We start from the raw sequence: 57,225 nt of genomic DNA, 5'->3' as shown, positions 1-57,225 counted from the left end.
CTGACCATTTAATTGAATACTCACAGGAATTGAGTCACTTCCCAGCCCAACTGGGCTCGAAATACTACCAGTCGTAACAGGTAAGTGAACGGTTCCAATTCCCTGGCCTCGCCAGAACATTGCTGTCTCTCGAGTAAGTATGTCTTGCAAATCTACCAGCAAGTTAAACCAAGAATTATTTGCTAGTTTCAAGTATCTGCTGGGATCTTCAAGAATCGGTGGTTGCCAGCCATTTGTATGCTCATTCGTAGTCAATTTCCCAACCCCAATCAAAGAGATATCCCCATAAGAGTATATCCATCTACTTTTTACTGCTGGACGATACAAATTTTTGGTGCGCGTTTTGTTTCCCTAATTAATAAATCAATAACGCAAATTCAGTAACTGCAATAACCGAGTTAGGAAATAATGAAAAATTAGAGAAAATCACGCCAGCTTTATCCGAATAACTACATAGACTATAAATTAAACATTGTCATGAATATTCTTACAAAAAACTTCTCAATTAACGATGAAAAATCAAACCTGTATCCTTTTGGTTGATCTCGAATGTACTTGTGATAAAGAGCCGCCCCTCCCTCCAGAAGAAGCCGAAATCATAGAGTTGGGTGCGATATTGGGAAGTTTGACACAAAAAGCTTTTGTTCAATTAGATGAAAGGCAGCTTTACGTAAAACCCTTTCTTCACAGGAAATTGACACTATTTTGTACCGAATTAACGGGTATTACTCAGGAGCAGGTTGATAAGGCCTCGTTGTTACCCGGGGTACTGGATAAATTCAAAGATTGGCTTTCCGACTATGAATTAGCCGCATGGGGCAGCTGGGGAAATTTTGATGCATGGCAATTGCACATGGAAACAGGCAGAAAGGAAATAGCAAACCCCTTACAGTACCTGCCTCACATTAATGTGAAGCAAATATTCGCTGACAATAAAGGACACCGCGTCAACCTAGCCAAGGCTATTAAACTATCGGGGCTTAAATTTAAAGGGCGACTGCATTCCGGTATCGATGACACACGAAATATCGCCCAACTTCTGGAAAATGATATCGCCCTACGAACTAGCTTTTTAAATCAGATATAATCAGGCCTAGTAATATCACCTTCTAAGGACAGCATTTTGCGCCTTCTCCTTACCCTACCGCCCCATCAGTGATCGGCTTGGGCAATTAACCTATCGATATCCAGGTACTGGGCAGCATTGCGATAGTTCGCGGCGCTATCGAATGGAAGAGAGCCTAGAAGAGGAGCCGGCAGTAGAGCCTTAAGGGTATGCAGATTCTCCTCTGCGCGAGCCATACCCTCACCACGTACAAAGTTGGCTACCCAACCCACTAACGGAAGCCCATCACAGCGGATTGCCTCTACTGTGAGTAATGCATGGTTGATACAGCCAAGTTGCATGCCCACCACGAGTATGACCGGTAGGTTTAGTTCCCGGGGCAACTGGGACAGAAAACTCCTAGGGCCCAGAGGTGTGCGCCAGCCACCAGCACCTTCGATCAAAACCAGGTCGGCCCCTGCAGACATCACTCCCCGGCAGACGCCAGCCATCCGCGCAACATTTAACTGCTTACCCACCTCTGCGGCCGCTATATGCGGAGCAATAGCGGGCTCCAGGGCAAAAGGGTTTACTTGCTGGTAGGGCAGCTTCAGAGTCATCGCTTCCTGGAGCAAAAGGGCATCTTCATTGCGCAGGCCATCATCCGTGTGCTCACATCCAGACGCCACAGGCTTCACTGCCGCCGTTTGCAAGCCTGCCTCCGCCGCTGCCGATAACAGTGCGGCGCTCACATATGTCTTGCCGACCTCGGTGTCAGTACCGGCGATAAAATAGGTTTTTGCCAAGGCCTAACCCCCTCCTCCAATAAAAGTTAACTTTTTTCATGACGTGACTTTTCACGCCACTTAGATGGTGATAAATTAACCGGGTAGCGCAAATTTTGAACAAGTCAAGCCGTACATCGATAAGAAGGCACGGGGTTGCGCTCACACAATAACCCCCTTTTAAAGGGGACAGACAGCAGGGATGCGGTGTCATTGCGAAATAACCGACAACTACCCGAACTGCTTAAAGACCATGCGATACTTGACCTTTGCCCTGCTCCTACTGGTGCCAATCTTTGCTTCAGCGAAAGTTGATCCCGTTGACCACGTCGTAGTTTATAAGTCCAAGAAACTCATGCAGCTGATACGGGACGGCCGTGTCGTGAAAAGCTATACCGTGTCTTTTGGCGATAACCCCAGGGGACACAAGGTTCGCCAGGGGGACGAACGCACCCCTGAAGGCCGCTACACACTGGACTGGAAGAATCCCAACAGCCGCTTTTACCGTTCAATCCACGTGTCCTATCCCAACAAGCAGGACCGTGCACGGGCAGCCAAAATGGGGGTCAGTCCCGGCGGTGACATTATGATCCACGGTATCAAGCCCCAGTGGTCCTACATGGAAAGACATCTGCGTCGCACCAACTGGACTGATGGTTGTATCGCCGTGGCCTCCAATCGCGAAATGGACGAAATCTGGGCTCTGGTGAAGACGCCAATCCCTATCGACATCTACCCCTGATCTCTTCAATCTTGCACCCGGCTCCCTGCGTTGCGATAGGCGCAGGTCAGCCGGATTTTTTTGCCCTGCAAGCGGTGAGATTCATATAGATCACCTCGTAAGTTACCGGCAATCCACGCTCTTCCCGCTTATTTTCATAGGCCACGGACAAGCGCTGCAGTTTGCGGCGACCGGTCATACCTTTATCCGCCGCCCGGTTAATATTGTGTGCACCCACTCCCTTAAGCTCCCGCATCAACCGTCGCAGGCTATCAAAGTGCAGTAGGCGCAATTCATCCGTAACCAATCCGCTGAGACCACTGTGCAGTGCCGCTTCACGCCATTGCTCGGCGGGCAGGAACTGATTGACATGTACACCCCCATCCACTTGGGCCCAACTCTGTTTCAATTCCACCAGGGTTTTAGGGCCAAGGGTGGCAACCAGGCACCGCCCTTCAGGGGTCAGTATTCGCTGCAACTCAGCAAACAATTGCGGCAGACGGTAGCACCATTGCAGCGCCATACTTGAAAACACCAAATCAATACTACCCGCCGCCAGGGGTAACTGTTCGGCATCGGCCGCAATGTAACCATCAGCTTCGGGTCTTTGCGTCCGGGCAAATTTCAGCATCCCCTCCGCCAGATCCAGGGCAATAATTTGCGCCTTAGGAAAATGCCGCCGTAACAGTTCAGTACCGAATCCGGTGCCACTGCCCAAATCGAGGATCGTACGGGGTGCCCAGCTGTCATCGGCTTGGGCCAACAGTTGCCGGCAGACTGCCCGCTGCAGATGGGCGCAATCATCATAGCCCTGTGCTGCCCGGGTAAAAGAGCGAGCTACCGCAGCCTTATCAAACGGCTCAGCCGGGGGATTCCCAATAGACTCGAGAAGCTCGAATAGATATTCAGCGACGATGTCAGCCTTGGTGCAATGGGGTAAATGGCCCGTCTCGGGTATGACTTTGACGGTGCCCCCACACGCCTCAATGGACCGAGCAGCTTCAATGGGAACCAGGGCATCCCTGTCACCAAACAGGTGCCGTGCCGGCACGGACAGACGTTCCAGGTATTGGCGGTTATCCAACTCTGCCAGACAGCACAATGCTCCCCGCCAGGCATCACTATTTATTTGAGGTTTTTGTGCCTTAAGGTCTTTAAGCAAAGACCGCATGGCGCTATCCCCCCTTGCCTGTAGTGAGCAAAATCGCTCCCAGGTACTCTCCGGAGATGATGTAAAAGCATCGAAAAATGCCTTGAAAGTGCTCTCGGCCATGCCCAGCCAGCCATCTCGCTCCACAAAGCAGGCATTGGTAGCTATGGTCACTAACCCCAGAACTTTGTCCTGCTTCGCTATAGAAGCCAGGCGAACGGCCAGCATACCGCCGAGGGAGTGGCCAACCAGGATACAGCGAGAGGGAAGTTGCTGGTAAAGCTTCTGCAGCAAAGCTTCTAGTGGGGGCCAGTCTTCAGCACCCTGTGTAGCAAATCCAGGTAACTCAATACAGTGGAGTTGCACTTCTGTACGACGCGCCAGGGATTCTACAAGCGGCTGCCAAAGGTCTGCACTCCCGCCCCACCCATGCAGGAAAACCAAGTGTTCAACCCGTGTCACTTATCCAGTACCCCTGCGTCCTGCAAAATCTGCTGCAGCGCGCCTAGTAGCTCATCAATATCCTCGGCCCGGTGAGCCGCGCTCAGGGTAATGCGCAAGCGTGCAGTGCCCGGCGGCACTGTAGGCGGGCGAATGGCACCCACCAGGAACCCGCGCTCCTGCAATTCTCTGGCAACCGCCATCACAGTGTTTTCACAGCCCAACACCAGCGGCTGTATCGCACTGGCTGACGCCTGAAGAGGTAGACCGAGCTGTAGTGCCCCCCGGCGGAAATAAGCGATATTTACCCGCAAGCGCCCTTGTAACTGAGGCTCATCGCGAATCAATTCGATAGCAGCCAGGGCGCCGGCAGCCACTGCTGGCGTCATTCCGGTGGTATAGATATAGGGCCGCGCAAACTGGGTGAGGAAATCTATCAGTGACCGGGAGCCCGCAATAAAGGCACCGGCATTGCCAACCGCTTTACCCAGGGTACCCATCACAACCGGGGCTTGTTCCTGGGACAGCCCCGCCAGGGCACAGCTGCCCGCCAGTGGGTATGCTTCGCTACCCATTACGCCAAAGCCGTGGGCCTCATCAACCATTAACCAGGCGCTGTTTTGCTTACACAGAGTGGCAATCTCAGCCAGAGGGGCCAAATCACCATCCATGCTGTAAACGCCATCCACCGCTACTAAAGTAGCGCCACCCCGGCTAGTAGCGCGCTGCAATTGGCGTTCAAGGCCAGCGAGATCGTTATGGGCAAAGCGCAGACTGTTGGCGCCACTCAAGCGGGCACCGTCAATCAGTGAGGCGTGATTAAGCCTGTCCGAAACAATATTGTCGGCTCGCCCCAACAGGGCACAAATAGTGCCGATATTCGCCATGTAGCCACTCGAGAATATCAGCGCCGCTTCTCGCCCGGTTACCTCGGCGATGCACTGCTGCAAGCGGTGATGAATATCCAGGTGACCATTAACCAGGTGAGAGGCTGTGGCGCCTGCACCACACTCCGCTCCCGCCTTCTGTGCTGCGATGACTTCCTCGCGGCTGGCAAGCCCCAAGTAGTCGTTACTGCTAAATACCAGTAGCTCCCGCCCATCGACCCGGGCTCGCGGCCCGGGTGCACGATCGAGGGTTTTTAGCTCCCGGTACAGATTCTGCTGGCGGCGCTCGGCGAGGCGCCGTTGCAGGACTTCATTCAGGGTCATTTGGCCGCGTCGTAGAAGAAGGCATCATTTTGCTGTTCGGTGATCTGCGCGTTCAATTTTGCTTCCACCTTAGCCTCATCGGCGTACTGCTGATACTCTTCTGGCTTAATACCCAGGCGACTGAACAACTGCATATCTTCGTTAGCTTCCGGATTCGCGGTCGTCAGCAGTTTTTCACCGTAGAAAATAGAGTTGGCGCCGGCGAGGAAGGCCATTGCCTGCATCTCATCGCTCATCTGCTCGCGACCGGCGGATAGGCGCACATGGGATTTCGGCATCATGATACGAGCCACAGCAATGCAGCGAATAAACTCGAAGGGATCCAGGTCCTTTTGTTCTTCCAGTGGGGTACCTGCGACTTTTACCAGCATATTGATGGGCACTGATTCGGGGTGCTCCGGCAGGTTCGCCAATTGCATCAATAATCCGGCGCGATCTTTGTCGCCTTCACCCATTCCCACAATGCCACCAGCACAGACCTTCATTCCCGCCGAGCGCACACGCCCCAAGGTTTCCAGGCGATCCTGGTAGGTGCGAGTGGTAATAATTTCACCGTAATATTCCGGCGAAGTATCCAAATTGTGGTTGTAGTAATCGAGGCCTGCATCCGCCAACTCCTGGGCCTGATCATCATTTAGCATGCCCAGGGTCATACAGGTTTCCATACCCAACGCCTTTACTTCTCGTACCATCTGGGTCACGTAAGGCATATCTTTTTTCTTGGGAGAGCGCCAGGCGGCCCCCATGCAGAAGCGGGTAGCACCACCGGCCTTAGCCGCCCTTGCCTCCTGCAACACCTTTTCAACCTTCATCAGTTTTTCCCGCTCCAGCCCGGTGTCATAGCGGGCGCTTTGGGGACAGTAGGCACAGTCTTCAGGGCAAGCACCGGTCTTGATAGAGCAAAGGGTACTGACCTGTACCCGATTGGCATCAAAATAAGCTCTGTGCACTTGCTGCGCGGTAAACATCAAGTCGCTAAACGGCATGGCGAAGAGGTCCAGTACCTGCTGGCGGGTCCAGTCGTGGCGGATCTCTGCGGCGGGCATTTGCTGGGCGGCAGTCACAGGGCGTACTCTCTCTGTTGCTTATTAAAATCGGATACTCACAGCCTGTTAACAGGCTCTAGCGGCATCGATCAGCGAGCCCTAATTCAGCGTCTGCCGTTCAATCCACCAGACTGGCCAGTTTAGCCACGGCCAAACCGCTGTCAACTCGGAAGAGACAATATGGTTTACAAGCTTTTCAGTAGAAAACTTGCCCAAAGTCTGGCCCGCTGCCTGCTGTGCGGCGGAGCATCGGGAGAGGTTGGAATCTGTTCTGCCTGCACTCAGGAACTACCGGCGCTAGGCCGTGGTTGCCGCTACTGCGCCCTACCCTTGGCGGCGGCAAAAGATAATATTTGCGCGGCCTGTTTACAGAGGCCACCCGCCTTAAAGAAGATCAGCGCTGCCTGGCAATACGCTTACCCAATCAACCACTTAATCCAACATTTCAAATACCACCGGGACCTGGCCGCCGGACACAGCCTTATACAGCTAGCTGCCCGCCAATTGGGGCTTCCAGAGGATATGCCTGACATACTTACCCCGGTTCCTCTGCACTGGCGTCGCTATTGGCAACGCGGTTACAACCAGGCTCAACTTATTGCCAGTGGTCTGGGGCAAAACTGGTGCCTGCCAGTAGATCTGCAACTACTGCGCAAAACAACTTCCACCAAAACCCAGTCTCAACTCAGCCGCAACCAACGGCTGAAAAACCTGTCTGACAGCTTTGCCGTGCGCGGAGAAATATCGGGTGCCCATATCGGCCTGGTAGACGATGTTGTAACCACGGGAGCGACCCTTGAAATCATCACTCGCCAGCTACTCACAGCCGGGGCAAAACAGGTCAGCGCCTTCGTTTTGGCCAGAACGCCATGACTGTTCGGCGCGACTACAAATAGACCCATAGTCACCCCAACGTCACAATAGCTTACCTTGCCGTTCTGGCGCCTCAGTCCCTCTTCTGCCAGCACTGCTAAGGTTCTAACAGCGACTAAATTGCCCGCATTTCTGTTGTCGCGGGCCAGGAATTCAGCGATGAGTGAATACAAGTTGCCACGGGGCATTGTCATAAGCGGCACAGGCCTGTGGACCCCACCGGAATCTATTAGCAATGAAGAGTTAGTAGATGCCTATAACACCCATGCCGAGCAGTACAATCTTGAGCATGCTCAAGAGATCGAGGCCGGTGAGCGCGCAGCAAAACCTTTCTCTTCTGCAGAATTTATCGAGAAGGCCTCGGGCATTAAGAGCCGCTATGTGGTGACCCGCGATGGCATCCTTGATCCGAAGCGCATGCGCCCCCTTATTCCCGAGCGCGCAGATGACGAGCTAAGTGTACAAGCCGAAATGGGTTTAAAGGCCGCCAGACTAGCCCTGGAGAAAGCCGGTAAGCAGGCGTCTGACATTGATTTGGTCATTGTCGGAGCCTCCTATATGCAACGCGCCTACCCCGCTATTGCTATTGAAATCCAAGGTGCACTGGATATCGATGGTTTTGCCTTTGATATGGAAGTGGCCTGCTCCTCAGCCACCTTCTCACTTCAGCGTGCGGTGGATGCGATCTGCTCAGGCTCAGCCAAAACTGTACTGGTCATCAATGCCGAGCTGGCCTCACCACAAGTGGATTACACCGACCGAGACAGCCACTTTATCTTTGGCGATGTAGCCGTAGCCAGCATTATCGAGCGCAGAGAAACCTGTACTGTCGAAAGCGCCTGGGAAATTCTCGGCACCAAAGCGAAAACCGTTTTCTCCAACAATATCCGTTCGAACTTTGGCTACACCGCTCGCGCCGCCGATGTGGACCCATTTGGTCCCGGTAAGTTGTTCCGCCAGAATGGCCGAAAGGTATTTAAAGAAGTTTGCCCCATGGCGGCCTCTCATATTGAAGCCCACCTGCAAGAGACGGACACTGATCCTCACAGCGTGCGCCGCTACTGGCTCCATCAGGCCAATATCAATATGAACAACCTGATCGCCAAGAAGCTAATGGGTGACAATGCAAGCGTTGAACGCGCGCCCATCGTTCTGGACCGCTACGCCAACACGGCAAGTGCCGGCTCAGTTATCGCGTTTAATTTGTACAGCGATGACTTGCAGGTCGGAGATCGGGGAATTATCTGCTCCTTTGGCGCGGGCTATTCAATTGGCAGCTTGGTATTGGAAAAAATCTCCATTTAATTTTGAAATATTTTCGGAGTTCGGGAATAAATACTGAACTCCGAAACAGCCACTTAAGAAAGACCGGTGGTTTTCACTACCACTGACATCAGGATTTTATTAACCGGCGACCTGGCCTTCACAAATATCTATTAAAACTATGCGCGATCCAGCCGCAGCGCATAGCAACCATAAGCAGCGAAGCGCAGCAGAGCGAAATCAATCTCATCCTGCATAAAATATTCACTCACTTCTGTTTTTATTTGTTCAGGTCCCACTAATTTCGCAGACACGATGTGCTCTTCAGCGCTATAGGCGCGAAGCACTAGTGGCACACCACTCTTGAAATAATCTTCCGCATTATTATTTAGCGGGGGGAAGCTATTCTGTGCTCTGAAGTCTTGTTCCGGCTGCGGCTGCGCCAGTACAAATACAGGCCCGTATTCCCGGTAAGGACCGGCAAAAGAGAAAGGGCAGTAGCTCGCCAAGAGGATTTTCTCCCCCGGCCGTGCGCGCCGTCGCACATCACGACATGGCTCACCGCCCTGGGCGCTCAGCTGACGTACCGGCTGCCCTAGATCATCTAGACCTGCTTGACGAACTTTTTCTAAAAAATCTTCGCGGATAGGTGTTACGGTAAAAGTCATGGCTAAGGTCACCCCACTTGCTAAAATAGCGAGGTTACTGAACACCAAACAGCATCGCTGGCCAGATTCGGGCGCGTCATTCCAAGCGAGTAGCGGTTATTTTTTTACGGACTCTTCAAGCTCACTCAGCAGACCTTCCGCCCAACTGATCCAGGTCTTTTCCGCCTCAATACCCAAAAGCAGAGTTTGATGTGCCAACCAGTAGCGCTCCTGGAGCGCTGTATCACTCTTTAATACCCGCTCATTTTGCTCCTGGTAACTTTCCAGAGAGCTGCGATGTTGGCGCAGTTGGGCCTCCAGAGCATCTCGCATTTCATCCTTGCTCAGGTTGTGACCGGCGAACATACGCACCAGGAAAGGCTCGCGAATCTTCTGCGGCGCACTGGGCTGAGTGACCCAGTCACGCAGCTCGGCGCGGCCTAGATCCGTGAGGCTATAGACCTTCTTGTCCGGCTTGCCTTCTTGGGCCTGCTCCTCACAGTCCAGCAGGCCCTCCTCATGTAACTTGTGCAGCTCGCGATACATTTGTTGATGGCTGGCACTCCAGAAGTGGGAGACGCTGCGTTCAAAGCGCCGCTTAAGGTCATAACCACTGCCGGGCTCAATATCCAGCAAGGTGAGAACGGCAAAGCGCAAGGACATGAAAACTCCAACTCATCTTATGCAAAGAGTTGCATATTAACCGGTGCCAGCTATTCGTGACCAGCAGTCAGATTTCCATAACAAGATAATTAGATTAAAAAAACATTAAAAAATAGGACAAATATATCGAGAGAAACTGGCAGTCGAGATGTAAGGCTAGCTTTTATGCAAATTGGAGATATAATCGCCGGCCTGTCGCCAAAGTCGTTTAGGCGGCCACTGTCTACGAGGTTGTTTGCCCAATGTCCGCGCCCGCACTATCCCCATCCAGTCCAGATGCCCCAGATGAAAAGGCTTCTGGTGCGCGCCGCTGGGACTTTATGCTGGACATCTTCGCCATGAATAGCTTCTCTTGGGCTGTAGCGATCCCCATCGAGCTGGTTCTGGCTGGTATGAGTTGGAACGAACACCTGAAAGTTCGCCTGATGGCCCTGGTATTCAATACCCTTATCGCCCGTCCATTCAGTATGTATCGCAACTGGATTGTGAACCGTTTTGGGGGTGGCGGCTTTATCAATGCCTATCTGGTAGACACCTTTGTATTCCTCAGCTTCCAGTTCCCGCTATATATGGCCAATATGCGCCTCGGTGGGGCCAGCTGGGACGAAATTGCCACCGCCAGTATTACTTTTATGCTCATCGCGGGAGCTCTTGGCCGCCCCTACGGAATTTATCTCGACTGGGTGCGCCGAGTGTGGATTAATACGCTTGTCCCCCTGTGGAGCAAACGCGCTGCCTGAGGGGCCACCGATACTCGATTAGGCATTACGAGAGAGGAACATGACTGTGTTGACCGATAACGCCATTGAAAACAGTTCCATGACCGTTGGCGTGGTCGCCGGCACCCCCACAGATACCCGCTTCGGATTGGACTTCCTCGCCGCGCGCCAACTTAGTGGCGTAGGCCTATCCCTATCTTCCTCTCCCCAGGCCCAGACTCAATTACAGGCGCTGGAGCGCGACGCCCTTACCCAACAATTGATCGAAGCCATTGAGCAGCTGTACCAGGCCGGTGCAGAAGCGGCCATGATCTATTGCAACTCACTTTCCGGTGCTGTGGATATGACGGCGGTAAAAGCTGCCTCCCCCATTGAGGTGGTATCCCCTCTCGAGGTCTACGCTGAGCTTACCCAGCGCTATCGCAACTTTGGACTGCTGGCCGCCAACTGCCAGAGCTGCGCCAATATCGAGCGGGAAATACTCGAGCGCAATACAACCGCCAAAGTCATCGGTATTGGCAACTTGCAAATTGTGGAAGATATCGAGGACGGCCTCGCCGCAGAAATGATTGTTCGCCAACATGCCCTTGATGACTTGGTCGCGGCATTGGTGAAAAGCGGCGTACAGATCCTGATTTTGGGGTGCACCCATTTCGATTATTTTTATCGGGAACTGCTCGCACACTGCGATGGCATTCGCCTTTTCCTTCCCTCAGAGCGCATGTTGCAATTGCTGCAAGAGCGCATCCCCCAAGCCGCCTGAATACTATTTCCTCACGATAGCTCCGGCGTAATTTGTTCTGGAGCTGTCGCTAAACTACCCATTCAACCTAGTAAATTGCTGCTAGATCCTTCTATGTAATCAGATGCAATCTGTGGATTAACTCCCTGCCAAAAAGCCGGCTACCCGATCCAAGGGCAGGACAGACGGGGCTGGCAGGCTACTTCTCTCTTGGTTCGTTCACTGAAGCGCCTCTGCTCCCCCCACAGCAGAAGGAAAATTTTTCTTGTACCAAAAGCGGGCTTATTGCAGTATCAAAAATCTCCGATGTGCCTGGGTATCCATTACAACAAGTCGTATTAAAACCTTTTTGGACTGCAGGATTTAGTCCAATTTAAATAACGTTGGTTACAAGGATGATAGAAACCACTTTGTCTGGGGGAATTCCCTCTCGTCACGTATTCTTGCGTGCCATATGCCTCGGCCTATTGGTCTCGGGTTCGGTATTTTTATCGAGTACTGCACAGGCCGATGTTATTACCACACTAAAAAGTCAGGTCCCGCTCTTTTGGATGGGAATACCTGCTGTGCTTCTACTGCTAATTTGTGCGTTTGCAATAAATAGGCAAGTTAAATTACGCCAATTAACTCTCGATACCAATGCTCGGCTTAAAAATTTGAGCAAAGAAAATAGCAATCTTTTCCAACAGGTACACAGTCGTAACAGCGAATTTATCGCACTGGAAAAACAACTTGCCGACGCTCTCAGTGAGCTGGAACAATTGCGCCAGGAGAAATCTGATCTCCTCACCATAACCCGGCACCACTTACAGCATCCCCTGGATACACTTCTCGGCACTTTGAATTTATTGGCTCGCAGCGAAGACAACAATACGCGCGCCCTGGTAGAAATCGGGAAAAGACAATTAAACAGCGCCCTTAAATCCCTGGAGAACTTACATCAGTGCGGTAATGTTGAAACAGTAGAATTAAAACTCCCCACTGAAAGCCATCGTGCACCCGGCAAACAGCTCTCTGTATTACTCGTTGAAAACAGTAAGCATGACTCCCTTCAGCCCACCCTTGAGACCATGGGCCATAACGTGCAACGGGAGTGCAATGGGATCGATGGGAGCAGCGCGGCACTGCAAAAAAATTTCGATCTTATTTTGGCAGATACCCATCTTCCGTTGATGGATGGTGTTGAAGCAGTGCGGGAAATCCGCAGGGAGAGAGGTGCAGAACTACCTATTTTTGCCCTTTTACAAAATGCCAGCTCTGGCGATAAGGAGCGCTACCAGGCCAGAGGCTTTACCGGGGTATTGACCCACCCGATCGGCGACCGACAGCTGATGCAATTATTGAGTTGGGCTGTTCGCCGAAGCCAGGGCATTGCAGGCCCCCAGGGAGCAAAGCCCACTCGACTCCTTAATACCAATACCCTATTTCGCCTGCGGGATACATTGGACCACCATACGTTTGCCGAATTACTCAGCGAGCGCACCGCCACCCTGCCAAAACAAATAACGTCATTAACCAGCGCTATTACTGGACGCCACTGGCTTGATGCAGAACAGCAGGCACAAAGACTGGCTCGCTCAGCTATTGAGGTCGGCCTCGAAACAATAGCTTCTCGCTTGCGCACCCTGGCCGCAAACCTCTCTATCGATAGTGAAAGAGAACATTGTCGCCAACAGCGCACAGAGCTGTTACAGCTTATGCGCGAATCTGTGCGCCAGCTAAAGGCCTGGCGCGAGCGCAATGTTCACACTGAGTGGGCATTAAAATAGACTACCCTACTGTGCTCCGATTTCGAGCCACAGTACTCTTACTGGGAAATAATGGGGCGGAAAAGGCGTCTGCAATCCACCGCGCAAATAACACATCCCAGCGCAGCTAAGTTGAAATGCACTATTTGCACCACACTATATTGGAGTGAATAGTAGAGAGAACAAGTTATGTCAGAGCAGTATCCCGAACGCAGTCAGGAAGCCCGAGAACAAAGCGGGCGCGACCTGGCCATCATGGTTTACCTGATCCAGGCGATCAGCTTATTTACCGCAGTACCATTTTTTATCGGGGTATTAATCAACTACTTTAAGCGCAGCGATGTTCGCGGCACCCTGGCCGAGTCCCATTTCCGCTGGCAGATTCGCACCTTCTGGTTTTGGCTGCTGTGGACCATTGTTGGCTCCCTAACCATTTGGGTACTGGGGCTGGGCTACCTGATTCTGGCAATTAACTGGGTATGGGTAATCTATCGGGTTATTCGCGGCTGGCTGACACTTGTTGACCGGCGCCCAGCTTATTAATGGCAAATATTCTATTAGATGGGCCCAGTATCTTGGACCCATCTACTTCTCAGTAAGAAATGAACCCAAGGTTTCCTTACTGAAATTAGCGACTTTCACACCTCGTAAAAGACAAAAGCAGATTGACAAGCCATAAGGCTGTATCGACTTTTCCTCATTTACTTTCTCAAGCCCTTATTCGCCAAAAGTTGCAGCTGCAACATTGCATGCTTCAGCGCAAAGTGTGCGAATATGCCTATCCGATTGACTTTCACCGCGTTGTTAACAGGGAGAAATAGATTCGTGAACCAGGACCAGAATGCCCCCTTGCGGGAAGATGTACGCCTGCTGGGTGAAGAGCTCGGCGCAGTATTGCGAAACCAAGTTGGCGAGCCACTATTTGATACCGTTGAGAATATTCGTCAGGCGGCCGTTGAAAGCCGCAGCAAAGGGGCTATGCAGGCCGATCACTTGCGAGAGCTACTCGACCCCCTGGATGATGCGACCCTATTGGAAGTTGCCCGGGCATTCAGCCAGTTTCTAAACCTGGCCAATATTGCCGAACAGCGCCATCGCGAGAGACTGCACCGCCAGCACCAGCGCTTTCCCGGAGATCCCGATACAGACCGCGGCCTGCGACAGGTACTGGCAGAGTTAAGCAAAGCGGGGAAGTCTCCCGAGGAAATCCACGGGACACTAAAAGAGTTATCCGTAGAACTGGTCCTAACCGCTCATCCCACCGAAGTGACACGCCGTACCCTAATTCGCAAATACGATCGAGTTGCAGACCTGCTCAACACACTGGACAGACCCGACCTGACCCCAGAAGAATCCCAGGATTTACGTCGGCACCTACAAGAGCAGATCCTTTCCGCCTGGAGCACCGACGAGATCCGCCGCTCCAGGCCCACCCCAGTTGATGAAGCCAGGTGGGGCTTTGCCACCATCGAACAATCCCTGTGGCAGGCAGTTCCGAGGAGTATGCGGGAAATAGACAGTGAATTGGCCCTGGCCAAGCTGCCCCCATTACCGGTGGATTGGGTTCCCATCCACTTTGCCTCTTGGATGGGGGGAGATCGGGACGGCAACCCCAATGTCACCGCCAGCGTCACCCGGGAAGTCCTGCACCTAGCCCGCTGGATGGCCGCCGACCTCTATCTGCGCGATGTGGAAAACCTGCTCGCAGATTTGTCCATGCATCGCGCCAGCGAAGAACTTTTACAGCGCACTGGCCCCAGCCATGAACCCTATCGCCTGGTGCTGCGCCAGGTTCGCGACCGTCTCAAAATAACCCGGGAAAAAATGGAGGCCCGCATTGGTCGACGCGCAGAGCCTTCCGGCCTCGCGTTTACCAGCAGCGAGCAGCTGGCCGACGAGCTGCACCTGATCGACCGCTCCCTGCGCGATGTGGGCCTCTCAGCCATCGCCGATGGCCAACTTAAAGATACCCTGAGGCGACTCAACTGCTTCGGCATCACTTTGTTGCGTTTGGATATACGACAGGAATCCACCCGCCACGCTGACACCCTGGATGCCATTACCCGCTATCTGGGTATGGGCAATTACAGCAGTTGGAGTGAAGAGGAGAAACAGGAGTTCCTGATGTCCGAGCTGGACAGCCGCCGCCCACTGGTGGATGAAAGCTTTTACCGCAGTGACTTTTGTAACGAAGAGGTAAGCGAGGTCTTACAGACCTGCAAGGTCATTGCCGAACAGGGTCCCGAGGGATTAGGTGCCTACGTTATCTCAATGGCAACCACACCTTCCGATGTTCTCGCTGTAATGCTGCTGCAAAAAATTGCCGGGGTGCAGGTACCAATGCGAGTGGTTCCCCTGTTTGAAACCCTCGACGATCTAGACGGTGCAGCTACCACTATGAGTACCCTGCTGAATATCCCCCTTTACAAGCAGCGTGTGCTCGATGGCCAGGAAGTGATGATCGGCTACTCGGACTCAGCCAAGGACGCCGGCTTCCTGGGCGCCGCCTGGGCCCAGTACCGCACACAGGAAGCTCTCACCGGAATATTCCGCAACCACGGTATCCCCCTAACTCTGTTTCACGGCCGTGGCGGCTCCATATCCCGGGGCGGCTCTCCTACTCGTATGGCCCTGCTGTCGCAACCACCGGGATCAATAGCCGGACGTATTCGCGTTACCGAACAGGGAGAAATGATTCGCTTCAAATACGGCCGTCCCTCTGTAGCCGCCTACAACCTGGAGCAGTATGTCGCCGCAACTCTGGAGGCGACACTGATGCCCCCGGCAGAGCCGCGTTCGGAGTGGCGCGCGGAGATGGACCGGCTCACGGAAGTCTCCGTCGGCAACTATCGGGAAGTCGTGCAGGATGACCCAGCCCTGGTGGCTTACTTGCGCACTGTCACCCCGGAAACCGAGCTGAGCCGCCTGGCCCTGGGCAGTCGCCCGGCAAGGCGTAAACCCGGTGGCGGTGTCGAATCACTGCGGGCGATTCCGTGGGTGTTTGCCTGGACCCAGATACGACTGATGTTACCGGCCTGGCTGGGCACTGGCGCCGCCTTGGAGAATGCCCTCAAGCACGCAGATGAAACTGATATCTTGCGGGATATGAGCCGCCAATGGCCCTTTTTCCAAGGCGTTGTGGATATGCTAGAAATGGTACTGGCCAAGGCCGATCCCCGCGTTGCCTCCTGGTACGAGGAGCGACTCACCCAGGATGCAGACCTAATCCAACTGGGTGTCAGTTTGAGAGAGCGACTGGCTCACACCGTAGAGGCCCTAAAACAGCTTACCGGGCGGGAGAGCTTGTTGGATAACAATCCCGTAATGCGCTGGTCCATCCGCGTGCGCGATCCATACACTGACCCTTTGCACCTATTGCAGGCTGAGCTGATGGCACGTTTGCGCGAACGGGAAAGTGATGCGGTACTGGAAAGTGCGCTGATGGTCACTATCGCAGGGATTGCAGCGGGCATGCGCAATACGGGTTAAAAGACCACGGCAGCTGTGATGATACTGGGATTTGAGGCCTGCTTTTTTCACAACAGCAGGCCCCCAAGCAATCAGAATCTGCCGGTAAGTGCCATCACGAACAGGTCTGCCGGCAACTGCTCTCCATTCACCTCCAACTGGCCGCGGTTGACCTTGAGATACATTTGCAGCTCACCCTTGTCTTCGATCAGCAGGCCATAATCTCGCAGAAGCATTGCCTGACCTACCAGGGGGGACTGCAAGAGCGCCTGCTCTGCAGCGCTAACGGTCATACTACCTACCAGCGGTTTGAGCCACTGATCGATCTCACTGGCACCTCGGCGGGAGGATTTGCGCATACCCCGCCAATCGATATCAGCATCTACTAACACCGGGCCATTGCGGGATTGAATCGCCAGCTGTTGCTCAAGGCGCAGCGGGCGACTCATTTCACGGGCCCAATTCCGTTCAGGGGCCGGCAACAATACACGCAGGTAGTGCCCCAGATCCGCAGTCTTAATTCTCGGCAAAGTCATCTGCTGGCGCACAGAGGTAATCGGTGTTGCCGAGTCCACGGTGGGGAGCTTCAGGTCACTGATAATTTTCAGGGTCTGGGCAGCCAACTCTTCCAAGGTCAGGTCCAGGGTAACATCGCGCAATTGAACCGGTCCGGAATCTGATTCTGCCCTCAGCAACGACAAGCGCAGCTCCGCATTACCGCCCTCGCCAGGCATATATTCAAACTCGCCTTCAAGGGGCTCGGTAAACAGTACTTCGATACCTTCGCGAATATGGCGCAAGCTTCCCAGCTCCACGACACCGTTCAGCACAGCACCGCTGTAATCCGTAGATACGGCAATCTCCCCACCGTCAAACTCCAGCTCCCCGAGTGGGCCAGTATTTTTGAAAGGGTCTAAGCGGAGGGTATTCAGCACCCGGTTGTCGGCGGTAACCAGGGTCTCCAGAACTACCGGACTCGCCTGTAAAGCGCCATAAATGGACTCCAATTGAGCGCGCAATTCAGGCTGTAGTTGATCCAGCTCCAGCCGGGTCTCGGTATAAACCACACCCAGGCGCGGCCCCTTAGAGGTAAGCAACACCGGCCCATGATGGATCTCTGTATTGAGCTGGGTAGTGCCATCCGGCAATGCCACTTCAGTATTGGTTTCAGCACCAAACCATCCGCGTTCGTAACCCGTGGAATTCCCCCCCTGCAAGCGGCCCAACTGCTGCTTCCAAATTTCCTCTACTTTGGGGCCGATAAAACCCGGCGCAGCCAGCGCAGATATCACCATTAGGGCAAGCACAATAAATAGAAGTGAACGCAGTAGTTTCATAAAAAATCATCTAGCGAAGGGGTTTGCGCCGATGGTATCAGATTATGCAGCTATTAGTGCGACAAGAGCCTCGTTACTTGGTACGAGTGCTGAACATTCATCAACCACGGCATAAGGACCTACGACCCATTTCTAAAGAGCAGAATCTCGGCTTGTAAATTAGTAAATCTATATTTCAAAAGCTCTGCTCAAGCCTAAGAAGAGGGGTTTGTAAGCGGCCATAAATTGAAATTGACCATTATGCTGGAGATCAGCTCACAAGTCTCTTGATCTCCTGTGGCACGCCTGAGTAATTTTATGGCTCGTTGACAGTTTTAAACAACAATGTAATTTTTTAAACCACCCTTTAACTTCCCCTTAATCAGAGCAATTTAAAATGGTAGGTAACAATCTATTTTTCTTGTATTTCAATCTAACCCAGATTCTTATCTCCACGATTTAGCTTTCTTACAAATACCTCAACAAAATAAAGGTCCTGATTACTATAAGAAAACCGCTATCTAGGAAATTTTTTGTTTTTTACCTATTCATGTAAAAAATAATTATTGAATTCATAACCGTTATCTCGATCGGATCTTAAAAGATACCTTTACAACAACCGAAACTTCCATTACCGCACGTTGGGACACTCCCCCAGTTTGAGTAGACTTGTGGCCAAACTAGGAGAAGGAGAAGACGTTATGCGATATCTTGTTTCAATGGTGCTCTTGTGTTCTCTCGCAGGTTTCAGTTATGCAGATGACCGCATGACGCGCCTCCCATCCAACGCTGAACCCGTGCAAATTCTCGGCAAGACTTATTATCAAAGTGGTAATACTTTCTATGCCTTTAATGAGCAGGGCCGTTATTTCTACAGAGTACAGCCCCCCACCTCTATTCGTAGTTATGAGAATCCCCGGGATATGTATATCCGCGGCTCACAACCTCGCCCCCAAACTTGGGGTCTGACTAGAGACCAGGTAGAAGGCTGTATGAATGCCGCTGCAGATATGGCAAATGCTAACCCTGCGGTAGGTGGTAAGATTTATATTCGCGAATATAACCGCTGTATCAGTAACTTGCGCTAGCCATTGTGGCTATATTTACTGCTACAAGGGGCCTTCGGGCCCCTTTTTTCAATCGTTATTTTTTTACAGTTACTAAACTAGCAAGTCTTTCAACACACTAAAGCTATCAATCCTCTAATTTTAGAGCTGTGAAATATGCAAGCCGCTATTATCAGGTCTTATGGCAGCCCGATCGAAATTGCACAGATGCCTAAACCTTCACCGGATAAAAATAGTATTTTAGTAAAGGTACAATCGGCCAGTATCAACCCCCTCGATAACTGGGCAATATCGGGGGCTTTACAAAACGTAATGCCTGTAAAAATGCCGCATATTGTCGGGTACGATGTTACTGGGAAAGTAGTAGAAATTGGCAGCGCTGTCAGAAATTTTAAAATTGGCGATCTGATATTTGCACGCCCCGATACAAATCAAGCGGGTACGATTGCCGAATACACTTCAATCAAAGCAATGGACGCAGCTATCCGCCCCTGCAATCTTTCCAACAATGAGTGTGCCGCTTTCCCTCTCGTGGGTTTAACAGCCTGGCAATCTCTCATTGAAGTGGGAAAATTACAGAAAGGGCAAAGAGTTCTTATCCACGCTGGCTCCGGCGGAGTCGGTACTATCGCTATACAAATAGCGAAATATATTGGCGCCTTCGTTGCCACAACCACCAGTGATGCCAACTTTACATTAGTCAAACGACTCGGTGCCGACACTGTTATCAATTATAAAACCGAAAAATTTGAGGAATTACTCGAGGATTATGACCTTGTACTCGACTCTTTAGGCGGAGAAGTATTAGAAAGGTCTGCCAAAGTTCTTAACAAACATGGTCTATTAGTATCAGTCTCCGTCAAAGCTAAAGGAGCAGATACCTTAATTGAAAAGATGAGGCAGCGTCTCCAACTAGTCTATTCATGGCCAAGTGGCACTACTCTCGCAGAACTTGCTTCATTACTTGAGAAAGGATTTTTGAAACCGGTTATTGATAGAGTCTACCCCATACATGAAACTCAAGCCGCACTCGACTACCTAAATAAGGGAAGAGCCAAAGGTAAAATAGTTATTGATGTGTTGCAGGGTAAATAAACGATAGTATAGGATTTCAACCTAGACTCAAAAAAACTGGAGCCCTAGTGAAACGGATATTTCTATTTTTGGGTACCCTGATTTCTGCCGCCAGTTATGCACAAAATATAACTTTGGCCGAAGCTGCTCTGGAGCGAACCTATCATAAGGTACGCTACGATCCTGCTTATGTGTCTATTCCCTATCCAAATGGAGATGTGCCGGCTGATACCGGTGTTTGTACCGACGTAGTGATTCGATCATATAGGAAGCTGGGGATCGATTTGCAAAAAGAAGTTCACGAGGACATATCGGGTCATTTTCAAGCCTACCCATCTAAACGCATTTGGGGACTTTCCAGGCCAGATAAAAATATTGATCACCGGCGAGTACCCAATCTACAGGCTTTTTTTACTCGCAAAGGACAATCACTCTCAATAAGTGACAAGGCAGAGGATTATCTACCAGGGGACATCGTTACCTGGATGCTGCCCGGTAATTTACCACATATCGGTATTGTGACTGCGAAACGCTCTCTAAAGACCAACCGGTACTTGGTCGCACACAATATCGGGGCTGGACCCGTGCTGGAAGACATGCTGTTTTCCTTTAAAATTACCGGGCATTACCGATACAACGCAGGTCAGGCAACCGAAAAGATTGAGTAGCGAAAAAACTACGCTATTGCCAAGCGATTACGGCCTTTCTTTGACCGGGATATGGAGAAACATTTCTGCTGTCGGGCTGGTAACCTGATATCTGGGTGGGTACAGCTCAAAGTCTGGCCTCTCAATATAGTCGTAATTGGACTTTGGCAACCAGCTTCCCCAAATATACTTCAATGTCTGTTCCAGGGTGGTAATAGATCCGCGGTGAACAAATTTTGCATATAGCTGCTCCGGTAGTTCCCGCGCCACCATACCCTCGGGTACCTGAGTCAGGTCGGCAACCGGCGCACAGCAGACATACTTAAACTGAATTTCATCACCCGCTTCCTCATAACATTCATAGATACCAAAAGATTCATCGCTGATACGATTGGGGATTTTATCCCTGTAGGGCCGAAATGCAGACCAGAGCTTTGGCAAGCTGAGATTTTCATGGTCGTATTCCTGCGCTACCCCCACCAATTGCATCGCTGGCCGCGAAATAATTTGTGGCTCCATGGACAACTCATTTTGCAAGAAGTGCAGCATATGAGGGCTAAATTGATCCTTATACAACAACCGAAAAGGATCCTGCTGCTTTCGATACTGTGCCGGGGTTACGTTAAATAAAGCTTTAAACGCGCGAGTAAACGCTTCTTGGGAGTCAAATTGGCACTCCATGGCAAGCTCAAGAATACCAATATCTTCACTCAACAACCTCTTTGCGGCGACGGTCAATCGGCGCTTACGCAAATACTCTTTCGGTGAGTCCCCCACTAATGCCTTAAAAATACGGCTGAAGTGGTAGGTGGAGTAATGAGAGGCAGCAGCAATTTCGTGAACAGAAATTTTGTCATATAGATGCTGCTCTACGAAGTTAATACTTTTAAAAAATCGCTGCATGAGAGGCTCCTTTACTGCCAGTCTACGTTGGGACGGTGAAATTTTCGAACAATACCTTCCCGGTTTAGTATGCCTTTAAATTAAATTCGCTCACTAGTGATAAAAAAGCGTAAATGGGCAAATGCTTTGTCCCTCAAAGGAATAATCGCCTGGTAGGCTGGATCATTAAAGAATGCATAGATCGCCTCCCGATCCGGAAAAGATACCACAACAAATGCCCTTGGTGACCGCCCCCCGTCCAGGGCCTCTTCCACATCATAAGAAGCAATAGGCACCCCCCCATACTGTTGCATTAATTGCGGTGCCAGACCACTATACTGCTGAAGAGCCTGCAATTCCTGTAAGTTTGGTGAAGACTCTATATGTAAAAATACTGGTAACAAAGTAATAACCTCTTAAGTGTAAATAAATTTTAGTTGCTTAACTAAGAGCTTCTAATGACTAACTTTGAGAGGCTACTCGCCTATGCCAAAAAACCAGAAGTGGAACTATCGCAAGCTCAATAATCGTAGGGGGTAAGACCTGATCATCCACCAATCCAAATTCCAGAATATTGCTTAAGCGGCCCAGACCGCCAATAAAGAGGGATAAAGCCACGAAGTAAAACAATGCTTTATGTTTTTCGATATTGCTCAGGAAATACAGTAGAACCAATCCCTGGGCAAAGAAAACACCAAAGGCAAATCGATATTGATTATCCCCAAATCCTCTCAAGGGGCTATCCGGGCCAAAAATCATAGCACCACCACTCAGAGCAGCACTGCCATTCAGCCCTCCAAATGCACTGATACCACCGGGTACAAAACAGATCACCGCTAGCGCTACCACTAACAATTGGAAAATTTTTCTTTCTATAGAACTCGCCTGATTCATAGTGTCACCTTAGTTTGCCGTATTTGGAGTGATGACCTAATCATATTGGCCAGTAAGGCCCTATTTTTGATATTTCTTGCGGTCTTGGTATCCCACTAAGACAGCAAGAAATGTCAAAAGACGAGGTGCTTAACCGCTTATCTTTCTCTCCAACAGCCGGGTATATCCATATCCGGGCACCAGTTCCCAATATCCACAGAGACAGAAAGATGATTAAGAGTGTTTTGATTACCGGAGCGAATGCAGGCTTAGGCAGGGAGTGCGCCAAGCAACTGGCGGAATACCAGCAGATTAACAAGATCTATCTCGGCTGCCGCAATCTGCACAAAGCCAAGGAAGCCCAGGCCGAGCTGGTGTCGGAAACAGGCAGGAATATCTTCGAAGTTTTGCTAATCGATGTCGCGGATCAACAATCTGTGAAAGAGGCAGTTAACAACCTGGACTCCCCGATTGATGCTCTGGTTATGAATGCTGGCGGTACCGGGGGGAAAGAGTTTTACAACAAGACCCCTGAGGGAGTCACACAAATTTTCGCCGTCAACCTGCTCGGGCATGCACTACTAACTAACGAGTTGCTGAAAGCCAATAAATTAACGCAGGCTGCTATCTACGCCGGCTCCGAGGCCGCTCGCGGTGTAAAAGAGATGGGTATGAAGCGACCAGAGCTGAAAAGCGCCTCTGTGGAGGAATTTATGCAGATCTGTGAAGGAAAGCTCTATGCCAGTACCAAAGACGCTACGGTACCCTATGGTCCGATAAAGTATATGGGCGCCCTATGGATGTCTTCCATGGCGCGAGAATTCCCCCATATCCGCTTCGTAACCATGAGTCCAGGGGCTACTGTAGGCACAGAGGGCTTCAATACACTGTCGTTATTCAAGCAATATATAATGAAGGGCATGATGCGGATTATGCTGCTACTTGGCAAAGTCCACAAAGTAGAAATAGGCGCCAAGCGCTATATCGATGCCCTACTGGATACAACATCCTTCCGCACAGGTATTTTTTACGGCAGTGAACGCGGATTGACTGGACCTCTTGGTGAACAGCGAAAGCTTTTCCCGGACCTGGACAACCCTACCTATCAAGACAATGCCAAAACGGCGATCAATCGCTTTATCTAATGAAGGGTCGCATCAGGGAAGGGCCCTGTACACTCTTCCCTGCCCCCACGTTAACGCCACCGAAACCGCTTGCTTACCTATACTTGACTGTTAAATACTTACTGCTAAAAACAGCCAATGTTTCGGGTAATCTTTTCCCTGTTGTTGTTAATTCCCCTTGCCCTGACTGCTGCTGAAGATGTAGCTAAAGCAACTCCCCTGCGGCTGCTGGATCCAGCAACTGTGGATAAGTTCGTCAATGAACTGCCAATACCCGCAGAAATCCGCCCTCAGGGCTCAGCCTCGATTAAACTACCCGCCCGCCCCACTGAAGTTTGGATGGGGCTACGGGATAAGGAAGGCAAACGTTTAATGACAAAAGCCTGGGGTTTTGAATATGCAGGTCGCATCCACTCTCCTGGCCCTACTATTCGCGCCCGAGAAGGCCAATCGGTATTTGTACACTGGGCCAATGAGCTACCGGGTCCGCATCTATTTCCTGTGGATCGATCCATTCACCTCGCCGACGTAAAAGATCCAAAAGCTGTACCTATGGTTATCCACCTTCACGGCGGGCATACAGAGTGGAAAAGTGACGGCAACCCCCTCGCTTGGTACACCCGCAATTATCGTGAGACGGGACCATTATTTGAGAAAAAGATTTACGAATACGACAACTCCCAGGATGCCGCCACTATCTGGTATCACGACCACACCCTGGGCATGACGCGCCTTAATGTTTACGCAGGTCTATTCGGTTTTTACCTGGTTGGCGATGACAATGAAGACCGTCTGATACAGGAGAAACTGCTCCCTGCAGAAGAGCGCACTTTTGTAGCCGCTATTACAGACAGCTTGTTTAGCTCCGATGGGCAGCTGTATTTTCCTGGCTGGAGGGACCAGCCTCCATCACCGGTTTCCCATGAGGTGGTTAAGGCCAATTGGCCCAATCCGTCCCATCTCGACGAATTTTTTGGCAATATTATTCTGGTAAACGGCATGACCTGGCCCAAAGTCAGTGTCACTCCACACGTCTATCGATTTCGGTTACTCAACGCATCTGATACCCGCACACTGATACTCAGGATCGACGAAAATACACCCTTTGTACAAGTCGGCGGTGACGGCGGATTTCTCGATTACCCTGTAAAATTGAACGAGTTGATATTGGCACCCGCAGAGCGAGCAGATGTTTTAGTAGATTTCAGTGGTTATGAAGAGCGTGAACTGACACTGCGGAACTTTGGGCCGGATGTCCCTTTTAAAGGATTTGTAGAGGCCAATGATCCAAAGAGTTCAATTCCACTTGTCTATAACCCGGATGGTAAACACGTATTAAGCGATGGGCGCGGCGGCATCACACCAGCTACCGATCCAAATACTACAGGCCAGATCCTACAATTCCATATTGCTTCAACACCGATAAAGACCCCTTCTAATAAGCAGAAATCAGAGATTAAAAATTCCATTGGAGATTTAAAACTCCCCCTAAATACTCCCTTGCGCGTCCCTCTTAATAGGCTTAACCAGGCCAGTCGCACACGACAACTTGCCACCTACCGGTTGGACGATCCCTACGGCCGCAACCTACTCATGTTAGGTCCAGTAAAGGAGGGCTCCCTATTTTTTGAAGACCCTACTACAGAAATAATCCAACACAACGCCGTTGAGATCTGGGAAATATACAACCCTACAGTATCGGCTCATCCAATCCATATTCATCTGGTGGAATTCCAGGTACTGGATCGCCAGCCTTTTAAAGGAAAACTTATTGCCAAGCAGCAGAAATTTATGCATACAGATAAGATATTTCAGGGTGCACGCCTGGAAATAGAATCTCTACAAGGGAAACCCCTTCCACCACAACCAGAAGAAAGCGGCCCCAAAGATACGGTCATCGCCCTTCCCGGCCAAGTAACACGGGTAATTGCGCGCTTTGATCGAGAAGGCCTCTATGTATGGCACTGTCATCTGCTCTCCCATGAGGATTACGATATGATGAGACCGTTTAGGGTGTTGGCGCCAAAGCCAATAAACAACCAGTAATCTATTAACCTCTAATCTCAGATAAAGAGTAAACACCTAAAAACTAATCGATAAGCCGAACAATAAATAAGACAGCAAGAAAAAGAATAGAACCAAACAACATTATCAATGGTTACAATCATCCAAGAAAACCAACAATAACTCGGAATTGATCTGTACAAAATAAGTAATTACGATGAAAAAACTAATAATATTATTATTTTTTACACTGGCATCAGGGGCAATTGCCACTGAAATACCGGAATTAACAAAGGAAAAATTGAAGAAAAAAGCTGTCCTTATCAATGAGCTACAGAACAAAATGCTGATGAAGGGATCGACAGTCGAAGATATCGACAAACTATTTTCTCACTACACAGACGACTTTATCTATATTCATGAAGTTTATGGCGGCACCTACACCAGAGAGCACCTATACAACAACTCCATAAAGTATTTAAAGGAGGGAGAATATCAAATGACTGGCGCTAGATATAAAATTACCTAATTACCACTTATGCTAAGCCAATTTTTAGCAACCTTTCTGGCATCGGTGGTGTCCGAAGAGAGACGTAAATCAATCTTGGAATGAGTGCCGACAAATCAAACCTCCGATTAAAGCGATATTGAAATTCTGCCAAATAGCGCTGTGCATATTTCGGCCTAATAGCATGGTAAGTGCTACGTAGCGCACTCTTTAAATTACCAAGTACTGTATTTACCCAATAGAACTCAGGCTCTTCAACAGAAGCTCGGCCACCACCACAAACAATTTTGTCATGTGCACAACCGGCCTCCTTAATGGCATTGAAGCATGGAAGACCATCTGAGATGACTGTGCTGCCACTGCAAAGGTACTTTTTACTCCAGGTTGAAATTTCACTGCTTTTGAAGCCCTTGATAATTGAGAGCTTAATACGGGTTGGGCGTCCCTCCTTGGTTGTTTCAACGGCCGCCACAAAGGGAGTTTTACCCTTGGCTCCGCGCCCGGGCTTGCATCCAGTACGCTCACCACCGAGATAGGCATCATCTAGTTCAATAAAACCGGACAGTTTGTATCGTTGGTCTCGCTCCATCATCACTTGCATGAGTTTCTGCTTCATACGCCATGCTGCGTTGTAAGAGATACCTAGATGTCGAGATAGCTCCATAGAGGAAATGCCCTTCTTATCCTGAGTAATCAGGAAAATACCGAGAAACCAGGTGGTGAGGGGGAGCTTCGTGGAGTCAAAAATTGTACGAGAGGTAATCGATGTCTGACGCCGACAATGGTTACATTGCTTAAGCTTGCGATAAGCGAGGTCGCAATGCTTGTCATGCCCGCAGTGAGGACAACTAAAGCCATTGGGCCAACGCCACTGCGACAGTGCATCGAAGCACTGTTCCTCGCTGCCGTACATTTTGAGGAATTGGGTCAAACTAATACCCTTCTGAAACTGTACCTTGTTGCGAGCCATGGCGTATTCCCTTGCAGATCAACGAGATAGCTGTATTTATATACAGTTACGCATAACTTAGCAAGAGTGGTAATTAGGTAAAATTATATCAATCATCGCTGGTTACAAAGCAGTCTCACTTGAGCGGCAACAAACCTATCAAGGCGTTACCTCTAACCACTTAACAGTATTTGAATTTGAGGGTGATCAGATTTCTAGGATTATTGAATACTGGAAATAGGAATCTAATGAAATGTTTGATTATAGAGCTCTATACATGTCTCTAAATCTATCACTCTACATGTCGTTAATTTCTGTCAATAAAAATCAACAACCAAGAGGGGATATTATTTCTCTAAGCGGGAAGCTGAGCAGACGCTTAAGGATTGAAATTTAAGAATTAACTGAGAAGGGGTGAGGCAAAATATCTTAGAACAGGCAACCCTGTTTATTTTAGCTCTGACAAAAATGATTCTAAAATTATCTAAAAGGTTCTCTCCAGAAAAAACACTCTCTGGAGAGACCCCACTACTCACTCAGCAGGGCACCAAAGCCTTAGCCACACGGGAGTTAGTCTCCCGCCCCAGCTGTTCAGAAATAAAGTTCCCAGCCTCTGCCAGCAACTGTAAATCCACGCCGGTTTCAATACCCATGCCATTGAGCATATAAAGTACATCCTCACTGGCAACATTACCGGAAGCGCCACGGGCATAGGGGCAGCCGCCCAGGCCGGCTACGGCGGAATCTACTACTGCGACACCCATTTGTAAGGCCGCGTAGATATTGGCCAATGCCTGGCCGTAGGTATCGTGGAAATGCACCGCAAGTTTTTCCACAGGCACGCGGGTCATTACCTGCTCCAGCATACGCTTGGCGGATTCCGGGGTGCCGACACCGATGGTGTCGCCGAGGGAAATTTCGTAGCAACCCATTTCCAATAGAGCGGCACTAACTTCTGCCACTTTGGCCGGATCAATATCGCCTTCATAGGGGCAACCAAGTACGCAGGATACGTATCCGCGCACGGGTATACCGTCTTGCTTCGCTTTTTCCACCAGTGGACGGAAGCGCTCAAGACTCTCAGCAATACTGCAATTAATATTTTTCTGGGTGAAGGCTTCTGAGGCCGCGCCGAATACGGCGACTTCATCCGCTTTGGCTTCCACTGCGCGCTCATAGCCTTTTAAGTTTGGCGTGAGCGCGCTGTAGATAACTCCGTCTTTGCGCTGGATACCCGCCAGCACTTCCTCGCTGGCGGCCATTTGCGGTACCCACTTGGGGCTGACAAAACTGCCGGCTTCAATAACCGACAGCCCACTGGCACTGAGCTTGTCCACCAGAGCGATACGGGTCTCCACAGAGATAGGCTGCTTTTCATTTTGCAGCCCATCGCGGGGGCCCACTTCGACGATTTTGACCTGTTTGGGCAAAGTCATTATTGCTCCTCCCCGGCAAAATCCACCAGCAGACTACCGCCATCCACTAATTCACCTTCGGCACAGAAGAACTGCTGCACGGTGCCGGCGGCTGGAGCCCGCAGGGTGTGTTCCATTTTCATGGCTTCCATTACCAGTAGCGGCTGGTCTTTTTCCACCGCAGAGCCGGGCTCAACCAGCAGCGAAATTATGGTGCCGTTCATGGGGGCATCGAGGCCGTGGGCCTGGTCATTGCTCTCGCCCATATCCGGTGGCAACAGCTTGAATTCCACCTGGGTGCCATCGATAAATACAGCACCGCCATCGCGGGTATCCACGGCGGAGAAACTCATGCGGCGGCCATCCACCAACATCAAGTCACGTCCCGGGAGCAGGCGAATCTCACCGCTGTTTTGTTCCTCAGGCAAGGCATCGCAAGTCCAGCGCAGGCTATCGCCCTCCGCAACAAAGCGAATTTGAGCGTGCTGGCCACGGTAGTCCACCGTCTGGGTGCGACTGCCAGCCAGAGCATTGCGCCAGTTATCACCATTGTGCCAAGGAGAGAAAGGATCCCGCTGAGGTGCGCTATTGCGCAGATCGCGCTCTTCACGCTGCTGCAAATAACCGGCAATAGCAGCACATTTCAGCGGCGTCAGTGTCTGCTCCTGGTGCAGTACTTCCGCCTCGTAGTCCTCGATAAAGTGCGTCGAAATACAACCGCTGGCAAATGCCTGGTGATTGATCACTCGGCGCAGGAATTCGATATTGTGGCGCACACCAGCAATCTGGTAATCACGCAGTGCGCGATCCAATTTGGCCAGGGCTTCTTTGCGGGTGCGGCCGTGGCAGATTAATTTGGCGATCATCGGGTCGTAATGCACGCTGATTTCATCGCCGGTCTGCACACCGGTATCCACTCGCACACCCTCGCCTTCCGCCGGGGGCTGGTGGCGCACCAACACGCCCGTTGCCGGCAGGAAATCATTGTCCGGGTCTTCGGCGTAGATCCGCACTTCCATGGCGTGGCCGTTGATCTGCAGCGCATCCTGGCTCATGGGCAGGGTATCGCCAGCGGCAACTGACAGCTGCCAGGCCACCAGGTCCTGGTCGGTGATCATTTCCGTCACCGGGTGCTCCACCTGCAGGCGGGTATTCATTTCCATAAAGTAGAAGGCACCGCTGGCATCCAGCAGGAACTCCACCGTGCCGGCCCCCACGTAACCAATCGCGTGGGCCGCGCGCAGGGCCGCTTCACCCATGCGGGCGCGCAGCTCCGGAGCCATGCCCGGTGCGGGAGCTTCTTCCACTACTTTTTGGTGGCGGCGCTGCACCGAGCAATCCCGTTCAAACAGGTAGACGCCATTGCCCTGCTGATCACAGAACACCTGGATTTCCACGTGGCGGGGACTCACCACATAGCGCTCTAGCAACATAATGTCGTCGCCAAAGGCATTCATAGCCTCACGCTTGGCAGCGGCCAGAGCTTCGTGGAATTCATCGGCACTGTCGACACGGCGCATGCCCTTACCACCGCCGCCGGCAGCAGCTTTCAGCAATACCGGGTAACCGATGCGATTGGCATGGCCTTCCAACAGCTCTTCATTTTGATTGGTGCCATGGTAACCGGGCACCAGGGGCACATTGGCCTCTTCCATAATACGCTTGGCTGCGGACTTGGAGCCCATCGCCTCAATCGCGCCGGTGGGTGGGCCGACAAAAATAATGCCGTTGCTATCGCAGGCGCGGCAAAACTCGGCATTTTCCGACAGGAAGCCATAACCCGGATGGATGGCATCGGCACCAGTCTGCTTGGCAGCACCCAATACTTTGTCGATATCCAGATACGAATCCCTGGCCGGGGCCGGACCCAGGTGCACCGCTTCGTCCGCCATCTGCACATGCAGAGCGTCGGCATCCGCATCGGAATAAACGGCGACAGTGGCCACCCCCAGGCGGCGCGCGGTCTTGATAATGCGACAGGCAATTTCGCCACGATTAGCTATTAACAGTTTGCGAATCATAAAAATTACCCTTCGCTACCATTCATCCAACTGGGTGCACGCTTTTCCAAAAACGCACTCAACCCTTCCTGTCCTTCCGGTGACACACGCACGGCAGCGATCAGCGCGCTGGTCTGGCCCTGCAATTCATCGTTGATAACCCGGTTGGACATGGACATAGCCAGTTGCTTGGCCATGGCGACTGCCTTGGGGCCATTGTCGGCAATGGCATTCACTAATTTCTGCACATGCAGGTCCAGATCAGCCTCGGCACAGACTTCGGATACCAAACCGATCTGTTCCGCGCGCTCGGCGGGGAAACGTTCCGCTGTGACAAAGTAACGACGCGCATGGCGAGTGCCGATAGCATTGATGACATAGGGACTGATGGTGGCGGGCAGCAACCCGATTTTGACTTCGGACAAACAGAAGCTGGCGCGCTCAGAGGCCACGGCCATATCGCAGCAGCTCACCAGGCCCACGGCCCCGCCAAAAGCGGCGCCCTGTACTCGCGCAATGGTGGGCGCAGGAAAAGTGTCGAGCTTGTACAGCATGGCGGCGAGCGCAGCTGCGTCGCGGCGGTTTTCCTCTTCTGAATAAGTCGCCATGCGCTTCATCCAGTTGAGGTCGGCTCCGGCAGAAAAGCTCTTGCCATTGGAGGCCAGTACCAACACACGTACAGCGGGGTTTTGCGCCAGGGTGTCAAAGGTGGTGGCCAGCTCGTGGATCAGTTCATCATCAAAAGCGTTGTGGATTTCCGGCCGGTTCAGGGTGACCGTGGCCACGCCCTCGCTATCCACTTCGCACAGCAATTTATCGCTCATTGTAATTCCTCGATTGGGGCGTCTATCAAAAGCGGCACCGGAACATTTCGCTGGCGCCGCAACCACGGTTCCTTACATGCGGAACACGCCGAACTGGGTCTCTTCCGGTTCCTTGTGGCTGGCCGCCGCCAGGCACAGACCGAGCACGCGGCGGGTATCCGCCGGATCGATAACGCCGTCATCCCACAAGCGCGCGGAGGCGTAGTATGGGTGCCCCTGGTGTTCGTAGTTATCCACAATCGGCTGCTTAAACTGGCGCTCTTCCTCTTCGCTCCAGGATTCCCCTCGGGCGGCCATCTGGTCGCGCTTCACCTGGGCCAATACGCCAGCAGCCTGTTCCCCTCCCATAACCGAAATGCGCGCATTGGGCCACATAAACAGGAAGTTGGGATCGTAGGCGCGGCCACACATACCGTAGTTACCGGCGCCGAAAGAGCCGCCGATAAGGATGGTAATTTTGGGCACCTTGGCGGTAGCGACAGCGGTCACCATCTTGGCGCCGTGTTTGGCGATACCGCCCGCCTCGTACTGCTTGCCCACCATAAAGCCAGTGATATTTTGCAGGAAAACCAATGGAATCTTGCGCTGCGCGCACAACTCAATAAAGTGCGCGCCCTTCTGCGCACTCTCCGCAAACAGGATGCCGTTATTGGCAACAATTCCCACCGGATAGCCCTGGATACGGGCAAAACCGGTTACCAGGGTGGTGCCGTACAACGCTTTAAATTCATCGAACTCAGATCCGTCCACAACCCGCGCTATAATCTCGCGCACGTCAAACGGCTGGCGCGAATCTTTGGGCACCACGCCGTAAATGTCTTCCGGTGGATAAATCGGCTCCACAGGCTTTTGGATATCCAGGCCAGGATTTTTGATACGGTTCAGGCGAGCTACAGAGCGGCGCGCTAACTGCAGGGCGTGTACATCATTATTGGCGTAGTGATCGGAAACCCCGGAAGTGCGACAGTGCACCTCGGCACCGCCAAGTTCCTCCGCGGAAACTTCTTCACCGGTGGCCGCTTTCACCAGGGGCGGGCCCGCCAGGAAGATGGTGGCCTGCTCTTTCACCATAATGGATTCGTCTGCCATGGCCGGCACATAGGCTCCACCGGCGGTGCAGCTACCCATAACCACCGCGATCTGCGGAATATTCTGTGCAGAGAGATTGGCTTGGTTAAAGAAGATGCGACCGAAGTGCTCACGGTCTGGGAAAACGTCGTCCTGGCGCGGCAAATTAGCACCACCGGAATCCACCAGGTAAATACATGGCAGATTGTTCTGCTCGGCGATGGTCTGCGCGCGCAGGTGTTTTTTTACTGTGAGGGGATAATAGGTTCCACCTTTTACCGTGGCATCGTTAGCTACTATCACACAGGGCTGACCGGAAACGGTGCCAATACCGGTAATAATACCCGCGGCCGGAACATCCTCACCGTAAACCTCGTGAGCCGCCAGCTGGGAAAATTCCATAAAAGGGCTACCCGGATCGAGCAGCGCATCGATACGGTCCCGTGGCAATAATTTTCCTCGCGCCAGGTGTTTTTCCCTTGCGCGCTCGCCGCCGCCCTGGGCGATGGCTTCCACTTTCTCGCGCAGGTCTGCCACCAGCGCCTGCATCTGCTCGCGGTTTTCGCCAAAGGCGGCATCGCGCGTGTTTATTTTGCTCTGCAACTGATTCATAAAGTCCGATTCACTTTCCCGGAGAAAAGACCTCCACAGGGCGCAGCTTATTACCGCAGTGCCCGGCTGGAGACAGCTGCCGCCGGCAGGCGCCGGCGGCGAGAAGAAATGCCCAGCCTTAGCGGGTCTCTTTAAACAGCTCGCGACCAATCAGCATACGGCGCACTTCAGAAGTACCCGCGCCGATTTCGTAGAGCTTGGCATCGCGCAGCAGACGACCAGTGGCGTACTCGTTGATGTAGCCATTGCCGCCCAGTGTCTGGATAGCCTGCAGGGCCATCTGTGTTGCGCGCTCCGCAGTAAACAGGATTACAGCGGCGGCGTCCTTGCGCGAGTCCTCACCGCGATCACAAGCCCGGGCCACAGCGTACAGGTAAGAGCGGCTGGCATTCAGGTCAGCGTACATATCGGCGATCTTACCCTGCATCAGCTGGAACTCACCGATGGCCTTGCCGAACTGCTTGCGCTCGTGAATATAGGGAACCACCACATCCAGGCAGGCCTGCATAATGCCGACAGGGCCTCCGGAGAGAATGGTGCGCTCGTAGTCGAGACCGCTCATCAATACGCGTACACCGCCATTCAGTTCACCGAGGATATTTTCTTCCGGCACTTCACAGTCTTCGAACACCAGCTCACAGGTGTTGGAACCGCGCATGCCCAGCTTGTCGAGCTTTTGCGCCTGGGAGAAGCCGGCGAAACCGCGCTCAACGATAAATGCAGTGATACCACCGGAGCTGATGCCCGGCTCAGTGCGAGCGTAGATCACATAGGTATCGGCATCGGGGCCGTTGGTGATCCACATTTTATTGCCGTTCAAAACAAAGCGATCACCGCGCTTCTCGGCGCGCAGTTGCAGACTTACCACGTCGGAACCGGAGTTGGGTTCACTCATGGCCAAGGCGCCTACATGTTCACCGGAACACAGCTTGGGCAGGTACTTGAGCTTCTGCTCGCGGGTACCATTTTTACGGATCTGGTTTACGCACAGGTTGGAGTGGGCACCGTAGGACAAGCCCACAGAAGCAGAGGCGCGGGAAATCTCTTCCATGGCCACAGCGTGTGCCAGGTAACCCATATTGGAACCGCCGAACTCCTCTTCCACGGTCATGCCCAGCAGACCCAGCTCGCCAAACTTTTTCCACATATCCGCAGGAAACAGATTGTCTTCATCAATCTGCGCCGCGCGCGGGGCCAGCTCCGCCTGGCAGAACTTGTAAACCATGTCACGGAGCATATCGATGTCTTCACCGAGACCGAAATTCAGGGTTGGGTAGGAGGTGTTCATAACGGCTCCACTGATATTTAAAAATGTCTTTAATTCAAATAACCGCCTTGGCGGCTGTTCAATACCACATGAGGCAACTGCGCCACTCTTGGCACAGTGCCGAAATCTGTTTAGGAAACGCTGCTGTCATCGCTTTGCGCCAGGGACTCACGGGCCCTGGATTCAGCTTCATCCAACTCTTCCATGAGGCTTTCGATATCCCGCAGTTGCTGTTGTAACTGCAGTCGCTTTTGCGCGATGCGCTCCAATAGACGGTGCAACTGCTCCACATTGCCGTGGGCCGGATCGTACATATCGATAATTTCGCGACTCTCATCCAGGGAGAATCCCAGCCGCTTTCCCCGCAGGATCAGCTTTAGACGCACACGCTCTTCAGGGCTATAGACGCGGGTCTGGCCGCGACGCTCCGGATTGAGCAGGCCCTTGTCCTCATAGAAGCGGATGGCGCGAGTAGTGATATCGAACTCCCGCGCCAGCTCGGAAATGCTGTAACTATGGGGCTCCATTTGGCTTGCTTCTGCTTTCATAACGACTTCCTCAAGATGCCATCAAGCCTAGCAAGAGTTTACGTTAACGTAAACGTAAAGCACGCGCGAAAAAAGAACCCTAAGGCAGTTCCAGTCACTTAGCCCACGGGGGTCCTGTGGGGAGTAGACTCAGCGCCGAGCAGCTGTTGTAGCTGATTGTTGAGAAGTTTTTGATAGGAAGGGGTTAGGCCAGTCACCTCCAATGCCCAACCGGCACCGTGGTGCTCAATTCGCCCCACCAGGGAACTGTCCTCAAGAAGTTCCGGGTGCAAAAACAAGCCACGGGACTGGTTGAGTAGCTGATCGGCACAGAAATCCGGACTCTGTGGCTGGGATGGGACTACCGCCAGAGCCAGCTTCAAACCGGTCGCACGGCTAACGCTCTGCATCTCCCGCAGCAATAAACCACAGCAGACTGCGCGGAAGGCCGCATCAGTTCCAGAGAAATCCAGGCCGATCTGTGGCCCGGCGCAACTCAGGGGGGTGGCACCGTATATGCGCTGCAGCAAACGCATACGTCCATCTAGCTCCCGCTGCAAACCCTCCAGGGCGCTGCGACTTAACTGGTTGCCCAACTGCGCCCAGTTAAGGGGGCGAAGATAAAGCCCAACGCTGGGCTCGGTAACTTCAGCTACAGCTTGAGCAGACTCAGTAACTTGTGCGGGCAATTTGCGCTCCCGGGACAAGCTACCGGTAAGCAGGGCCGCAGCTGCACTAAATGGCAGGGCAAAAACGAGGGTCAGCAACAAGCTGGCCCAAGGGAAGGTAACGGAATTACCAGGCTCAAACGCTACGGTAATATTGCCGGCAATACTATCGTGCAGGACCACTGGCTCGGTGATCGTCTCCCCCTCTTTCAGGTCCCCCACTTCGGCCAGGGAATTCGATTCCACATCCTCAATTAAAATGCCGGAAACCATTGGAAGCTCCAGCAGTTGGCGAGCGATCAGCTGTAAGCTGATACGATCCCCGGCCACAATACTCTCCAGGCTCTGCCCCGCGAGAATAGTCGCTGCCGCCTTTGCGGTAACTCTGTCTCGCTCTATCTGGCCGGTGCGCTGCTGACCATAAAAATGCCCCAATGCCGCCGCACAGAATATTGCCAGTGTTAGCCAAATAACCAGCGCCAATAGGCGCTGACGGGCGCGTTTGGACAACTGTGCTAATTGAGCCGGTATTTTGCGAAGAATAGATACAATGGAAACTGACATAAACGGCGGCAGACATCTTGCGTATTGTTTTTTTACTATTGCCCCAGCTGTTTTGGAGCAGCGAGCATTTTAACGGTAGGCACCAAAATTGTGCATACCCAATTAATTCCTGAGCGATTGATAAAGCAGACGGCGAAATAGTTCAATTCAACTCGCACAATTCGAAAAGGAATTTTACTCCCCATTCGAACTGAGCCCATTAAAACCCCTGCTGACCGGCAATCAATGAAATTAAAGCCCGGCAATTTTAGCGAAGAATCTCATAAGAGCTATAATGCGCCGGACATTTAATTCAATCGGGACAGAGCTTATGGGTGATCAAATAAATTCACAGGAATTCCACCTCTCCCTGAAACAGATTTCCCAGGCTTCAGGAAGTGGCACCCTGCGCTACCTGAGCTATCGAGATCAAGTCGCCAAGCTCGGCCTGGAGTATTCCGGTGTAGCCCCTTTTCCCGGTGAGGCTACGGACTTTACCCCGCCCCCCGAAGAACCGAGTGCACTTGAAGCCATTTGGTGTATCACCCTGCTGAGCCCCTCTGCCTCCCTGGCCCAACTCCAATACCTTCTGCGATTTTTTGGTGAACAACAGTGGAGCCTATTCGCCGCTGATACTTTGGCACAAAGACACGATCGCACCGTTATCCGCTTCCAAATTGATGGCGACCTCGATTTTGACAGCGCGCGCCTGGCCTGCCTTGGAGTGGCCGATGAGTTGGGAGTAGACCTAACAATCCAGGCTTCTGTTACCCAGAGGGTGCCAAAGCTGGCGGGCTTTGATATGGATTCAACCCTGATTGATGCTGAAGTCATTGACGAGCTGGCAAAAATTACTGGTATCGGTGATCAGGTTGCCGCTATCACCCAATCTGCCATGGCCGGGGACATAGACTTCTGCGAGAGTTTTAAACGGCGAATGGCCCTGCTAAAAGGTTTTTCCGAGCAGCGTTTGGCAGAAATTGCCCGGGAATTGCCGTTAAAAGAAGGGGCCTATGAATTGCTGGCAGCCTTGCGCGCACTGGGCTGCAAAACGGCACTGCTTTCTGGCGGCTTTACCTACTTCGCGAAATTCCTGCAGCGAGAGCGCCTGCCCCTGGATTATATCCATGCCAATGAACTGACATTTGCCGAAGGGGCCCTCACCGGCGAAGTAGTGGAACCCATTATTGATGGCGATCGCAAACGCAAGTTACTGCAGGAAATTGCCGGAAGCTTAGATTTGGCGCTGGAAAGTGTGGTCGCTATGGGTGACGGCGCCAACGATATTCCCATGTTGAATTTAGGGGAACTGGGTATCGCCATTCACCCCAAGCCCAAGGTGAGGCTACAGGCCCCCCAGGCCATCAATCTGTTTGGCCTGGACGCCGCCCTCTACTTATTTGGTCTCAATGACCAACAAATTGCCAAGCTCGGGGTATAACCCGGCTTAGCTCTTAAAGCATCGCGTGAGGAAAAGGGAAACTCGGCCGCTTGTTGTGATCCGTGCAAGCACTGGGCCCGGGTTTCTGCCCACAACTGGCAAGAAAAAGCCCCAGGACAACTATTAGTAAAGCCCGTTTATACATAGGTGCCTCCCTTCCTGAGTAAAATCTCTGGGCAGCAGAGTACGCAAAGGCAATCCATTTGAACAGCCGTTTAATGATTTTTATGCCAGAAATCTGGCGTATTAATCACGCTATCGTACCAGTTCACTTGGCTATAAAAACAAACTGAAAGAATGCCCATAAAAAATATTTTGTGGAGCAAACTTTAGCATTAGCCAAAGTGGAAAGGAAAAAGAAAGGGTAGAGTTGTCGCAACTCTCATATTGACCTATGGGAATTGCGACAACCGGGAAAAGAGAGCGATTAACTCTCTTTTTTACCGTAAATAACCAGGCTATTTACTTTTACCGTCAGCGGGTGATAACCCACCTTGGCGCGCTCAAAAATGCGTGCAGCCACGTCTTTTTTACCGGTCTCAACCATATTGCGATATAGCGGGCGCAGGAACTTGTTGCGGCCGATACTGGTGAGGAAATTCTCAAGGCGCTCGAAGGCCGGCTCGTAGTCGTTGCGCACTGCGATCATCAGCCAGCTGAAAGCCACCTCGTTATTGCGGGATTCGGTCAGACCAAAGGCGCCGTCCAATTCCTTCAACTGCGCTTCCGTCAGTTTTTCCGGCATACCATCGAGGAAGTACTTCCACTGGTGGAAAGTCCAGCCTTTGGTATCGATATCCTTCGCCGCCAGTTTGCCGTCCAACCACTGTTGACGCACTGGATCCAATTTAGTGAAGGCATCGGACTTCGGATGCGGCGCACCTTCGGGAATACCCGGATCGAAGATCCACTGAAGGATACGGTCGCGGTCCAGCTTATCGGCGTGCTCAACCAACAGGGTCTTGTCGAGATACTTAACGAAGTCCTCGGTGGTGATGCTCTGGAAGGAGAAGTGGTTGAAGTACTCCATCAGGAAGCGGTCAAACGCTTCGCGACCTACTTTCTGCTCCAGCTCATACAGGAACAGGGAGCCTTTCTCGTAGGGAATATTGGAGAAGACTTCATCGGGGTCACGTCCGCGCAGGTCGATCGCCATAATCTCATCGCGGGGCTCTTTATCAGCCAGATCCGCTTGCAGGTCGTCATAGCCCAGGGCCATTTCCATCTGATAGCGCTCATCACCGTAGACGAACTGCATAATGCGGTTAGTCAGGTAGGTAGTGAAACCTTCATTCAGCCAAAGGTCGCGCCAGCTGGCATTGGTCACCAGGTTGCCGGACCAGGAGTGGGCCAGTTCGTGGGCAATCAGGGCTACCAGGCTCTTATCGCCGGCGATCACCGTCGGAGTGATAAAGCTAAGGCGCGGGTTTTCCATACCACCGAAGGGGAAGCTGGGTGGCAGAATTAGCAGGTCATAACGATCCCAGTGGTAGGGGCCATAAGCCTTTTCAGTCACTTCCAGCATGGATTCGGTATCGGCAAACTCCGCCGCTGCAGATTCCAGCATGGAAGGCTCGGCATAGACACCAGTGCGCTCGCCCATGGGCTTGAACTTCAGGTCACCAACCGCCAGGGCAATCAGGTAGGAGGGAATGCGCTGGGGCATTTCAAACTCGTAGACGCCATCTTTGGCCGCCTGCGGGTCATTGTTCGCACTCATGACTGCGCGCAGTTCTTTCGGAGTGCGTACAGTGGCGTTGTAAGTGATGCGAACTTTCGGGGAGTCCTGCAGTGGAATAAAGCTGCGCGCGTGAATCGCCTGGGCCTGGGTAAACAGGAACGGATGCTTTTTACCCGCAGTCTGCTGGGGCTCCAGCCACTGAACGCCGGAGGCGCCCGGCGCTGTACGGTAGCGGATAGTAATGCTATCGGCATCTTCCGGCAGCTCAATGTTCAGCGGAGTACCCAGGTGACTGTCTTTCTCGCCCATGGAGAATTTTACTGGCGCGCCATTAGCGGATACAGAAACCACTTCCAGTTCGCGGGTATCCAGTACCATCGGCAGGTTCTTGTCGTTGAGACGCTTGAAGTCCAACTTGGCTTCACCTTCAAGAACCTTGCGGGAGAAGTCGACAGTCAGGTCCAGATCCAGGTGCTGAACCTGGTAATCATTGCTGTTGGCAAAAGAGTGGTAATCCACTCCGGACTGGGGCGCTTTTTCAACACCCGGCTTCTTCTCGATCACAGCGGACGCCTTCATCCGCGCGCTCGCACTGTCTAATTCGGCCTTGGAAGGCTCCGACTTGGAACAGCCACCGGCAACGGCAAGGCCGCCAACGATCAGACTGGTACACAGTAAACGGGGCAACATGGGTCTACTCCCTGAGTTCAGCTTTTCAATTTGCGCCACAGGATACCTGACAGAGCGCAGATGAGAAACGACAGGGGACTCTGCACCCACCGTAAGCGGGCACACCGATCCCCCGCTCGAGCCACAGCTACCGACGGTCATGCCGCGTTTTGCCCATAAACCAGATTAATGTCTCACTTTCGTCGCGTTAGGACGAATTTCATGACTAATAGCAGCGAGGGAAGAAAAATACTGACCGGGAATTAATACATCGTTCACTTTGCAGATTCAGACTGCGGGTCCTTCATAACAAGCACTATAAGGAGAACCCCATGTCTCTGTCTCGGAGGCGGTTTCTACAATTTTCCGGCGCAAGCCTGGCGGCCCTGCCCCTACTGAAAGCCTACGGTTCCGGCCAGGAGCCCTTCCAGCACGGCGTGGCCAGCGGTGACCCCCTGGCAGATCGCGTAATTCTCTGGACTCGTATCACTCCGTCCGCCGATCCAGAATTCCAGTCCATGGTGCCCTACACCTGGCAGGTCGCTCTGGACCCGGAAATGGCCATGGTGGTCAATAGCGGCAGCGGTATTACCGGGCCCGATGTGGACTACACCATCAAAGTGGATGCCAGCGGTCTGCAACCCGGCACCAGTTACTACTACCGCTTCTACTCTAACGGTATCGACTCGCCCATAGGCCGCACTCGCACCCTGCCCATCGGCCATGTGGATAAGCTGCGCTTTGCGGTGACCAGCTGCTCCAACTATCCCATGGGTTATTTCAATGTTTACCGGGAAATTGCCCTGCGTGCAGACCTGGATGTGGTACTGCACCTGGGGGATTACATTTATGAGTACGGACCCGGTGGCTACGGTACCGGCACGGGCCTGGGGCGAGAGCCAATCCCCGCCAAGGAAATGGTGGATATTCAGGATTACCGCCTGCGCTACGCCCAGTACCGCTCCGACCCGGATTTACAGGAGGTACACCGCCAACACCCGTTTATCTGTGTCTGGGACGACCATGAAACCACCAACAATGCCTGGGCCGGCGGTGCCGAGAACCACAATGTCCAAGATGGCGAGGGCGATTGGTTTGTACGCCGCTCGGTGGCCAACCAGGCCTACTTCGAGTGGATGCCCATCCGCGATAACGGCATCTTTGATCTATTTGGTGACAGGGCCATCTACCGCAGCTTCCGCTTCGGCAACCTGATGGACCTGATGATGCTGGATACCCGCATCGCCGCGCGCTCCGAGCAGGCCAACTGGTTCGATCAGCAGACCGCCGACGACCCGGAGCGCAGCATCCTCGGTACCCAGCAGGAACAATGGCTGCACAGTAGCCTGACCCAGTCCCAGTCGGATGGCGTACGCTGGCGGGTATTGGGGCAACAAGTAATGATGGCGCAACTCACCCTGGCTCGGGATTTGTCTGTGAATATGGACCAGTGGGATGGTTACACCGCATCCCGCGAGCGCCTGTTCAACCACATTGCCGACAATAATATCGACAATTTTGTCGTCCTCACTGGAGATATCCACAGCTCCTGGGCCTGGGACCTGGCCAGCAATCCTTTCAGTATTTTGAAATACGGGCGCCTGACCGGACGCGGCGCCCTCGGCGGAGAATTTGTCACCCCCGGAGTAACCTCCAGCTTCCTGGACAAATCCCACCTGACGGATGTTGCAGCGATTGCTATGGACGGGTTAATACCGCACCTCAAGTGGGTGGAGATAACCCAGCGCGGTTACCTGCTGATGGATGTTTCCCACTCCCGCGCCAAGGCCCACTGGTATCACGTGGATACAGTCACCAGCCAGAATTACAACGCCAGCCTGGCAAGAATCTATAAGCAGAAAGCGGGGCAAAACCATATCCAGCGCGCTTGGAGTGAAAGCACAGCTGATGAGTTGGTACCGGCACCGGCACCGCAGTACGGCGCCCTAGCGCGCAATACCATCGCCGCCCTACGCAGCCGCTACAACGTCTGATTTGCAGGCAATAAAAAACCGCACCCCTGTTAAGGCGGTGCGGTTTTTTTAAAAGCTTACAGAGAGAAATTATTCGAGACTGAAATCGAAGTTCATATCCTCCGCCGGCGCCTGCACATAGTACCCCTGAATATAATCAGTACCGGTCTGCCACAAAGTCGGCAGCATACTGGCCTGCTCAATATGGGGCACTATCACCTTGGTATCCGCCTCACCCAAGCGCTGTACCAATCCTGCCAGGGAGTCACTGCTCTCGCCTTCATCCTGGACCTCGCGCACGAAGGAGGGATCGATCTTGGCGATATCCACTTTCACATGCTCAAGAGCCTTGAACGGATTGAGCCCGGTGCCGAAATGACAGACCGAAACGCGACAGCCCAATTGCTGGACCTGAGTGGTAAAGTCCCGGGCCGCGTGCAGGTTGCTGTTGATATCCTCCTGACGCAACTGGAAGATCACCGTTCCCGGCGCAACCTTGGCAGCTTTGAAGGCAACCCCCAGCCAGCCGGGTAAGCTGCTGTCCACCAGTGAAGCAGTGGTGATATGTAGCACCAAAGAAATATTCTTGCCCTCAGCCCTGGCGGCTGCGGCGGCCTTGATCGCGGTAATAATTACCCAGCGATCCATTTTCGCCGACAGGCCCGCATCGCCAAGTTCCTGCAGGAAGGCCAGCGGCGCCAGCTCTTCCTTGTCATCGAGCATACGCACCAATACTTCGTACAGTTGCTCACCAGTTCCCTGCAAACTGAGAATTGGCTGATAGAGCAGCTTCAGGCTGCCGGCCTCCAGCGCCTGAACCACTCGTGCACGGTGATAGGTATCGGCATCGGCGCCACCTTCAGTATCCGGCTCGTAGAGCGCAAAATTCCCACCTTTCTTTTCTTCACCCTGAGCCTGCTTGTGAGCAGATAGCGCTTGGTCCAGCACCTGTTGCGCACCGCTGGAGGCCTCGCTCATCAGGGAAATACCGATAGAGGCGGTAATTTGCAGGGTTTTGCCATCCGCATCGAAAATGGTGTCGGAAATCTTCTTCAATATGTCCTGCGCGCGTTGCTCAATGCTGTCCGGAGTTGTATTCGGGCTGAGCAGGCAGAAAGCATCTTCACTGTACCGGGCCAGGGTATCGCCACTGCGTTGACAGGATTTGAGTAATTCCGCCATGCCTTTTTGCAGGGCGTCGGCGCCGGCCACCCCAACAACTTTCAACACTTCATCTTCAAAGCGATCCACTTCTATCAGCATCAGACCGCCAGTATTGTGGGAGTCCGCTGCAGATTTGATGCTGGAATCCAGTACCTGCAGGAAGTGCTGACGGTTGAAAAGCCCGGTCAGCGAATCGCGGTTCTTGATATCGCTGAGCTGCGCTTCCAATTGCTCCGTATCCCCCCGGCGCGAGGCAATACGCACCTGCAGACAGCGCTCATCGTCGTAGGTGGTGCTGAGTACTTCTGCGCGAGTGGGTAGAGATTCGCCAGAGGCGGTCTTAGCGGTAAATTTCCACTCTTTCGCCTCCAGCTCATTGTTGTCGATGGCGCAGCTTTTGAGGAATTCACGCCCCTCTTCCTGTTCACTTTCAGCCAGCATATCAATCAGTGGCTGGTATTCGATGTCCTCGCCAGAGTCGTAACCAAAGCGCTCTGCAAGGGAGTCATTGGCGTAGACGATCAAGCCATCAGAAATATAAGCGATGGCATCTTTGGAGCTATCGAGTAGCTCCTTGGCACGGTTAAGGGTCGCGTGATAGCGGCTGTCGTGTAGGCGAGCTTGACGGCGATTGGCGAGCGCCCCCAGCTCCCGCTGTATCACAAAGAGAAGGTGCTGGTCTTCATCCACCACTACGACATCGCGGGCTCCGAGCTTCAAACCTTCCACCACGGGTTGGGCACCGGTGCGCTCGGTCAGCATAATTACCGGGACATCTTTTTGCAGCTTGCTAATGGTGCGCAACGCCACTGAGGGGGGCACCTGAGTACTGCTTTCAGCCGCGATCACTAAATCCCAGGTTTTATCCTGGAGCAGGCGGTTAAACACAGCCTCGCTGGCCACATGCTGTGCTCGGTTGGGACGGCCTGCGTTGTGCAGCATACTCACAAGGCGCTGGGCTTCCGACGGGGTATCGTGAATCAGGAGAAGTCGTATTGTGTCGTTGCTACTCATTATTTGCTCTATTTTTTTAATGGCGGCACACAGCTACCGCTGGCGGTAATTTTAGGGGGCGTAGAGGATCGCGCACAAGAGCAGATAAAACTGGTACTTGTGACCTAAATCACACAACACTCTCCACTAAAAGCTTCCACCTTTTTTATTTGCGAAGCCAAAGCCACCAATCAAACTATCCAAACCTAAAGAGCCCCTAACTTCAACGCTATAAAGTGAAACAGCAGCTGCTGAATGGGGCGATCCGCCAACTATATCTGCCACCAATATCACACAATTAGCCTAGATCAATTTGGCGATATTTACCCACCCGACAATCCCCTCGTAAAGGCCTCTACCAAATAGGTAAATGGAGCTAGTAATTTTGCACTGTTTCAACAACTCTCAGCAAAGATCGGGGATTTTGATGGGACGCCGGGGATTTCACGCACCAGTTTTGGTACCAGATAACCGGGTAACTGCTGGCGGAGATGTTCGATTAGCTCCAGCGCTTTCGCATCAGAGACTTCAAAATGTGCGGCACCATTTACTCGATCCAGCTGATGCAAATAGTACGGAAGTACTCCTGCTGCAAAGAGGGATTCGCTCAACGCACCCAGCGCCTCGCGACTATCATTGACGCCTTTTAATAGCACCGCTTGGTTGAGCAGGGTGACCCCTGCGCTTCGCAACTTTTGCAGAGACTCCCGCACTTCACTATCAATTTCATTGGCGTGGTTGCAGTGCAACACCAGCACGGGCTTCAAGCGGGAACCGGTAAACCAATCCAACATTTTCTGGTTTACCCGGCTGGGAGCAACTATCGGGAGGCGGCTGTGAATTCGCAGCTTATCCACATGGGGAATCTCGGCCAGCTCATCGGTGAGCCAGGCCAGTTGACGGTCACTTATAACCAAAGGATCACCGCCGCTCAGGATCACTTCGCGCAGCTCAGTGCGCGCGCGAATGTAGTCTAGAGCTGCTAGGCTCTGTCTGCGAGTTAGGTGGTTGTCACCGTAGGGGAATTCACGTCGGAAACAGTAACGACAATTGACCGCACACTGGCCCGCAGTGATCAGCAGTAGGCGCCCGTGGTATTTGTGAACAACTCCAGGCAGAGGGTTAGCTTCTGCCTCTTCAAGGGGGTCTGAACTAAATCCCGGCACTTTCTCCAACTCATCCGCACCGGGAAAAACCTGTAACAACAATGGGTCTTCGGGATCGCCGCAACGCATGCGCCGGACAAAGGGGCGTGGCACGCGCAGGGAAAAGCCAGAAGCTGCTTGCAAGGCCTTGGGGAGCTTACGCGGGTCTAGCTGTAGTAATTGAATCAACTCTGCCGGATCAGTGACCAGATCAGACAACTCATCCTGCCAGCAGCGGGATTCCTGTGTGTCGATAAGCTCTATACCGGGGGCCGATGATGACGCCATCATGGAGATACACTACAAAATAAGAGATTGTATCAGATCCCCCACTGCAATCTCCCGCCACCACTGACAGTGATACCCCACAAAGGGTGCCGTGACCAGGTAGACATGGGAATTCGCACAAACCCATCAGAGAAATGGCATCTGTTTCAGACCCTATCTAGTGAGTTAGTTGAACCCTCAAATCGATTCCCTAGGGTAATTACATAAACTGAATTTATTTTTGCAGAAACCCTATAAACATAATCAAAAAATCTTCACCAATCTTCTATGGAAAAATATCGGATAGTTGGACTGTATCTTTAAGCAGCCAGAGCCTTAAGGAGCCTCTAAATAACTCCGTAATGCCTCTGCGGGTCTTGAAGGCTGCAGATGTTAGGCGCAGCTCGCCGCGAATGGCCGTAGCCCTTTGCAAGAGCTGCAACGCAGCAGCTGTGGCCTTCAAGGCTCGCCCTTCGGGGCTTGCAGAGCGATTCACACTCCGCGTTGCGACTTCTTGAAAGGTCTAGACATTCCTGCGAAGCCGCGCCTTGATTGTGAACCGCTCTGCATGCCAGAGGTATCATGGAGTTATTTAGAGGCTCCTTAACTCTTCTTTACCTGAATTTAGGAGTGGACTCATTATCGGCGAAGCAAGTATTCACTCTACCTACCAATAAAAACCCCTACCCCACAAAACACTCCGCTGCAATAAAGAAAACCTACACAGTCGACATTTCCACAGTGAATTCAGGGAGCAAAAAACATTTTCTTTGATAAATCCAACAAGGATAAAGCAAAGCAAAAATTATTTATTAATAAAATTTTTATCACTAGAAAAAACATCTTCCAAAAACCATCAACAAATATCAAAAAATTCATAATTCCCTTATTCACAATAGGGATAATTCGGTGTTAATTTAAACGCCGGCAAAGAAAAACCATTTTGTCGACTCCGCCAAAGGCGGACACTATCAAGAAATAAATAAAACACCTAAAAGGTGTTCAAACAGTACGTTTAGAATTACAAAAAGGAATTACCCAATGGAAATGCAGCTTGAATTGCTTGAAGCCAATAAAGACCTACTGATTGAGCAAACTCGCGCACATCCTTTCTTGAAGCGTTGCCGTGAAGGCTCCATTACGCTGGACGAATTAAAAATATTTTTGGTTCAACAAGGTATTTACAGTGGATTTTTTGTTAGATATCTCTGTGCAATGATGGCAAACCTCCCGAGTAACCACGAAGTCCTGGAGCTTGCCGAAAATCTAATGGAAGAGCTGGGCCTGGAACCAGACAGCCCCAAACCCCACGCAGAAATCTATCGCGAAACCCTCGAGCATTTTGGTTTGACCCTGGAAAACGCAGAAGTTTTACCAGGCACTCAGCACCTGATCGATACCATGTTCAAAAACTGCCGGGACCTCAGGGCCAGTGCAGGATTGGGCGCCCTATGCCTGGGAGCCGAAGCCCTGGTACCCGATTTATATACAGATATTGTTGCCGGATTCCGCTCTTGCGGTGTAACCGATACAGAAATGCAATTTTTCCTGCTGCATATTGAATGTGATGACGGCCATGCAGAAACCATTCGCGATATTATGGTAGATATCGGCTCCAAGGATCCCAGCCAACTGGACATAATGCTCGAAGCCGGGCGCCACCTTGTAGAGGCTCGCTTACAATTCTTCGATTCTATTGAAACCGCCTACCACTCCACTAAACATAAAAAAGCTGAAGCTGTTACAGCTTAATGAGCAAGCACTTATCAACCCACTCACAGGTGTTGTTGGAGAAAGCACGGGCATAGGGAAATGCCACCAACATAAATTCGACAGAGATCGAATCATTTTGAGTTAGGTTTTTAAAAATTATTCTGCGATAAGAAAATAAAAAAGGAAAATTTATTAAATATCGCAGAATTAATATGACTTGCTGTGAGAATTGGAGATAACAATGGCTGAAACACTATCACTGGCAAAAAACGAACTGGTTGAACGAGCCAGTGAAGCAATGAAACAGCACCTCAGCACCCCCGAGTGGTCTCTGAGAGAAAAGCTTGCGCTGACTTGCCGAATTTTATTTAACGATGGTCACGACTCCGGCCTGGCTGGGCAAATTACCGCCCGCGCGGAAAAACCCGGTACTTATTACACCCAACGCCTGGGCCTCGGCTTCGATGAAATTACCTCATCCAACTTATTGGAGGTCAACGAAGACCTCGAAGTACTGTCCGGAGAGGGCATGGCCAATCCGGCCAACCGCTTTCACTCCTGGATCTACCGGGCGCGCCCCGATGTGAACTGCATCGTGCATACCCACCCCATGCACGTATGTGCGCTTTCCATGCTGGAGCGCCCGCTAAAGATTTCCCATATGGACGCCTGCATGTTGTATGAGGATATTGCCTTCCTCAAAGACTGGCCGGGTGTACCCGTGGGTAACAGCGAGGGCGAGCTGATTTCCGCCGCTATTGGGGACAAGCGTGCAATCCTACTGGGACACCACGGCCTGATTATGGCCTGTCGCTCTGTAGAGGAAGCCTGTGTAATGGCGGTTCAGTGCGAGCGCGCTGCCAAACTGCAAATATTGGCTGAATCAGCCGGCACCATCCAGGATATTGATCCCGAACTGGGCCGCGAAGCCCACGACTGGATTCTCCAAGAAAAGCGCACGCAAGCGACTTTTGCTTACTTTGTGCGCCGCATGCAGAGAAAAGGTTATGGCGGCGGGGACGACCCATTAAGTTAAGTGCTTTTGTGCAATGGGCTAAAGCCCATTGCACTGCCGGCTGTCCCAATAATTACAGCTTGGCGATAACAACCGGAACGCCTCCCCTCCATTTCTCTCTGGTATTCGTTCAAGCTCCCACCCTCCTGTATAATCCCGCTCCATCATGCAGGGCTGGCGGTGAAGTCTCTTTTCCCCAGCCAGACGAGTTACCTGCGGCTACCATTTGTGGCGGAAGCGGAGGGCGTTAGCCCAGCCTTGGCCGGAATCGGCTAGAAACAAAAAACTCGTTAAAAATCATATAGATAAATGACTTAAAGGGCTCTATTTGCTATGGCTAGTTACTCCACTAACGAATTCAAGGGCGGCCTCAAGGTGATGCTGGACGGCGACCCCTGCTCAATCGTGGAAAACGAATTCGTCAAACCTGGTAAGGGCCAGGCGTTCAACCGCGTGAAGCTTCGCAACCTGAAAACCGGTCGCGTATGGGAGCGCACCTTCCGCTCCGGTGAAAGCCTGGAAGCTGCGGACGTGATGGATCGCGAAATGGAATACTTGTACAACGATGGCGAGTTTTACCATTTCATGGAGCCCGAGACTTTTGAACAGCACCAAGCCAGCAGCGATGCTGTGGGCGATGCTTCAAAATGGCTCAAAGAGCAGGATATCTGCACTGTAACCCTGTACAACGGCTCTCCGCTGGCAGTTACTCCACCCAACCACGTAATCCTGGAAATTACCGATACCGATCCGGGCCTGCGCGGAGACACCGCCCAGGGCGGCACCAAGCCGGCCACTTTGGCTACCGGCGCCGTTGTGAAGGTTCCTCTGTTCCTGGAAATCGGTGAAACCATCAAGGTAGACACCCGCACCGCCGAATACCTGGGCCGTGCCAAGGAAGACTAAGTACCTCCTCCCCTCGAGCGGCCTACGGCCGCTCATCTCCAGAGCTACCTCCCATGAGCACAGATACCTGGCACCCCACCGCCACTATTGCAGCCCTGCGCCAACGCGCTGCTCTACTCGCTGAAATACGCACATTTTTTGCTGAACGAAACGTTGTGGAAGCCGAAGTTCCGGTGCTATCCCAGCGCGCCACCAGCGACCCCCATATCGAGTCCATCACCACAGAGTGCCGGGGCGAAAACGCCTACCTGGCCACCAGCCCGGAATTTGGTTTAAAGCGTTTACTCGCCGCAGGACTCGGAGATTGCTATTACTTGGGTAAGGCTTTTCGCCAGGGCGAATCCGGCGGTCGACACAACCCCGAGTTCACCATGTTGGAGTGGTACCGCTGCGGTTGGGACGATCACCAACTGATGGAGGAGGTCGCCAAGCTGCTCTGCAGTATTTTGGCGACGGACCAGGTTCAGTCCCTCAGTTACCGGGAATTGTTTTTAAGGGAGCTGCAACTGGACCCCCACAGTGCCAGCGAAGCCGAGCTGATTTCCTGCGTTAAGCGGGAAATGGAATTGTCTTTTGTACCCCGTGAACGCAGTGAGTGCCTGGACCTGCTGATGAGCCACCGCCTGGAACCCACCATGGGTGAGGGCATCACCCTGCTCTACGACTTCCCTGCAGAGCAAGCAGCACTGGCAAAAGTGGTGGCGGACGAACAGGGGACGCCCGTAGCCAGGCGCTTCGAAGCCTATGTGGGTGGATTGGAACTGGCCAATGGCTATTGGGAGCTGACCGACAGCGCGGAACAGCAGCGCCGCTTTGAAAAGGATCTGGAATACCGCCGTGCTAACCAGCGCCCTGTACACCCCTTTGAAGAGCGTCTGGTTGCGGCCCTGGAGCAAGGCATGCCCGAGTGCGCCGGGGTCGCGCTGGGAGTCGACCGACTGCTGATGTTAAAAGCCGGTTACCAATCGATTGAGGAAGTTATCGCCTTCCCTTTCAGTCGGGCTTAGCGGCCGCCGGCGCCGGAGTGTATTGATAGCGGGCAACCTCGCCAACTGCAAAAAAGCCACTATCGAGCAGTAGCGGCTGGCGATCCGCCGGCACTAAAGCTACAAGATTTTTATGGTGGCTACCCTGGGCAGCGGTTAGCAGATGCTTGAACAGGGCCCGACCAATCCCGCGACCCCGGTAATCCGGAAGTGTCACCAGGTCATAGAGCCCCAGTGCATCCGCTGCCGCAAACAGGCAACCGACGGCCACCGGCACACCATCCAGCTTAGCGAGAAATAATTTCAGTCGCCCGCGCCGCTGCTCGGGGATTTCCTGCAGGCCCTGATAGAAGTGCGCCAACTGTGCCCCCTCCAGCTCCCCTGCCGCCGCTGCCTGCACCGCGCCGTAATCAAGCAAGGCCTCTTTTTTCACCGCACAAATGGCTAACTGTTCCACTACCGGAACCTCGGCAGCGCTGAGTCGGGGTATCTCGGCGGCCATAGCTACCACGGACTGGCGCCGCTTTAGTCCAAGCTCATCCAAAGCGTCATTGTCCAGGGGTTTGGAGGCACTGTGCCAAAGGGTGAAGGGGCTGTGCCGCTCGGCAAAATAATCCAGCGCAAAACGCTGAATAATGCGCGGCGGCATTACCATATTGGAAATCACCTGATTGAGCCCAATGGAAGGCAGGCCGCTATCACTGCGGACAATACCTGTAATTTCCTTGGTGCAATCCGGAGTTACAAGGCTCGCGCGGTAGTCCGCATAAGCCTCCAAATTTCGGCAGGTAAGATTTTTCGCGCTGAGACTATATTTCATGGGTCAAAGGATAGTGCCAAGAACAGTGCCGTTGCATCATTTCCCCAGTGATCCCAGCCCCGCAGCCGGTGTTCGCTACGGGGCGACAAGCCTTACTTCTGTACTTGCGAAAGGGCACACTGATCCATGGATAATGCCGGCTCAGCACAGGTCGCTGCCCCGACAACTTTTGCCGGCACACCGGCCACCAGCGCCTTTGCCGGCACCGATTTCAGCACCACACTGCCAGAGGCAATCTGGGCACACTCGCCGATTTCAATATTGCCCAGTACCTTGCTACCCGCGCCAATCAAAACCCCGTGGCGGATTTTCGGATGGCGGTCCCCGCTCTCTTTACCAGTGCCGCCCAGTGTAACGGACTGCATGATGGAAACATTGTTTTCCACTACAGCCGTTTCACCTATAACGATACCGGTCGCGTGATCCAGCAATATACCATCACCCATACGAGCAGCCGGGTGGATATCCACACTGAATACGACAGAGACACGGTGCTGTAAGAACATAGCCAGGGAGCGGCGCTGCTGCTGCCACAGCCAGTGGGCCACACGGTGAACCTGCAAGGCGTGAAAGCCCTTAAAGTACAGGAAGGGCTCGTGCAGGGAGTGGCAGGCGGAATCCCGCAGGTAAATTGCGTTCAAATCCGCTCGCGCCGCATGCCCTATGGAAGGGTCAGCTTGTAGCGCCTCATCGATAACCTCGCGAATTAACAGCGCCGGTGCCACCGCATTGTCCAGCTTGTTGGCCAGGTGAAAGCTGAGCGCCGCCTCCAGGGAATTGTGGTTCAGGATGGTCGCGTGTAGAAAGCTGGCCAGGATCGGCTCCCGCTCTACCTGCTGCGCCACCTCTATACGAATCTTCTCCCAGATCAGATCCGCCTCAGCCTCGGTGCATGTCGCATCCATTATTGCTTTCTCCATGTTACACAGCCCCCAGGGTCAACGGGGGCTCCAGCAGCGCAGACTGCTGCTCGCGCAATGCCAGTATATGCTCTGCCCAGTAACGGGCAGTATTAAACCAGGGAAACGCCTGGGGAAAAGCCGGGTCCTGCCAGCGTCGCGCCAACCAGGCAGCGTGGTGCATCTGCCGCAGGCAGCGCAGAGGCTCCACCAACTGCAACTGATGGGGATCAAAACTATAGAAGGTTTCATAGCCTTCCAACACTGCATCCAGGTAAGCGGTTTGCTCTGCGCGATTGCCGGAAATCAACATCCAGATATCCTGGATCGCCGGCCCCATCAGGCAGTCGTCCAAGTCCACAAACCAGGGAGTCTCATCCCGCCACAGGAAGTTGCCACTGTGACAATCACCGTGCAAGCGCAGCATATCCCAGTCCCGCTCAAACAGCGGGGCTATCTGTTCGATAATGTGGCCCGTGACGGAAGCGTAGGCCTCGCGGTTCTCACGTGGCAGGAAATCTCCATTCAGGATAAATTCCCGGCTATCAATTGCGAATCGCTGCAAAGTGAGGGATGGGCGATAGCTGAAAGGTTTGGCGCTGCCGGCCGCATGAATGCGACCCAACATGGTCCCCACCTGCTCCAGGTGATCAAAGTTATCCAGCTCCAACTGGCGACCGCCCCGTCGGGGGAAAAGCGCAAAACGGAATCCAGCGGACTCCATCAGGGTGCGCCCATCAAACTGTATCGGTGCCACCACGGGAATTTCGGCCTCTGCCAGCTCCAGGGTGAACTGGTGCTCCTCTAATATCTGCTCATCACTCCAGCGCCCCGGGCGATAGAACTTGGCAATCAACGGCTCGGCATCCTCAATACCCACCTGATAGACGCGGTTTTCATAACTGTTTAGAGGGAAAATACGCGCATCGGAAATCAGCCCGGTAGTCTCGACACAGTCGATCACCACGTCCGGCGTGAGGGCTTCATAGGGATGATGATTCGAGGTCATAGTGGGTACCAACTGGATTGCAGCTGGCTATGCTAACGCGGTCGTGGGGGCCGGGACAAACCGAGAAATGTGCCGCAAGCTAAAGCGGCCAACTCAAGAGGATTTCACGCAGGACAGGAGCGGTGACACCATCCAATGCCAACCGCACAAAAAACTGTCTTAGTCGCCATCTGCCCGCTGTTGCTGCAATAGTCGAACCATCTGGTCACGACCAAAGACTTCGGCAAAATCCTCTGCGGAGTGGCCGGCCTTATTCACCTGTTGCGAATCGCAATCCTGCTTTAGCAGGGTTCGTGCAAGGGCAAACTCACCGCGAAAAATCGCTGCCATCAGCGCAGTATTGCCGCGGCGATCCTGGACACATGCATCTGCACCTCTCTGCAACAGGTAGTCCACAGCTTCGCCGTTGCCGTTGTAAGTGGCAATCATCAGTGCGGTGTAACCTTTCGGGTTGCGGACATCCAGGGGAAAACCCGCTTGCGAAAATTCACGCAGCACCTCGGTATCGCCAATCCTGGCTGCGGCAAAATAATACTGGGAGAGTTCGGTAAAATCAGATTCCGTTTTTTCCGGCTCCCCTGCCTGAACCCCCAGGGTGAGAAAGAGTAGTACGAATAAAAATGATCTCATAATTTCACCTGTATAAATTTAGCGGGCGACAGAGGTCGCCCGCACCTGGGTAAAAATTACCGGGCCAGTTTTTTCACGCGATCCAGATCTCCACCAACTGCTTTGGTTAAGCGCTGTCCGTAGTCCTTGTCCGCTTGATAGAAGTGGCTCAGCATAATGTGCTTAGTGTTTTCATCACTCACTTTACCCAGATCACCAGCGAGGTTTTCAATCAGATTCTGGCGCTCTTCAGGACTCAGGTTGCGGTAGAAAGCACCCGCCTGGGCAAAGGGCAGTTTCTTTTCAATGGCCTTTTGCTGGGTGCTGCCATTCAACGCCTTGTTGCTATAAAGACCTTTGGGGTCCTCGGTGCGCGTATCGATACGGCTCGGCTGATAGTTCACATCTGAAGTCTGTTGGCCGTAATTACCCGCCCCATCCTGGTTCCAGTTATTTACGGCAACACGGGGACGGTTGATAGGCAATTGCTGGTGGTTGGCTCCCAGACGATACATTTGCGTATCGGAGTATGAGAACACGCGACCCTGCAGCAGGCGGTCTTCCGAAGGCTCAATACCCGGCACAATATTGGCTGGCGCAAATGCGGATTGCTCAGTTTCCTGGAAGAAATTTGTGGGCACACGATTGAGTGTCATGGTGCCAACTTTGGTTTCCTTCACGTCCAACCACATTTTGGTGGCGTCCAGGGGGTTGTAATTGAAGCTGCTCAGCTGGGAGGGCTTCAGTACTTTAATAAACAGATCCCACTGCGGATATTCGCCTTTTTCAATCGCGGCATACATATCGCGAGTTGCGTGGCTGAAGTCCTTGCTCTGAATTTCTGCTGCCTCTTCCGCAGTCAGGTTCTTAATACCCTGGCGAGTTTTCCAGTGGAATTTCACATAGTTCACCTCACCCTTGTCATTGATAAATTTATAGGCGTGAACACCCCAGCCATCCATCTGGCGCAGGTTAGCTGGTGTACCGTAATCGGAATAGACCCAGCTCAGCATATGGGTAGATTCCGGCACATGGCTAAAGAAATCAAAGAAACGGTTGGGGTCCTGTTGATTAGTCACCGGGGAGGGCTTTAGGGAGTGAACCATATCCGGGAATTTAATCGCGTCGCGGATAAAAAATACCGGCAGGTTGTTACCCACTAAATCCCAATTGCCTTCTTCCGTATAAAACTTGGTGGCAAATCCACGGGGATCGCGCAGGGTTTCCGGGGAACCTTTTGAGTGGATTACTGTTGAAAAACGCACAAACACTGGCGTTTTACTACCGCGCTCAAACACCGCTGCGCGGGTTAAATCACTGAGGTCAGCCGTCGCAACAAATTCACCGTGAACACCAGTTCCACGAGCATGAACTACACGCTCGGGAATACGTTCACGGGCAAAACGCTGCAATTTTTGAATCAGTTGAACATCTTGCAACAAATTACCGCCATTTTCTCCAGCAGTTTGTGCGTTCTGGTTGTCTCCAACTGGGGCGCCATTATCGCGAGTCAATGTCTCTGCATTGGCACCGCCTATCAGACCGATAGTTAATGCAAATAAGGGTAAGTATTTCATGGGATTATTTATCTCTACTGCCATCTCTATTACAGGAGTAGAGCTTATAGGGGAGAACAATAAGCGGGAAATTAGACCTTGTTATCGCTCTTATAGCAGAGATCAATAATGATGAGTCAGGAGGAACAGTTCAGAATTCCTGAAAAATCGAAAAAGGAAAAAATTTAATCAGATTTTTTTTGCCTGGGCATAAGATACCAAAGCACAGCAGCGATCAAAAAAAGTGCGGGGATATCTCCCATCAAATTAATCCGTTCTGTTTTATCCACCAATGCCTACACCAACATAATGACGGCATGTACAAGGCTGGACCATATGGTGAACCAAATTAAACTGGTATTTGCGGCGGGATTTTTTGCAGCGCGTATCAAGAACACCCCCAGGGTGACATAAATACCGATAATCATTTGCTCGTATTCTGGCTGCCGTGGGGTCCAGCCCCACCCTTCCGGCCAAATCCACATCATCATCGGGTAAATCGCCAGAATAAAAAGCACTCCTACAACGACCAGCGCTATTGGCAGGTATTTTGCTCGAGTTACCTCGTTCATAAATTACTCCCAAATCTCAATCGACTTATTCCTGTAAGTCCCCTGGTAAATGACACACCACTTCCAGGTTATGTCCATCGGGATCAAGTACGTAGGCGGCGTAATAATCCGGGTGATATTGTTCGTAGACAGCCGGTGCGCCATTGTCTTTACCCCCGGCCTCCAGGGCCAAGCGATAGAACTCCCTGACCACCTGCCGCTCTTCAGCGCGAAAGGCGATATGCAATTGTGGAGTGGTGCTGGTCCCTCCACGAATCCAGAGTTCCGCTTTATCCGCCCAGCCAAAGCCCGCCCAATCCTCAAACTCCATCACTAACTGGTATCCCAGCGGCATCAGCGCCTGCTGATAGAAGTCCTTACTGCGTTCATAGCTGTGCACATAAAGGCGAATATGATCAAGCATCGTATAAACCTCGGGAGGGAAGCGGATACTTCTGCAAGATAGCCTAGAGAGGCCGGCAGCGCCGACTTTTAAACGTACGAGACAAAGAGGAGGTTGTGGCAGGTGGTTCACTTCATGCAATCATACCCGCCACTGCAAGGTTGGGATTAGGGGGAGATATACCAGTGATAAATACCGTAAGAAGCGACGCCCAGACCAAAGAACAGCTGCCCCACCAACAAAACCCTGAAAGCGAAAGTGTAACGGGCCAAGTCACCTCGACGAATGGCATCGTTGGAAAAAATTCTCGCTTCCTCCGGGAATCCCATTTCCAGGGTTTTCAGTGCCGGAACAGCAAGCTTGAGAAGCTGGCGGCTGCGAATGTCCATCAGCCAAAATACGGTTACCAGTATGACCACAAACCCTCCCAGCAACGCCAGGATTAGAGGGTGGAAGTCTTTCTCCATGGCAGTGAAAATTCCGCCCTCAACAAACATGGTTAACACAACAAAAAAATTAAAAACCTTGAGGCGCTGATCGGCGGCGAAGCGGTAGTGATCGCAGAGGTACTGTCCCTGTTCCAAACGGAATCTCCTTAACTGTAAATACCCTTAAAACAATATCCGGAGTTAGAGGGTTACTAACTGTGCAAAGCAGCAGGCATTTACTTGTCTATTTAGCTGAAAATGGCGCAAAAATCGGGGAGGAATTTAACCTCTTGCCCCAATGAAAAGGCCGGGCTATGCCCGGCCAATAAAACCTTCACGCGCCACACCTATGGTCAGCGATTTTCGCGGTGATCAATCAATGCGTCAACCACAGTGGGGTCGGCAAGAGTGGAAACGTCTCCCAGATTGTCCAACTCATTGCAGGCAATCTTCCTCAGGATACGCCGCATGATTTTGCCGGAACGGGTTTTTGGCAGTGCTGGCGCCCATTGGATAAAGTCAGGCTTGGCAATTGGCCCTATCTCCTTGCGACAGAGTTCAATTAATTCTACCTTAAGCTCATCACTGGGCTCATGACCGGATTTAAGCATCACAAAGGCATAGATCCCCTGCCCTTTGATATCGTGGGGATAACCTACCACCGCTGCCTCCGCCGTATCATTGTGCAGTACCAGGGCGCTCTCAATCTCAGCTGTTCCCAGGCGGTGTCCAGAGACATTTAACACATCATCAATGCGCCCTGTGATCCAGTAATAACCGTCACTATCGCGGCGGGCGCCATCGCCGGTAAAGTAATAACCGGGGAATGCAGAAAAATAAGTATCCAGCATTCGCTGGCGATTGCCGTACACATCCCGAATCATGGAGGGCCAGCTCTTTTTAATCACCAGAGAGCCCTCGCCCTCCCCTTCAATCTCCCGGCCTTCACTATCCAGCAGCGCGGGCTGGACCCCAAAGAAGGGCCGAGTGGCTGACCCGGGCTTCAATGCCATGGCACCGGGCAATGGGGTGATCATCTGCGCACCGGTTTCAGTTTGCCACCAGGTGTCCACAATCGGGCAGCGCTCATCGCCCACCACACTGTAA

At 52.3% G+C, this 57,225-nt stretch carries 53 protein-coding genes (2 of these 53 running past the window's edge); 21 read left to right on the top strand and 32 right to left on the bottom strand.

Going from position 1 to position 57,225, the window contains the following annotated elements; translation table 11 throughout:
* On the bottom strand, nucleotides 1-150 hold the start of the coding sequence (locus ACJJIQ_RS22290; RefSeq protein WP_445364846.1) for an amino acid--tRNA ligase-related protein. It extends 771 nt beyond the left edge of the window; the window shows 150 of its 921 coding nt (coding positions 1-150); its start codon is at nucleotides 148-150; its stop codon lies beyond the left edge, outside the window.
* A 361-nt stretch (nucleotides 151-511) separates the two neighbouring features.
* On the opposite strand from ACJJIQ_RS22290, the gene ACJJIQ_RS22285 reads away from it, so the two are divergent.
* Nucleotides 512-1,087 (top strand): 3'-5' exonuclease, encoded by a 576-nt coding sequence (locus ACJJIQ_RS22285; RefSeq protein ID WP_444926534.1) that lies wholly within the window; start codon nucleotides 512-514, stop codon nucleotides 1,085-1,087.
* 65 nt (nucleotides 1,088-1,152) lie between these two features.
* On the opposite strand, the gene bioD is transcribed toward ACJJIQ_RS22285, so the two are convergent.
* Nucleotides 1,153-1,851 carry a dethiobiotin synthase gene (gene bioD / locus ACJJIQ_RS22280; protein ID WP_444926533.1) on the bottom strand — a complete coding sequence of 233 codons (699 nt, stop codon included), beginning with the start codon at nucleotides 1,849-1,851 and terminating at the stop codon, nucleotides 1,153-1,155.
* Between the two features lie 232 nt (nucleotides 1,852-2,083).
* On the opposite strand from bioD, the gene ACJJIQ_RS22275 reads away from it, so the two are divergent.
* Nucleotides 2,084-2,572, top strand: coding sequence for a L,D-transpeptidase family protein (locus tag ACJJIQ_RS22275; protein ID WP_282934516.1), 489 nt, complete (start codon nucleotides 2,084-2,086; stop codon nucleotides 2,570-2,572).
* 46 nt (nucleotides 2,573-2,618) lie between these two features.
* Here ACJJIQ_RS22275 and bioC read toward each other — a convergent pair whose 3' ends face one another.
* Genes bioC through bioB form a run of 3 tightly spaced genes read right to left on the bottom strand, consistent with a single transcriptional unit; the run spans nucleotide 2,619 to nucleotide 6,399 of the window.
* Complete coding sequence (gene bioC, locus ACJJIQ_RS22270) at nucleotides 2,619-4,163, bottom strand: malonyl-ACP O-methyltransferase BioC (RefSeq protein ID WP_445363071.1); 1,545 nt, start codon at nucleotides 4,161-4,163, stop codon at nucleotides 2,619-2,621.
* Nucleotides 4,160-5,353, bottom strand: coding sequence for an 8-amino-7-oxononanoate synthase (gene bioF / locus ACJJIQ_RS22265; protein WP_445363070.1), 1,194 nt, complete (start codon nucleotides 5,351-5,353; stop codon nucleotides 4,160-4,162). The genes bioC and bioF overlap by 4 nt, the downstream gene beginning before the upstream one ends.
* Nucleotides 5,350-6,399 carry a biotin synthase BioB gene (bioB, locus tag ACJJIQ_RS22260; protein WP_445364845.1) on the bottom strand — a complete coding sequence of 350 codons (1,050 nt, stop codon included), beginning with the start codon at nucleotides 6,397-6,399 and terminating at the stop codon, nucleotides 5,350-5,352. Before bioB ends, bioF begins: the two co-directional genes overlap by 4 nt.
* A 180-nt stretch (nucleotides 6,400-6,579) precedes the next feature.
* On the opposite strand from bioB, the gene ACJJIQ_RS22255 reads away from it, so the two are divergent.
* Nucleotides 6,580-7,272 carry a ComFC family protein gene (locus ACJJIQ_RS22255; RefSeq protein WP_413664189.1) on the top strand — a complete coding sequence of 231 codons (693 nt, stop codon included), beginning with the start codon at nucleotides 6,580-6,582 and terminating at the stop codon, nucleotides 7,270-7,272.
* Between the two features lie 159 nt (nucleotides 7,273-7,431).
* The gene (locus ACJJIQ_RS22250) at nucleotides 7,432-8,577 is read left to right on the top strand and encodes a beta-ketoacyl-ACP synthase III (protein ID WP_445363069.1); all 1,146 of its coding nucleotides are present in this window, start codon (nucleotides 7,432-7,434) and stop codon (nucleotides 8,575-8,577) included.
* Between the two features lie 137 nt (nucleotides 8,578-8,714).
* Here the strand turns inward: ACJJIQ_RS22250 and ACJJIQ_RS22245 are convergent, their stop codons facing one another.
* Complete coding sequence (locus tag ACJJIQ_RS22245; protein WP_413664187.1) at nucleotides 8,715-9,203, bottom strand: DUF1203 domain-containing protein; 489 nt, start codon at nucleotides 9,201-9,203, stop codon at nucleotides 8,715-8,717.
* A 96-nt stretch (nucleotides 9,204-9,299) separates the two neighbouring features.
* Nucleotides 9,300-9,845, bottom strand: coding sequence for a PadR family transcriptional regulator (locus tag ACJJIQ_RS22240; protein WP_413664186.1), 546 nt, complete (start codon nucleotides 9,843-9,845; stop codon nucleotides 9,300-9,302).
* Between the two features lie 242 nt (nucleotides 9,846-10,087).
* Between ACJJIQ_RS22240 and alaE the strand changes: the two genes are divergently transcribed.
* The 5 genes from alaE to ppc all read left to right on the top strand — a co-directional run bounded on the left by alaE (nucleotide 10,088) and on the right by ppc (nucleotide 16,543).
* The gene (alaE, locus tag ACJJIQ_RS22235; RefSeq protein WP_413664185.1) at nucleotides 10,088-10,585 is read left to right on the top strand and encodes an L-alanine exporter AlaE; all 498 of its coding nucleotides are present in this window, start codon (nucleotides 10,088-10,090) and stop codon (nucleotides 10,583-10,585) included.
* Between the two features lie 40 nt (nucleotides 10,586-10,625).
* Nucleotides 10,626-11,327, top strand: a complete 702-nt coding sequence (locus tag ACJJIQ_RS22230) for an aspartate/glutamate racemase family protein (protein ID WP_445363068.1) — start codon at nucleotides 10,626-10,628, stop codon at nucleotides 11,325-11,327.
* A gap of 374 nt (nucleotides 11,328-11,701) precedes the next feature.
* The gene (locus ACJJIQ_RS22225; RefSeq protein ID WP_444895363.1) at nucleotides 11,702-13,075 is read left to right on the top strand and encodes a response regulator; all 1,374 of its coding nucleotides are present in this window, start codon (nucleotides 11,702-11,704) and stop codon (nucleotides 13,073-13,075) included.
* A 168-nt stretch (nucleotides 13,076-13,243) separates the two neighbouring features.
* Complete coding sequence (locus ACJJIQ_RS22220) at nucleotides 13,244-13,597, top strand: DUF4870 family protein (protein WP_444906559.1); 354 nt, start codon at nucleotides 13,244-13,246, stop codon at nucleotides 13,595-13,597.
* Nucleotides 13,598-13,879: 282 nt separating this feature from the next.
* Entirely contained in the window at nucleotides 13,880-16,543 is a 2,664-nt protein-coding gene (ppc, locus tag ACJJIQ_RS22215; RefSeq protein WP_445363067.1) for a phosphoenolpyruvate carboxylase, read from the top strand.
* Nucleotides 16,544-16,614: 71 nt separating this feature from the next.
* Here ppc and ACJJIQ_RS22210 read toward each other — a convergent pair whose 3' ends face one another.
* Nucleotides 16,615-17,859, bottom strand: coding sequence for a DUF945 family protein (locus tag ACJJIQ_RS22210; RefSeq protein ID WP_444911996.1), 1,245 nt, complete (start codon nucleotides 17,857-17,859; stop codon nucleotides 16,615-16,617).
* Between the two features lie 680 nt (nucleotides 17,860-18,539).
* Between ACJJIQ_RS22210 and ACJJIQ_RS22205 the strand changes: the two genes are divergently transcribed.
* From ACJJIQ_RS22205 to ACJJIQ_RS22195, 3 genes are all read left to right on the top strand, one after another.
* Nucleotides 18,540-18,926, top strand: a complete 387-nt coding sequence (locus tag ACJJIQ_RS22205) for a hypothetical protein (RefSeq protein ID WP_282934530.1) — start codon at nucleotides 18,540-18,542, stop codon at nucleotides 18,924-18,926.
* 135 nt (nucleotides 18,927-19,061) lie between these two features.
* Nucleotides 19,062-20,000 carry an NADP-dependent oxidoreductase gene (locus tag ACJJIQ_RS22200; RefSeq protein ID WP_445363066.1) on the top strand — a complete coding sequence of 313 codons (939 nt, stop codon included), beginning with the start codon at nucleotides 19,062-19,064 and terminating at the stop codon, nucleotides 19,998-20,000.
* Nucleotides 20,001-20,047: 47 nt separating this feature from the next.
* Nucleotides 20,048-20,647 carry a DUF1287 domain-containing protein gene (locus ACJJIQ_RS22195; RefSeq protein WP_413664175.1) on the top strand — a complete coding sequence of 200 codons (600 nt, stop codon included), beginning with the start codon at nucleotides 20,048-20,050 and terminating at the stop codon, nucleotides 20,645-20,647.
* Nucleotides 20,648-20,674: 27 nt separating this feature from the next.
* Here the strand turns inward: ACJJIQ_RS22195 and ACJJIQ_RS22190 are convergent, their stop codons facing one another.
* The 3 genes from ACJJIQ_RS22190 to ACJJIQ_RS22180 all read right to left on the bottom strand — a co-directional run bounded on the left by ACJJIQ_RS22190 (nucleotide 20,675) and on the right by ACJJIQ_RS22180 (nucleotide 22,402).
* Entirely contained in the window at nucleotides 20,675-21,529 is an 855-nt protein-coding gene (locus tag ACJJIQ_RS22190) for an AraC family transcriptional regulator (RefSeq protein ID WP_413664174.1), read from the bottom strand.
* A gap of 80 nt (nucleotides 21,530-21,609) precedes the next feature.
* Entirely contained in the window at nucleotides 21,610-21,912 is a 303-nt protein-coding gene (locus ACJJIQ_RS22185; RefSeq protein ID WP_444940163.1) for a DUF1330 domain-containing protein, read from the bottom strand.
* A gap of 58 nt (nucleotides 21,913-21,970) precedes the next feature.
* Nucleotides 21,971-22,402 (bottom strand): DUF4345 domain-containing protein, encoded by a 432-nt coding sequence (locus ACJJIQ_RS22180; RefSeq protein ID WP_143729557.1) that lies wholly within the window; start codon nucleotides 22,400-22,402, stop codon nucleotides 21,971-21,973.
* A 209-nt stretch (nucleotides 22,403-22,611) separates the two neighbouring features.
* On the opposite strand from ACJJIQ_RS22180, the gene ACJJIQ_RS22175 reads away from it, so the two are divergent.
* From ACJJIQ_RS22175 to ACJJIQ_RS22165, 3 genes are all read left to right on the top strand, one after another.
* Nucleotides 22,612-23,526: an SDR family NAD(P)-dependent oxidoreductase gene (locus ACJJIQ_RS22175; RefSeq protein ID WP_445363065.1), complete on the top strand. Its 915-nt coding sequence runs from the start codon at nucleotides 22,612-22,614 to the stop codon at nucleotides 23,524-23,526.
* A 117-nt stretch (nucleotides 23,527-23,643) separates the two neighbouring features.
* Entirely contained in the window at nucleotides 23,644-25,551 is a 1,908-nt protein-coding gene (locus tag ACJJIQ_RS22170) for a multicopper oxidase family protein (protein ID WP_445363064.1), read from the top strand.
* Between the two features lie 175 nt (nucleotides 25,552-25,726).
* Nucleotides 25,727-26,038 carry a hypothetical protein gene (locus ACJJIQ_RS22165; RefSeq protein ID WP_445363063.1) on the top strand — a complete coding sequence of 104 codons (312 nt, stop codon included), beginning with the start codon at nucleotides 25,727-25,729 and terminating at the stop codon, nucleotides 26,036-26,038.
* 7 nt (nucleotides 26,039-26,045) lie between these two features.
* Here ACJJIQ_RS22165 and ACJJIQ_RS22160 read toward each other — a convergent pair whose 3' ends face one another.
* The 8 genes from ACJJIQ_RS22160 to ACJJIQ_RS22125 form a co-directional block, all read right to left on the bottom strand.
* The gene (locus tag ACJJIQ_RS22160) at nucleotides 26,046-26,987 is read right to left on the bottom strand and encodes an IS1595 family transposase (protein WP_445362791.1); all 942 of its coding nucleotides are present in this window, start codon (nucleotides 26,985-26,987) and stop codon (nucleotides 26,046-26,048) included.
* A 515-nt stretch (nucleotides 26,988-27,502) separates the two neighbouring features.
* The gene (locus ACJJIQ_RS22155) at nucleotides 27,503-28,402 is read right to left on the bottom strand and encodes a hydroxymethylglutaryl-CoA lyase (protein ID WP_444938240.1); all 900 of its coding nucleotides are present in this window, start codon (nucleotides 28,400-28,402) and stop codon (nucleotides 27,503-27,505) included.
* Complete coding sequence (locus ACJJIQ_RS22150; protein ID WP_445363062.1) at nucleotides 28,402-30,402, bottom strand: acetyl/propionyl/methylcrotonyl-CoA carboxylase subunit alpha; 2,001 nt, start codon at nucleotides 30,400-30,402, stop codon at nucleotides 28,402-28,404. Before ACJJIQ_RS22150 ends, ACJJIQ_RS22155 begins: the two co-directional genes overlap by 1 nt.
* Before the next feature lie 5 nt (nucleotides 30,403-30,407).
* On the bottom strand, nucleotides 30,408-31,205 hold the full coding sequence (locus ACJJIQ_RS22145) for an enoyl-CoA hydratase/isomerase family protein (protein WP_282934596.1): 798 nt from the start codon (nucleotides 31,203-31,205) through the stop codon (nucleotides 30,408-30,410).
* A 72-nt stretch (nucleotides 31,206-31,277) separates the two neighbouring features.
* Nucleotides 31,278-32,885, bottom strand: a complete 1,608-nt coding sequence (locus ACJJIQ_RS22140) for a carboxyl transferase domain-containing protein (protein ID WP_445363061.1) — start codon at nucleotides 32,883-32,885, stop codon at nucleotides 31,278-31,280.
* A 118-nt stretch (nucleotides 32,886-33,003) separates the two neighbouring features.
* Entirely contained in the window at nucleotides 33,004-34,173 is a 1,170-nt protein-coding gene (locus tag ACJJIQ_RS22135; protein ID WP_444895377.1) for an isovaleryl-CoA dehydrogenase, read from the bottom strand.
* A 110-nt stretch (nucleotides 34,174-34,283) separates the two neighbouring features.
* The gene (locus ACJJIQ_RS22130; protein ID WP_444911985.1) at nucleotides 34,284-34,700 is read right to left on the bottom strand and encodes a MerR family transcriptional regulator; all 417 of its coding nucleotides are present in this window, start codon (nucleotides 34,698-34,700) and stop codon (nucleotides 34,284-34,286) included.
* Nucleotides 34,701-34,798: 98 nt separating this feature from the next.
* Nucleotides 34,799-35,911, bottom strand: a complete 1,113-nt coding sequence (locus ACJJIQ_RS22125; protein WP_444895379.1) for a hypothetical protein — start codon at nucleotides 35,909-35,911, stop codon at nucleotides 34,799-34,801.
* Between the two features lie 310 nt (nucleotides 35,912-36,221).
* Here ACJJIQ_RS22125 and serB point away from each other — a divergent pair, with 310 nt between their 5' ends.
* Complete coding sequence (serB, locus tag ACJJIQ_RS22120; protein WP_445363060.1) at nucleotides 36,222-37,331, top strand: phosphoserine phosphatase SerB; 1,110 nt, start codon at nucleotides 36,222-36,224, stop codon at nucleotides 37,329-37,331.
* A 427-nt stretch (nucleotides 37,332-37,758) separates the two neighbouring features.
* On the opposite strand, the gene ACJJIQ_RS22115 is transcribed toward serB, so the two are convergent.
* A complete protein-coding gene (locus tag ACJJIQ_RS22115; RefSeq protein WP_445363059.1) occupies nucleotides 37,759-39,702 on the bottom strand; it encodes a M1 family metallopeptidase in 1,944 nt (647 codons plus the stop codon).
* 311 nt (nucleotides 39,703-40,013) lie between these two features.
* Here ACJJIQ_RS22115 and ACJJIQ_RS22110 point away from each other — a divergent pair, with 311 nt between their 5' ends.
* A complete protein-coding gene (locus tag ACJJIQ_RS22110; RefSeq protein WP_445363058.1) occupies nucleotides 40,014-41,675 on the top strand; it encodes an alkaline phosphatase D family protein in 1,662 nt (553 codons plus the stop codon).
* Between the two features lie 69 nt (nucleotides 41,676-41,744).
* Here the strand turns inward: ACJJIQ_RS22110 and ACJJIQ_RS22105 are convergent, their stop codons facing one another.
* From ACJJIQ_RS22105 to ACJJIQ_RS22095, 3 genes are all read right to left on the bottom strand, one after another.
* The gene (locus ACJJIQ_RS22105; protein ID WP_445363057.1) at nucleotides 41,745-43,832 is read right to left on the bottom strand and encodes a GGDEF/EAL domain-containing response regulator; all 2,088 of its coding nucleotides are present in this window, start codon (nucleotides 43,830-43,832) and stop codon (nucleotides 41,745-41,747) included.
* 374 nt (nucleotides 43,833-44,206) lie between these two features.
* Nucleotides 44,207-45,247 (bottom strand): EF-P beta-lysylation protein EpmB, encoded by a 1,041-nt coding sequence (gene epmB, locus ACJJIQ_RS22100; RefSeq protein WP_445363056.1) that lies wholly within the window; start codon nucleotides 45,245-45,247, stop codon nucleotides 44,207-44,209.
* Nucleotides 45,248-45,509: 262 nt separating this feature from the next.
* Nucleotides 45,510-45,719, bottom strand: a complete 210-nt coding sequence (locus ACJJIQ_RS22095; RefSeq protein ID WP_445363055.1) for a hypothetical protein — start codon at nucleotides 45,717-45,719, stop codon at nucleotides 45,510-45,512.
* Nucleotides 45,720-46,264: 545 nt separating this feature from the next.
* Between ACJJIQ_RS22095 and ACJJIQ_RS22090 the strand changes: the two genes are divergently transcribed.
* The 4 genes from ACJJIQ_RS22090 (at nucleotide 46,265) to epmA (ending at nucleotide 49,864) form a co-directional block, all read left to right on the top strand.
* On the top strand, nucleotides 46,265-46,975 hold the full coding sequence (locus ACJJIQ_RS22090; RefSeq protein WP_444926508.1) for an iron-containing redox enzyme family protein: 711 nt from the start codon (nucleotides 46,265-46,267) through the stop codon (nucleotides 46,973-46,975).
* A gap of 202 nt (nucleotides 46,976-47,177) precedes the next feature.
* Nucleotides 47,178-47,972: an aldolase gene (locus ACJJIQ_RS22085; protein ID WP_444911975.1), complete on the top strand. Its 795-nt coding sequence runs from the start codon at nucleotides 47,178-47,180 to the stop codon at nucleotides 47,970-47,972.
* A 312-nt stretch (nucleotides 47,973-48,284) separates the two neighbouring features.
* Nucleotides 48,285-48,857, top strand: a complete 573-nt coding sequence (efp, locus tag ACJJIQ_RS22080) for an elongation factor P (RefSeq protein ID WP_108731510.1) — start codon at nucleotides 48,285-48,287, stop codon at nucleotides 48,855-48,857.
* A 53-nt stretch (nucleotides 48,858-48,910) separates the two neighbouring features.
* Nucleotides 48,911-49,864, top strand: coding sequence for an EF-P lysine aminoacylase EpmA (gene epmA, locus ACJJIQ_RS22075; protein ID WP_444934730.1), 954 nt, complete (start codon nucleotides 48,911-48,913; stop codon nucleotides 49,862-49,864).
* Here epmA and ACJJIQ_RS22070 read toward each other — a convergent pair.
* The 9 genes from ACJJIQ_RS22070 to acs form a co-directional block, all read right to left on the bottom strand.
* Nucleotides 49,851-50,663, bottom strand: a complete 813-nt coding sequence (locus ACJJIQ_RS22070; protein ID WP_445363054.1) for a GNAT family N-acetyltransferase — start codon at nucleotides 50,661-50,663, stop codon at nucleotides 49,851-49,853. The two genes, epmA and ACJJIQ_RS22070, sit on opposite strands and share 14 nt — an antisense overlap.
* A 92-nt stretch (nucleotides 50,664-50,755) precedes the next feature.
* The gene (gene cysE, locus ACJJIQ_RS22065; protein WP_445363053.1) at nucleotides 50,756-51,568 is read right to left on the bottom strand and encodes a serine O-acetyltransferase; all 813 of its coding nucleotides are present in this window, start codon (nucleotides 51,566-51,568) and stop codon (nucleotides 50,756-50,758) included.
* Between the two features lie 16 nt (nucleotides 51,569-51,584).
* Complete coding sequence (locus tag ACJJIQ_RS22060) at nucleotides 51,585-52,571, bottom strand: SrkA family protein kinase (RefSeq protein ID WP_445363052.1); 987 nt, start codon at nucleotides 52,569-52,571, stop codon at nucleotides 51,585-51,587.
* A 159-nt stretch (nucleotides 52,572-52,730) separates the two neighbouring features.
* Nucleotides 52,731-53,201 (bottom strand): ankyrin repeat domain-containing protein, encoded by a 471-nt coding sequence (locus tag ACJJIQ_RS22055; RefSeq protein ID WP_445363051.1) that lies wholly within the window; start codon nucleotides 53,199-53,201, stop codon nucleotides 52,731-52,733.
* A 56-nt stretch (nucleotides 53,202-53,257) separates the two neighbouring features.
* Nucleotides 53,258-54,757 carry a catalase gene (locus ACJJIQ_RS22050; protein ID WP_445363050.1) on the bottom strand — a complete coding sequence of 500 codons (1,500 nt, stop codon included), beginning with the start codon at nucleotides 54,755-54,757 and terminating at the stop codon, nucleotides 53,258-53,260.
* Between the two features lie 275 nt (nucleotides 54,758-55,032).
* The gene (locus ACJJIQ_RS22045; RefSeq protein WP_445363049.1) at nucleotides 55,033-55,308 is read right to left on the bottom strand and encodes a DUF6632 domain-containing protein; all 276 of its coding nucleotides are present in this window, start codon (nucleotides 55,306-55,308) and stop codon (nucleotides 55,033-55,035) included.
* 25 nt (nucleotides 55,309-55,333) lie between these two features.
* Entirely contained in the window at nucleotides 55,334-55,711 is a 378-nt protein-coding gene (locus ACJJIQ_RS22040; protein WP_444892625.1) for a VOC family protein, read from the bottom strand.
* 146 nt (nucleotides 55,712-55,857) lie between these two features.
* On the bottom strand, nucleotides 55,858-56,274 hold the full coding sequence (locus tag ACJJIQ_RS22035; RefSeq protein ID WP_444906581.1) for a hypothetical protein: 417 nt from the start codon (nucleotides 56,272-56,274) through the stop codon (nucleotides 55,858-55,860).
* Nucleotides 56,275-56,471: 197 nt separating this feature from the next.
* Nucleotides 56,472-57,225: the 3' portion of an acetate--CoA ligase gene (gene acs / locus ACJJIQ_RS22030; protein ID WP_445364844.1), read on the bottom strand. It continues 1,184 nt past the right edge of the window; the window shows 754 of its 1,938 coding nt (coding positions 1,185-1,938); its start codon lies off the right edge, out of view — the gene reads right to left on this strand; it ends in the stop codon at nucleotides 56,472-56,474.

The sequence above is a fragment of the Microbulbifer maximicatervae (SeqCode) genome, from assembly GCF_052468295.1.
This window is presented reverse-complemented; position numbering and strand designations above follow the sequence as displayed.

What these genes read in the sequence shown, in the direction of transcription:
- ACJJIQ_RS22170 (WP_445363064.1), top strand. Translation starts at nt 23,644, where the DNA reads ATGTTTCGGGTAATCTTTTCCCTGTTGTTGTTAATTCCCCTTGCCCTG.
- ACJJIQ_RS22220 (WP_444906559.1), top strand. Translation starts at nt 13,244, where the DNA reads ATGTCAGAGCAGTATCCCGAACGCAGTCAGGAAGCCCGAGAACAAAGC.
- bioB (WP_445364845.1), bottom strand. Translation starts at nt 6,399, where the DNA reads ATGCCCGCCGCAGAGATCCGCCACGACTGGACCCGCCAGCAGGTACTG.
- ACJJIQ_RS22190 (WP_413664174.1), bottom strand. Translation starts at nt 21,529, where the DNA reads ATGCAGCGATTTTTTAAAAGTATTAACTTCGTAGAGCAGCATCTATAT.
- ACJJIQ_RS22285 (WP_444926534.1), top strand. Translation starts at nt 512, where the DNA reads ATGAAAAATCAAACCTGTATCCTTTTGGTTGATCTCGAATGTACTTGT.
- ACJJIQ_RS22225 (WP_444895363.1), top strand. Translation starts at nt 11,702, where the DNA reads ATGATAGAAACCACTTTGTCTGGGGGAATTCCCTCTCGTCACGTATTC.
- ACJJIQ_RS22175 (WP_445363065.1), top strand. Translation starts at nt 22,612, where the DNA reads ATGATTAAGAGTGTTTTGATTACCGGAGCGAATGCAGGCTTAGGCAGG.
- ACJJIQ_RS22255 (WP_413664189.1), top strand. Translation starts at nt 6,580, where the DNA reads ATGGTTTACAAGCTTTTCAGTAGAAAACTTGCCCAAAGTCTGGCCCGC.
- ACJJIQ_RS22245 (WP_413664187.1), bottom strand. Translation starts at nt 9,203, where the DNA reads ATGACTTTTACCGTAACACCTATCCGCGAAGATTTTTTAGAAAAAGTT.
- ACJJIQ_RS22240 (WP_413664186.1), bottom strand. Translation starts at nt 9,845, where the DNA reads ATGTCCTTGCGCTTTGCCGTTCTCACCTTGCTGGATATTGAGCCCGGC.
- ACJJIQ_RS22045 (WP_445363049.1), bottom strand. Translation starts at nt 55,308, where the DNA reads ATGAACGAGGTAACTCGAGCAAAATACCTGCCAATAGCGCTGGTCGTT.
- ACJJIQ_RS22140 (WP_445363061.1), bottom strand. Translation starts at nt 32,885, where the DNA reads ATGAATCAGTTGCAGAGCAAAATAAACACGCGCGATGCCGCCTTTGGC.
- ACJJIQ_RS22165 (WP_445363063.1), top strand. Translation starts at nt 25,727, where the DNA reads ATGAAAAAACTAATAATATTATTATTTTTTACACTGGCATCAGGGGCA.
- ACJJIQ_RS22090 (WP_444926508.1), top strand. Translation starts at nt 46,265, where the DNA reads ATGGAAATGCAGCTTGAATTGCTTGAAGCCAATAAAGACCTACTGATT.
- serB (WP_445363060.1), top strand. Translation starts at nt 36,222, where the DNA reads ATGGGTGATCAAATAAATTCACAGGAATTCCACCTCTCCCTGAAACAG.
- ACJJIQ_RS22050 (WP_445363050.1), bottom strand. Translation starts at nt 54,757, where the DNA reads ATGAAATACTTACCCTTATTTGCATTAACTATCGGTCTGATAGGCGGT.
- ACJJIQ_RS22125 (WP_444895379.1), bottom strand. Translation starts at nt 35,911, where the DNA reads ATGTCAGTTTCCATTGTATCTATTCTTCGCAAAATACCGGCTCAATTA.
- ACJJIQ_RS22060 (WP_445363052.1), bottom strand. Translation starts at nt 52,571, where the DNA reads ATGACCTCGAATCATCATCCCTATGAAGCCCTCACGCCGGACGTGGTG.
- ACJJIQ_RS22180 (WP_143729557.1), bottom strand. Translation starts at nt 22,402, where the DNA reads ATGAATCAGGCGAGTTCTATAGAAAGAAAAATTTTCCAATTGTTAGTG.
- ACJJIQ_RS22275 (WP_282934516.1), top strand. Translation starts at nt 2,084, where the DNA reads ATGCGATACTTGACCTTTGCCCTGCTCCTACTGGTGCCAATCTTTGCT.
- epmB (WP_445363056.1), bottom strand. Translation starts at nt 45,247, where the DNA reads ATGATGGCGTCATCATCGGCCCCCGGTATAGAGCTTATCGACACACAG.
- cysE (WP_445363053.1), bottom strand. Translation starts at nt 51,568, where the DNA reads ATGGATGCGACATGCACCGAGGCTGAGGCGGATCTGATCTGGGAGAAG.
- ACJJIQ_RS22070 (WP_445363054.1), bottom strand. Translation starts at nt 50,663, where the DNA reads ATGAAATATAGTCTCAGCGCGAAAAATCTTACCTGCCGAAATTTGGAG.
- ACJJIQ_RS22105 (WP_445363057.1), bottom strand. Translation starts at nt 43,832, where the DNA reads ATGAGTAGCAACGACACAATACGACTTCTCCTGATTCACGATACCCCG.
- alaE (WP_413664185.1), top strand. Translation starts at nt 10,088, where the DNA reads ATGTCCGCGCCCGCACTATCCCCATCCAGTCCAGATGCCCCAGATGAA.
- ACJJIQ_RS22205 (WP_282934530.1), top strand. Translation starts at nt 18,540, where the DNA reads ATGCGATATCTTGTTTCAATGGTGCTCTTGTGTTCTCTCGCAGGTTTC.
- ACJJIQ_RS22115 (WP_445363059.1), bottom strand. Translation starts at nt 39,702, where the DNA reads ATGTTGCCCCGTTTACTGTGTACCAGTCTGATCGTTGGCGGCCTTGCC.
- ACJJIQ_RS22150 (WP_445363062.1), bottom strand. Translation starts at nt 30,402, where the DNA reads ATGATTCGCAAACTGTTAATAGCTAATCGTGGCGAAATTGCCTGTCGC.
- ACJJIQ_RS22250 (WP_445363069.1), top strand. Translation starts at nt 7,432, where the DNA reads ATGAGTGAATACAAGTTGCCACGGGGCATTGTCATAAGCGGCACAGGC.
- ACJJIQ_RS22230 (WP_445363068.1), top strand. Translation starts at nt 10,626, where the DNA reads ATGACTGTGTTGACCGATAACGCCATTGAAAACAGTTCCATGACCGTT.
- ACJJIQ_RS22155 (WP_444938240.1), bottom strand. Translation starts at nt 28,402, where the DNA reads ATGACTTTGCCCAAACAGGTCAAAATCGTCGAAGTGGGCCCCCGCGAT.
- ACJJIQ_RS22085 (WP_444911975.1), top strand. Translation starts at nt 47,178, where the DNA reads ATGGCTGAAACACTATCACTGGCAAAAAACGAACTGGTTGAACGAGCC.
- ACJJIQ_RS22145 (WP_282934596.1), bottom strand. Translation starts at nt 31,205, where the DNA reads ATGAGCGATAAATTGCTGTGCGAAGTGGATAGCGAGGGCGTGGCCACG.
- ACJJIQ_RS22110 (WP_445363058.1), top strand. Translation starts at nt 40,014, where the DNA reads ATGTCTCTGTCTCGGAGGCGGTTTCTACAATTTTCCGGCGCAAGCCTG.
- bioF (WP_445363070.1), bottom strand. Translation starts at nt 5,353, where the DNA reads ATGACCCTGAATGAAGTCCTGCAACGGCGCCTCGCCGAGCGCCGCCAG.
- ACJJIQ_RS22130 (WP_444911985.1), bottom strand. Translation starts at nt 34,700, where the DNA reads ATGAAAGCAGAAGCAAGCCAAATGGAGCCCCATAGTTACAGCATTTCC.
- ACJJIQ_RS22040 (WP_444892625.1), bottom strand. Translation starts at nt 55,711, where the DNA reads ATGCTTGATCATATTCGCCTTTATGTGCACAGCTATGAACGCAGTAAG.
- ACJJIQ_RS22160 (WP_445362791.1), bottom strand. Translation starts at nt 26,987, where the DNA reads ATGGCTCGCAACAAGGTACAGTTTCAGAAGGGTATTAGTTTGACCCAA.
- ACJJIQ_RS22210 (WP_444911996.1), bottom strand. Translation starts at nt 17,859, where the DNA reads ATGAAACTACTGCGTTCACTTCTATTTATTGTGCTTGCCCTAATGGTG.
- ACJJIQ_RS22135 (WP_444895377.1), bottom strand. Translation starts at nt 34,173, where the DNA reads ATGAACACCTCCTACCCAACCCTGAATTTCGGTCTCGGTGAAGACATC.
- ACJJIQ_RS22055 (WP_445363051.1), bottom strand. Translation starts at nt 53,201, where the DNA reads ATGAGATCATTTTTATTCGTACTACTCTTTCTCACCCTGGGGGTTCAG.
- epmA (WP_444934730.1), top strand. Translation starts at nt 48,911, where the DNA reads ATGAGCACAGATACCTGGCACCCCACCGCCACTATTGCAGCCCTGCGC.
- efp (WP_108731510.1), top strand. Translation starts at nt 48,285, where the DNA reads ATGGCTAGTTACTCCACTAACGAATTCAAGGGCGGCCTCAAGGTGATG.
- ACJJIQ_RS22200 (WP_445363066.1), top strand. Translation starts at nt 19,062, where the DNA reads ATGCAAGCCGCTATTATCAGGTCTTATGGCAGCCCGATCGAAATTGCA.